Here is a 57,075-nt window from a genome sequence, read left to right on the forward strand (position 1 = left end):
TGGAAACTCGGGGTTCTTCGATTCCGAGATGATCACCTGCAGATCGGAGTGGAACTCGTTCCACGGCCCCTCGGCCAGATTGAGCTGCACCGTGACGTCGGGGTGGCGGTTCTCGAGATAGGCGACGAGTTCCGGCAGCCACCGAGTCCCCGCCGTCGCGAAATACCCGATCGACAGGCGTCCGATTCGATTCTCATGCAGCTCCGAGATGCGCTGCCCGAGGCGCCCGGAACTCTCGAGCACGGAGTCCACGTCGGACATGATCGCCGCACCGGTATCGGTCAGACACAGCCCGCGTCCCTGCCGCTGGAAGAGCGTCAGCCCCGTCTCCTGTTCGAGGAGTTTGAGGTGATGGCTGACTGCGGACGGGGAGAGGTCGAGATGCTGCGCTGCGGAACGGACTGACCCGGTGAGTGCGACCGATTTGAACGATTTCAGATGCGCGACGTTGTACACAGTTGAACCGTACGCATATCACGTACAGTCGTGCAATAGTGTGCGCTTTTCTTTCATCGTGAAGAGACGAATAATCATCCTTATGAACAGATCAGCGCTCAGTACTCCAGTCGCGAGTCCCAGTCCCCGACAGATGACGGCTCCCCGCATCCTCCCGTGGATCGCTGCCCTGCTCACCATGACCTTCTGGGCGTCATCCTTCGTCGTCATCCGCGATGCCGGCGAAGCGTTCTCGCCCGGTCCGATGGCGCTGCTGCGGGGCGCGGCCGCAGCCGTGGTGCTCTCCGTCTGGATGCTCTTCCGCCGCCCGAGGTTCCCCTCCGGCAAGGTCGTCTGGCTGATCCTCGCCCTCTGGGGCATCGCCTGGTTCTCCGCCTACGTCGTCGTCCTCAACGCCGCAGAGCGGTCGATCGATGCCGGAACCGCCTCGATGATCGTCAATATCGCACCGCTCATCATCGCCGTCTTCGCCGGCCTCGTCTTCGGAGAGGGGCTGCCGAAGCGTCTGCTCATCGGCATCTTCGTCTCCCTGCTCGGCATCGGGATGATCACGGCAGCCAGCTTCACCGGCTTCTTCACGGTCGGCGGTCTGATCCTCAGCCTCGTTGCCGCGGTGCTCTACGCAGCCTGCGTGCTGCTGCAGAAGCACTTCCTGTCCGGGGAGGACTCGGTGACCGTCACCTGGATGGGAATCCTCATCGGTGCACTCGTCAGTCTCGTCTTCGCCCCCGGCCTCATCGACGAGGTGGCCGCGGCACCCATCGAGATGACGCTTCAGGTCGTCTACCTGGGCGTCGTTCCGACCGCTATCGCCTTCAATCTCTGGGGATATGCGCTGAAGTTCCTGCCGGCGGGACTGCTCAGTTCGTCGAGCCTCCTCGTCCCCGCCATCGTCGTGGTGATGGCCTGGCTCGTTCTCGGGGAGGTTCCGCCTCCGCTGGCAGCGCTCGGCGGTGTGCTCTGCCTGGGAGGTGCGGCCACTGCGATCGGGCCGCAGATCGTGCGGGCTCTGCGGCGGTCACCGGCTCAGGCCCAGCTTCAGGCCTGAACTCAGGGTTAGCTTCAGCCTTGGTATCGGCCCAAGTCTCACTCCTAGCGGTGACCGCGGCTCAGCCTTCGGCCTTGCCCTGACGCCAGTAGCCCATGAACGCGATCTGCTTGCGGTCGACTCCGACTTCCTGGACGAGGTAGCGGCGCAGACGTTTGACCGGCCCGGCCTCACCGGCGATCCAGGCATAGAAGGGACGCTCGTCCTTCTCCGTGGCACTCGAACTTCCCTGAGCCGCCTCGGTGAGGGCCGTGGGAACATCCCAGAGGATCTCCTCGTCGATGTTGACGTCGTCGAGTTCTCGGGCCGGACCATCTGTGGTGCCCGCTGACCCTGCCGATCCGGCTCCGACCTCGGCGGGGATCCGGGTCTCCGAACGGACCGCCTCGCGGACGGCGGGTTCGAGCAGCTGTCCGAATTCGGCCTCCCCGCGCGGCAGCCATTCGATCTCGAAGCCTGCGGGAGCAGTCATGTCGATGATGTCCTCGGCGCTGGGGACCTCGAGAACGGCTTTCCCTCGGGCCCGGCTGTCCTTGAGCGAATCGAGGATCGAGGCGATGGCGGGTACGGCGGTCTCGTCGCCGGCGAGCAGGACCTGGTGGGCATCGCCGGGGGCGAATTCGATCCCGGCGCACGGAGTCTCCGAAGTGCGGGAGGGGCCGATGATGTGGAGACGGTGCCCCACCTCGGCGGCCTCGGCCCATTCGGCTGCCGGGCCGGAATGGCCGTGCTCATCGGTGTGGAGGACCATGTCGATGACGAGTCGGCGGTCGGCATCGTTCCATTCGCGCACGGTGTAGGTGCGCATCGCACCGCGCTCCTCGGGGCTGACCTGCAGCCAGGCCTGGTACCAGGACACCCCGGCGGCTTCCTGCTCGGTGAGGAATGCCGGCAGATCGAACTTCGGTGCGGCGGAGCGTTGAGGCGGGATGACGAGTTTGATCCGCAGATCACGAGGGTGGGTGTTCGGGCCGAAGTCTTCGAGTCCCGCACCCCCGAACGTCACCCGACGGAAGGACGGGCTGAGATCGTCGACGGCGAGGACCTCTGCTTCGAAGGCGCCGATGGGGGCTCGTGACACTGATACTCCTTCGCATCCTCAGCGACCACGTGGTCGTGAGGTCGTCCCCGCGGGGACGCGTTCTGTTCGTGTGTGCAGCTGTCGTGGAAGACGGAACATCCGCAACGCTACTCTACTCTAATTTAGTAAGGCTAGCCTTTCCAAATAATGCTACGGTGGTCCTGGCGTCACTACAGGCGCACCAATTCCGTCCCGCGGGGACGCTCACCGAAAGGCTCTCGATGCGTCGTCGTCAGCTTCTTGCCCTGTCAGTGCTCGCCCCGTTCGCCCTCGTCGCCTGCCGGGGCGAGGCCGACGGTGAGGCGGGAAGCGGTGCTTCCGGTGCTACTGACAGCGCCCCGAACTTCAGGTATTCGCCGGAAGGATATGACGGACTGACGATCGAACTCGACCGTCCGGCGAAGCGCATCGCCGCGGACTTCTATTCGGCGGCCGGCCTTGCGCAGTACGGAATCACGCCGGTCGCGGTCTTCGGCTTCGGACAGGACGAATCCCCCGGCAAGGCCTTCGACCAAGATGGCGTCGAGGTCGTGGGCACCGATATGGAACTCGATATCGAAGCCCTCGCCGTCGCCGAGCCGGACATCCTCGTCGCCTACGGCAATGAGACCGGCGACGGGTGGACGTGGTGGGACGAGAAGGTGAAGGGCCAGGTCAGCGAGCTCGTGCCCTTCGTCCCGGTCAAACTCGGCGGGCAGAGTCCCGACGCGATGTTCGCCCAGTATGCGGCCATCGCGAAGGCACTGGGCAAGGACACGGAGACCGGCGATATCGCGGACAAGCGCAAGGCCTTCGATGACGCTCGAGCACGCATCCGCACTGTGGCGAAGAAGCAGGACGATCTGACAGTTCTGCTGGCGAACTTCACCGCAGAGATCAACTACACCTCGAACTCCCTGGGCATCGCCGAGATGCTCACCGAAGATGGGCTCACCCTCGTCGGACCCGACGCCACGGGAGACAGCAGCTGGGCCGAAGTCTCCTGGGAGAGGATGTCGGACTACCCGGCCGACGTCGTCCTCGTCCACGACGCCTCGACCGACTACGAGGACAATCCGGTCTACAGACGACTGCCCGCAGTCGAGGCAGGACAGCTGGGCACCTGGGACGACAAACGCGCCTACACCTATGACGGCTACGCGACATGGCTGAACGAACTCGCCGATGTCCTCGAATCCGCGAAGAAGATCGTCAAGAACTGAGGCCCGCACCCTGCCGGGCTACGATCGGTGCATGACCGCACTGCCTGACGACCTCAGCACCGACGAGATCATCCGATCCCTGGCATCGGGCCGACCGACGACGTGGCTCCGCTCCACCCCCACCGAGGCGGCCCTGCCCGATCTCGGCGCGGTCATGGATTCCGCGGCGGCCCGGTTCGACTGCTTCGCCCCCTGGTTCGCGACGACCTTCCCGGAGACATCGACGGTCCCGGCCGAACTCGCCGAGGCGTTCCCGGAAGCCGGCGGCGGAATGATCGAATCGACCCTGATGCCGGCCCCGGCAGCGCAGCGTCGCCTCGACGATCTGTTCGGATCCGACCTGGTCGGACGGCTGTGGCTCAAGCGCGACGACAGTCTGCCGGTGAGCGGGTCGATCAAGGCCCGTGGCGGCTTCCACGAGGTGCTCGAATTCGCCGAGGCGGTCGCCGCTGACCATGGCCTCGACGTACTCGATCCCGCCACCTATTCGAGTGTTCAGTTCCGTGAGATCGCCGCGAACCACCGCATCGTCGTCGGATCGACCGGCAACCTCGGGCTGTCGATCGGAATTCTGAGCGCTCGACTCGGATTCGCTGCGTCGGTGCATATGTCTGCCGATGCCCGGGAATGGAAGAAGACGATGCTGCGCGACCACGGCGTCGACGTCATCGAACACGTCGGCGACTTCGTCGAAGCCGTCGAAGCCGGCCGCGCCTCGGCGGAAACTGCTGCGAACACGCACTTCGTCGACGATGAGGACTCGGTGAGCCTCTTCGCCGGATACTCGGTGGCAGCGCTGCGACTGAAACGCCAGTTCGCGGCCGTCGGCGTGACCATCGATGATCGCAATCCGCTCACTGTCTATCTGCCGTGCGGAATCGGAGGCGGGCCCGGGGGAGTGACCTTCGGACTCCGACGTGTCTTCGGCACGGCGGTGCGCTGCATCTTCGTCGAACCCAGTCAGGCCCCAGCGATGTTCCTCGGCGTGCGCACCGGCCGGCACAGCGACATCTCCGTGCTGGACATCGGCCTGACCGGAGCCACCGCGGCCGACGGGTTGGCGGTCGCCCGCCCGTCACGCTTCATCGGACCGACGATCGGGCCGCTGATCTCCGGTTTCGCTGCGATCCCCGACGAGGTCATCCGGGCCGGAGTCGGGGTGCTCCACGAAACCGAAGGCATCGACGTCGAACCCTCGGCAACCGCCGGACTGACCATCCCGTGGCGGATGGGCGATGCAGCGGCCGAATCGGCGCCGGGCATCCACTTGGTGTGGCTCACCGGTGGGGCGATGGTCCCCGACGATGAGTGCGCCGCCTACGTCGATGAAGGACGAGGGCTCGTGGAACGGATCGGCAGCACCGCCTCGGCGATCTTCGTCGACTGAACCACGTGCTCCCGACTGAACCGCGTGTCGACCAGCGTGTCCCTGGACTGAACGGCGTGCCCCGGCTGGGGCCGGGCCACGCCGCGTCGGTCACCAGTCCCAGGGATTGTCGCTGACAGTGATGACGATCTTGCCGTCGACAATCTCGGCGGTGCCGTTGAGGTCGAAGGACACGGTGTCATCGAAGGGTTCGGACTCGTCGAACATGTCGTAGGTGCCGGTCACGAGGGCCTCACCGGACGTGTTCGAGGAGATCAGCCACGCCGGACCGCCGTTCGGACCGGTCGCGTCCTCCGGGTTCGAGTACTGGTCGGCACCCAAGGAGTCATCGGCGACGGTCACCGTCGGATACGACGAGATCGACCAGGTAAGTCCGGTGGCGTCATAGCTTTCGGCCAGTGAGGATCCGAACGGGCACCCGTCGGGCTGGGCGACGGACTTCTTCGCGCAGCTGTCGATGAGGGTCTTGACCTGTTTGTCGACCTCGGTGCGGAACGCGTCCGAGGGGTGGGCTGAGAGCACCGGCGTCTCCTCGCCCTCCATGTTCGCGTCATCGCCGAGGAACGCCCGCACCTCGACCGCGTCGGCGGTGATGAGATCGGACTTCTCGGCCAGGTCGATCGTGTAGAGACCGGGGAAGGCCGGCAGGGACAGGGTCGACCCGTCGCTGTCGACGTCGATTCCGTTGACCTTGACCTTCTTGAGGCCGGGAGTGTCGACGGTGAGAGTGAGCAGGTCCGGGCTCTTGAGCGCCCAGTCGTCGAAGAACAGCGCCTTCTTCCCCGCTTTGTACGGGGTCAGGGTGCTGTTGCCCTTGGAACCGCCGACATCGTAGGTGACTGCGACCGTCGCCGTGTCTCCTGAGATCTCGGCGTCTTCGACGGTGACATCGTCGGGCAGTGCCTTCGAGCCGCCGAGGACGTCGTTGGTCAGCAGGGTGCGTGACTCCTGCGGAACGTCGACGTCAGCGACCTTGAGTGCACCTTCGGCGTCACCGTCGGAGAGCTCCGAGAAGTACTTCTCCACCGTCGCCTCGGGGCCGAACATGTGCCCGTTGAGCTGGGTGACGACGATGATCGCGGCCACGAGGAGGAGGGCGGCACCGCCGGCGACGACTGAGACGAGCTTCGCCTTCTTCTTGTCGAAGGGTTGGGCCGGACCCGCGTACGGCTGCGCGGCGTACATTCCCTGCGGAGCCGAGTACGACTGCTGGCCGGCCGAACCCTGCGGCCAGGCATAAGCCTGCTGGTCGGACGGAGTCGGAGGCGGCGGTGGACCCTGCTGCGGGCCTTGCTGCGGAGCGCCCGGGGCGGAGAACTGCTGGGGGCCCTGTTGCAGTCCCTGCTGCGGAGCGCCCGGATGACTGCCAGGTTGGCTTCCCGGATGGGCCTGCGGCTGACCCTGCCCCTGACCCTGCGAGCCGAACGCGTCCGACGATGCCGGCTGGCCCTGATAACCGGCGGGCCCTTGCGGTCCGACTTCGCCAGGTCCGGGAGCGATCGGCGGCGGTGTCGGAGCTGCAGCCCGAGCCAGATCGGGATGGACGAACGCGAACTGCGGTTCGCTCATTCCCAGATACGGTCCCCAGTGCGGGTGCACCGTCCGCCCGGCGGCGATCCGTGCCACCGCGGGGAAGGTGAGGGCGAGACGTGGGCCGAGCGTGCGCGAGAGCACCTCGATGACCCCACCCCAGAGGGCGAAGATGAGGAAGGTCCAGGCCAACGTGCCGATCCCCGCACGAGCCGCACCGGAACCGCCGAAGAACATGGCCGCCTCGGCGGATCCGGACATCGACATGTTCGCGGGAATGGCCAGCAGCGACAGCAGGCCCCAGACGAGGCAGAACGCCACCGGCAGCTTCCACGCACTCGACCACTGCTGCTTGTCCTGCTCGATCACGGTCCAGGCCGGTCGACGCGTGACGGTGGCGACGACCGTGGCGATCAGCACGGTGACCGCAACGACGAGCAGTCCCAGCCACAGCAGGCCGGGAGCCTCGCGGCTGAACAGGGTGAGGCTTTCGGAGAAGGTGTCCGAGTAGAAGCCCAAGTCGCCCTGGGCGGTGGCGCTGATTCCGCCGAGGTGGGTCAGCGAGGTGAGGATGAGGCCCATGTTGACGAACGTCAGCGGGACCAGCTGGCCCGGCATCTCGACGGACAGCGGCAGGACGAAGAGCGCGACGATCGAGAACACGGCCACGGTGAGGGCCAGGTGGATCCAGGTCACCAGCAGAGGTGGGACGGCCCAGCGCAGGAATGGTGCACCGATCGCCTCGGTGCCCTTGAAATGCCCGGCGACCCGGCCGGCGATGCTCGTGATGAGGATGACGAGCAGCGGCAGGAAGAACGATCGGGCGGTGACCGCGGAGAAGGAGAAGGTGAACGATCCTTCCTCTTCGAGGGCGGAGGCGCGGGCGGCGAAGATGACCTGGAGGAGGAAGAGCACGAGCGTCATCGCCAGAGTCGCGACCCCGATGCGGATCCACGTGGACACCCGATTGGGCGCGGGGGATCGGCGTTCGCTGATCTTCGTCATCCACCACAGCAGACCCACAATGACGATGGTGACCACCAGAGGTGCTCCGGTGGTGAAGATGCTCAGCTGGGCATTGAAGCTGTCAGGGGCGTTGATGTCCAGGCGCAGCGCCGCCGAACCGAACAGCGACAGCGCCATGAGGGTGAACGGCAGGGCGTAGTTGAGACTGTCGAGGTTGAGTCCGGTCTCCCCCGTCACGGAGTCGAACTCCGACATCGACGTGAGGATGGCAGTGAGGATGATGGAGACGATGATGCCGCCGAGGAGGGCGATCCCCGGTGGGATCAGCGCGGCTTTCCACGTGGATCCCTTCCCCAGCGCCGAGGCGAACTTCGACTTCGGTGCGTTCGCAGGGTAACCCGGTGGCGCAGGGTAGGGCATCGGACCGGATTGGCCGGTCGGGTCGGGGCCCTGCTGATGAGGGGCTTGCTGGTAGGGGCCGGAGCCCTGTGGGTAGAGCCCCTGTTGGTAAGCGTCCTGTTGGTAAGGGCGCGAGCCTTGCGGGTACGCGCCCTGCTGGTAGGCATTCTGCTGGTCGGGGCTCTGCTGGTAGGGATCGGGTTGGTTGGTGCCGGGCCCTTGAGCGTACGGGTCGGCTGTCTGTCCGGCGGTGGGTGATCCGTCTTCGGGCGGTGCCCAGCGAGCGGTCTCCTCGGTGGAATCGGAATTGTCGGCCGCTGCTGAATCTGCAGAACCGATCGTTTCCGAGCTCTCGGCATCGGAGGCAGGATCGGAAGTGGAGTCGGATCCGACAGAATCCATCACTTCGGTCGCGTCATCATCCTGAGCCTGGGGAGAGTCCGGGGCCTCGGTACCCGCCTCATCAGATGATTCGGGACTCTCCTGGTCCTCAGCAGCCTGGTCTTCGGCGGTCTGATCCTTCGGATCCTCGGCGGCGGTCGGTGTCGTCTCGTCGGATTCGTCGTGCATACCCAGTCCTCAAGTGCAGTTGCCCGACAGCTGCGCAATGTAGTTCAAATCGAAACAATCAACTGAGCAGATCAAGCATGTGTAGTTCACAACTTATATTAGGCTGTTAATGCAAGAGAAGTTCTATATTGGGACTTTTTCTGAAATACGGCGTAATCGATCTGGAGTTACGGATGAGTACGAACCCTCCCGGGCGCGGGGATGAGAACGAATGGGACGTCAACGACCGGTCGGGAAGCCAATGGTCCTCGCAGCCCGGATCCCAGCCGGGACCCCCGCCGAGCCCGCAGTCAGGACCCCAGTCGGGCAACGGTTGGAGCACTCCGCCGCCTCCTCCACAGTCACCTCAGCCGCAGCGCCCCTATATCCAGACCCCGCACTCGCAGAGCGGCCCGCCTCACGGCGCCGGCCAGCCTCCTCACCAGCAACCGCCCCCGCCGCCACCTGGCTATGGTCCGGGACCGTATCAGCGGGCCGGACAGCCCGCGCAGAAGAAGCGCGGAGGACTCATCGCTCTTCTCGTCATCGTCGGCATCGTCCTCGCCGGTGGCATCGGATGGGGCGCGGCGACCTTCTTCTCGAAGGACTCCGATGATCCCGACACCGTCGCCTCCACGACTGAGCCGACGAACTCCGCCAGCGACGACGGTTCGTCCGCGGCCGGCCAGCCACCCGAACCCACCGAGACCGAATCGGCGCTGCCCGACGACCCGAAGAAGGCACTCGAACAGCTCGCCGACTCCGACGGGAAGACTGCGAAGAGCGAACTCAACGGCAAATGGGTGCCGCAGCTGAGCTCGAAGAAGGTCGGTCTTAAAGCCGAAGGAAAGACCTGGGACGAAGAAGCGATCCTCGAAGAATTCGAAGGACTGCGCGAAGAGTTCCCCCGCGTGAAGCTCATCTGGTCCGGCGACTTCGGCAGCTTCAAGGAAGACAATTTCTGGGTCACCGTCGTCGGCATCGGATACGACGACCCCGAAGACGCCCTGTCCTGGTGCTCATCGCACGGACTCGGCCCCGACAGCTGCTATGCCAAACAGCTCAACACCTCCGGCGGCCACGACGGAACGACCCGCCTGCAGGACTGACGCCCCCCTCGCCGAGGCGGCCCAGTCCCACCCTCACCCGGTTGGCTGAAAGATGGGCCACCGAGGCGGCCCGACCGTGAACCTGCCAGGGCACCGCGGTCTCACACTCGGATCTTGCGCCGGTTGTTCACCGCGAACACCACAATGCCGATGACGAGCCAGATCGCCCCGATGGCCAGGGCCAGGGGGTTCGCGCTGACGAGCACGGCGATGAGCAGCCCTGCGCCGATGACCGGGATGACTCCGTGGTTGAACCAGTTCGGAGCCTCACTGCCCTGCTTCTTTACGAGGAAGTATCCGACCACCGAGGCCTGGAGGAACACGAACGCCGTCAGTGCCCCGACATTGACGATCGAGGTCAGTTGGTCGAGACCATCGGCACGGGTCGCCGCCCACCCGGCCACAATGACATTTCCACCGGCGGCCACGAGGATCCCCTTCCATGGCACACCGGTCTTCGGGGCCACCTCGGCGAGGAATTTCGGCACCTGACGGGACCGTCCCATGTCCATGAGGATGCGCGAGCCGGCGGCCTGACCGATCATCGCGGAGAACGCCGCGCCCACGGCCTTGGCCAGGGCGAGCAGCCAGTGCAGCCACGGGCCGAGAGTCGAGTCGACGGCACTGTAGTAGGCGGCCCCCTCGAGCGCGGGGTCGGCCTGCAGGTCCGCCGGAGTCAACGGTGAGAGCAGACTGCCCACCCAGGTCTGCGCGACGAAGAAGACACCGGCCAGGACGAGGCAGATGAGCGTGGCCCGGCCGACGATCCGCGGCCCGCCCTTGGCCTCCTCGGAGAACGTCGCGAGCGAATCGAAGCCGAGATACGACAGGACCGCAACGGACACGGCCGCGAGCACTGCGGTCACGGAGAACGCATCGACACCGGTCAGCGGGGTCAGCCATCCCCGCGTCGGTCCATTCTGGACGAGGTAGGCGATGCCGAGGATGAGAACCAGGCCGAGGACGGCCACCTCGGCGAGGACGACTCCGGTGATCACACGAGAGGCGATCTTCACTCCGGCGAGGTTGAGGCCGGTGGTGAGGACGACGGCGACGGCCACGAACACCCAGACGGGCAGGGCCGGGAAGATCGAGTTGAGGGCGATCCCGGTGAACAGATAGGCGACGGAGGGAATGAAGAGATAGTCGAGGAGGATCATCCACCCCGCGACGAAGCCGGCCGGTTTCCCGATGCCCGCCGAGGCGTAGGCGAAGACCGTGCCCGCCCGGGGAACCTCCCGTGACATGCGCATATAGCTGACCGCGGTGAAGGCCATGACGATCGTCGCGACGATATAGACCAGCGCCACCGCGCCGCCCGACCGGGCGTCGAGCGTGCCGAACACACCGACGGCGGCCGCGGGACCGATGAAGACGAGACCGAAGAAGACGAGTTCGCTCAGACCGATCGTCCGCCGCAGGCTTCCCCCGCTCGCCGAGGCGGCCGTGCCCTCGGGTGATGATGGATCGGATCCGGTTCCGGATCGGTCGTCGGCAGTCGTGTCGTCCATCGTGATGCCGTCCTTTCGACGCGAAGCCCGATCTGCTGGGTTCATTGACCGGTGTGCGATCGGTGAGTGTGCGCTTCAACTTTACGCGCAGGTCATGGTGTGGTCTCCGGTCCCCGATAGGATCGGGTGAGACAGAGAAGCGACGGATGACGCATCACCCGCACACGACATCACCGGATTCGTCGTCGCCGGCGTATCCGTTCTGGTGCTGATCGCCGGGATCGTGCTGACCACCGTTGTCGCCAGAAAGCGACGCAGAATGCGACCGCAGGTCTGGATGGTCATGCCCCCTGGCGGGCCGCAGTTTCAGCAGACTCCCGGAGGACCTCCAACGCCGAGGCGATGATCGGCTGAGTGCCCGAGCCGCGGCGGATGCCCGAGAGGATCTTCCGCGACGGCACCGGATCCCCGCGCAGCGGCACGCGCACCACATCGAAGCCGTCCGGCAGGCGTGCCAGTCGAGGGATGAGTGCGACCCCGAGTCCCGCCGAGACCAACGATGCCCCCGTCTCCCACTCGCGTGACTGGTGGGCCTGTTCCGGTTGGAAGCCGGCTGCCGCACATGCCGTGCGCACCAAGCGGTGATACGGCGAACCCGCCCGATCGAGGATCCAGGACTCCTCGGCGGCTTCGCTCAGCGCCACCGCTGATTTCTCTGCCAGAGGGTGTCCCACGGGGACCAGCAGATCGAGGCGATCGCTGAACAGCGCCGACTGCTCGAAACGGGGATCGCTGCGCGGCGGCAGCGGATCGGTGGCGACGACCACGGCGACATCGGCGTGCTCGGAGACGAGAAGGTCGAAGCACTCCTCGGGGTCGGCTTCGATGATCGTGACCTCGGCGCCGGGGAACCGCTCCATCACGGTCAGGGCCGTCGGTGGAAGCAGCGCGGCCGCGGCAGTGGAGAACCCGCATAGACGCAGCCGTCTGCTGCGTGTATCGAGCCCGGAGTCGAGGCCGTCGAGTTCACCGCGGATCTCCTCCCACCGGGTGAAGAGCTCCTGCGAGCGTTCGAGGAGGAGCTGACCGGCACGAGTGAGGACGAGGCCGCGTCCGCGCGGTTCGACGACACGGACACCGAGCTCCTTCGATAAGCCTTTGAGCTGGTGCGATACGGCCGAAGGAGTATATCCGAGGCGGTGTGCCGCCTCGGTGAGGGTGCCGACTTCGGCAAGGACCCGAAGGACGTGGAGACGCGGATCGATCATGCAATAGTATTGCACGTTTCGGATGAAGAAGATTTGCTTTTCTTCATCAAACCTCTGGCGGACACTGGGAGCAGGAGCACGAACTCCCGGGCCACGGCCGGCGAAGGGGCCGACACGAGACGCGGTCGAGACACGACGACGAGGTGGTGGACGAATTGACTCTGGCACCAGAGCAGAAGCGGACCGATTCCGGCATGCATGAGCCCGGTGCGACCGCCGGATCGGGCGGGCACGGCAGGACCGATATCGACCGGCTCATCGACGAACGTGTGCCCGGCTATTCGCTGGCGGCACCGTTCTACATCAGTCCGGAATTCTTCGCGCGCGATATCGAGGCGATCTTCGCCTGACGTGGATCTTCGTTGCATCAAGCGCCGAAGTACCAGAGCCCGGCGACTACCTCACGATCGACATCGGTGCCTATTCGGTCATCGTCATCCGCGATGACGACGGTGAGATCCGGGCACACCACAATGTCTGCCGCCACCGGGGTACGCGGCTGCTCAATGATCTGTCCGGTTCCGTGGGCAACATCGTCTGCGGCTACCACCAGTGGACGTACACGCCGTCGGGCGAACTCATCTCCGCCGGTGTCCAAGCTCCCGGTTTTGATCGGTCCTGCTTCTCGCTGCGCTCGGTGAACCTCCGCGTCATCGGCGGGCTGATCTTCATCTGTCTCAGCCCCACCCCACCGGACGACATCGACGAGGTGGCCGACGTCATCGAGCCCTATCTGGCCGGGCATGACATCGCCGGGACGAAGGTGGCCGCGCAGAGTGACCTCATCGAGGACTCGAACTGGAAGCTCGTCATGGAGAACAACCGCGAGTGCTACCACTGCGAAGCCGGGCACCCGGAGCTGACCTGCACGTTCTTCCCCACCTACGGCTACGATCCCAACGAGATTCCCAAGCGTCTGCAGCCGGCCTACCAGCGCTACCTCGACGCGGAGGACCAGTTGCACGCCAACTGCGACCGCAACGGCCTGCCCTATGCACTCGTCGAGGAACTGACCGGACGACCCACCGGGTTCCGGATCGAACGGGCCGCGCTCGACGGGAAGGGTGAGTCGTACACGATGGACGGATCGGCCGCCTCGGCGAAATTGTTGGGAGACCTCGACACCTTCGTTCTGGGGCGGGCGTCGCTGCATGTGCAGCCGAACATGTGGTTCCACGCGATGGGCGACCATGTGGTGACCTTCAGCCTGTTGCCGTTGGCCGAGGACAAGACGCTGGTGCGCACGACCTGGCTCGTCCATGCCGATGCGGAGGAGGGCGTCGACTACGACCTCGACAACCTCACCACGGTGTGGATCAAGACGAACGAGCAGGACGCGACCTTCTGCGAGCGTGGGCACCTGGGAATCTCGTCGCCGGCGTACGTGCCGGGCCCCTATGCCCCCACCGAATCGCAGGTCGATGACTTCGTCACCTGGTACATCGAACGGCTCAAGGCTCACCGGGAGCAGCGGACTGTGCAGTTGGAAGGAGTTGAGAGGCGATGAGGTACCGCCATTCGACATTCGCCCAGGCTGCATCCGCGCCCGTGGGCAAGGCGACATTCCGGGTGCCCACTCGGGACGGGCGACCCGCACTCGCGGCCGCCGCCCCTCTGGTCGTCGAAACGGTAGCCGAGCCCGCGCTTGCTGAACTTCAGCTCGACCCGGAGCTGCTCACCGGTCCCGTCGAGGTCACCGGCATCACCCAGGTGACCCACGACGTGAAGACCTTCGAGCTGCGGGCGGGATGGATGACCGCCGTCGACTTCGCGCCGGGTCAGTACGTGACGATGCGCATCCCCGAGCTCGGACTCGAGCGCTGCTATTCGATCTCCTCGGCGCCCTTCGGCACGAACATCTTCACCATTACGGTCAAGCGCGTGCCCGGGGGAGCGGTGTCGAATCATCTGCACGATACCGTTCAGGTCGGCGATCGGCTGCACGCGGACGGGCCCTACGGACTGTTCAGCACGAGCTTCCACCAGGCCGAACGACACCTCTTCCTCTCCGCCGGCTCCGGAATCACCCCGATCATGTCGATGGTGCGCAGTCTGCTGGCCAGGCAGGGAGGGTTCGGCACCGACATCGTCTTCGTCCACAGCGCCTCGACGCCGCTCGACATCATCTTCCGCGCCGAACTCGAACAGCTCGCCGAGGTCGCCGGAGTCAGCGTCACCATCCTGTGCTCGAGGGACTCCGAGGTGGAGACCTGGGCCGGTCGGCGGGGTCGGATTGATGCGTCCACCCTCGCCGAGGTGGTCCCTGACGCGGCCGACCGTGAAGCCTTCGTGTGCGGGCCGGGTCCGTATATGGAGGCCGTGCGGCCCCTGCTCGCCGAGGCGGGGGTGCCCTCGGCGCGGATGCATGAGGAGTCGTTCGTCTTCGCCACTTCACCTGCTGATCGTTTGGCCAAGGCCGGTGCGAGAGCCAAAGCTGCCGGAGTCGGCGTCGTCGGCGGCACTGGAATGAGTCACCTCGTCGAGTTCGCTGTCTCCGGGCGCGTGGTCGACTGCGATGAGTCCACGACCGTCCTCGATTCTGCTCTGGACGCCGGACTGTCCGTGCCCTCATCCTGCTCGGAAGGCGCGTGCGGAACCTGCAAGTCCGTGCTCGTCAGCGGCGAAGTCGAGATGAAGCACGCCGGAGGCATCCGGCCGAAGGAGATCGCCGCGGGCAAGTTCCTGCCCTGCTGCTCGACCCCGCTGACCGACCTCGTCGTCGAGAGGTGAGGTGCCGGCGTCGAATGTTCGGCCCTACCGGGTCGCGATGGCGGTGACGATCGACTGGACCTCCGGGATGAGCTCCTCGAGTGCCCGCCCCTGCCTGCTCAGCCATTGATCGAGCTGCGCTGCCGAAATGACTGCCATGACCGCCTCGGCGCGGGTCCGGATCGGATCGGATCGGTTCGCGTCCGAGTGCTCGGGTGCTCCGGTCGTCCATATCTCGGCGATGAGGATCTCCACGTGGCGGCGCCAGAACGGATAGCCCTGTCGGTCGAATCGGCCCTTCGGTGAGCTGCTCTCCGTGAGGAGGACGAGGTCGAGGTTTCGGGCTATGTGGCGCAGGTAGGCATCGACGAAGGCGCTGAGGCGCTCGCCCCCCGGGGCACCTGGGCCCAAAGGCGGCGGACCCTGGAGCATCCGGGCGTGCATGCCCCGGACCCGGTCGTCGAGCAGAGCCGAGGCGATGCCGGGCTTGTCGGTGAAGTTGCGATAGAGGGTGCCCTTGCCGACTCCTGCCCGACGGGCCAGCTCATCCATGGTCAGCCCATCCACTCCCTTGTCGGTCAGGAGCTCGGTCGCGGCATCGAGGATCTTCCTCCGATTGCGCTGTGCATCGGCGCGCAAAGGAGCCTGCGACGGGACCAGGAGGAGATTCTTCTCGTTCCCTCTTCCATAAGCGGACTGCGGTCCGTTAATGTCGTCCATATACGGACTATAGTCCGGATCGGATTCGACTTCGAGGAGACAGCAATGACATCGATCATCGTCAACGAACACGGGGGACCCGAGAAGTACGTGGTCACCGACGACGCCGCGGCAACACCCTCGATGCCGGCCGATGGTCAGCTGCAGGTGCGCCTGAGCCTGGCCGGCGTGAATTTCCTCGACGTCGTCCAGCGTCGAGGCGCACTGCCGACTCCCTTCTCTCCCGGTGTCGAAGGAGTCGGCACGGTCACCGCCGTGGGACCCGGGGTTGACGGCTTCTCCATCGGCGATCGCGTCGGCTGGATGACCGGAGGACAGGGCAGCTTCTCATCCACTGCCCTCGTCAGGGCGGACAAGGCCGTGCCGCTGCCGGACGACATCGACGACGCGACCGCAGCTGCGGCACTCATGCAGGGCATCACCGCTCACTACCTGAGCACGGACACCTACCCGGTCTCTGCCGGTGACGTCGTGGTCATCCACGGTGCCGCAGGAGGGCTCGGGCAGATGCTCACTCAGATCGCAGCGGCCAAGGGCGCCACCGTGATCGGAACGACCTCGACCGAAGAGAAAGCCGCGATCGCCCGAACCAATGGTGCTGCCCACGTCTTCGGCTACGACGATTTCGTCGAGGGAGTCCTCGACGTCACAGATGGTCAGGGAGCAGCGGTGATCTATGACGGGGTCGGGGCGACCACCTTCGACGACGACCTCAAGGCGGTGGGCACCCGTGGCACGATCGTCGTGGTCGGCAATGCGAGTGGGCCGGTCCCGCCGGTCGACGTCAACACACTCAACACCTCAGGATCGCTGTTCCTCACTCGGCCGACGGTGGCAGACCATGTCCGGACTCCGGCGGAGCTGCGTGCCCATACGGATGAGATCTTCGAATGGATCCGCAGCGGAGACCTCACCGTCCATATCGGAGACCGGTTCCCCCTCACCGAGGTGGCCGCCGCCTTCACGGCGCTCGAGTCCCGGGCGACGACCGGAAAGATCATCCTCGAACACTGATCTCCTCCTCAAGTACTGATCGAGGAGGGACCGGAACTCACCGCAGCGCGAACCCGGGCACGAGATCATCGAGCGAGTCGACCTCGAACGTCGAGGTGGCCACCCGGTGGGCGCTCCCGTTGATGACCGGGACGACGCCGTCGGCGGTCTCTTCGAGAACTCGCGCCCGGAATCGCGTGCCGACGATCGACTCATGGACCAGGCTCTGCCCAGATGCGAGTTCACCGGCGGCGTGGAGAGCGGCGACTCGAGCCGACGTGCCCGATCCGCACGGTGAGCGGTCGACCTGACCGTCGGCGAAGATCGTGACATTGCGCTGATGCAGTTCGCCAGTGGGCAGAGTGCCGAACCGGTCGACGAAGATCGTGCCGTACACCCCGGAGAGACGCTCATCCTCGGGGTGGACCGTGTCCCGGTGATCGGCGAGACCTGCCTTGACCTCCCTGCCCAGGGCGATAAGGGCGGTGAGATTCTCGGGCACGACCTCCAGGCTGGGTGCGCCGAGGCGAGTCGCGTCGACGAGTGCATAGAACGCCCCGCCCCACGCGAGGTCGACCGAGACCTGCCCGCGGCTGGTGGACACCGTGATCCCTGACGCGACAAGTCGACTGGGCACATTGACGAAATCCACCGAGGTGGCCCGCCCCTCGGCATCGGTGTGCACCTGCGCGCGCACCCGCCCCGAGGGAACGTCGATCGTCACTTCGGTGATCCCGGACGGGTCGACGGCGACGATCCCGGCTGACACTGCCCACGCCCCGAGCGCCATCGTCCCGTGACCGCAGGCCGTGGAGAAGCCGTCCTTGTGCCAGAACAGCACCCCGAAGTCAGCCTCATCGTCATCGGGTTCTGTGATGAAACCGCCGTACATGTCCGCATGACCTCGCGGTTCGAAGCACAGCAGCCTGCGCAGATCATCGGCCGCCGAACCGGGTACGGCCAGTTCCCGACGCTGCGCCACACTGCGACCGGGGATCTCGACCGGAGGGCCGGCGACGATCCGGAACGGTTCGCCTGCGGTATGGAAGTCGACACTGGCGCAGATCGTGCTCACAGGCCCATTCCCACTCGCAGCCCTTCCAGCACCGCCGCGTGCACATTGCGGGAGGCGACGGCATCACCGATCCGGTACAGCGCGAACCTCGGCCCCGCCTCGGTGCCGGTGGATGTGGAGACCGAATCGGGTTCCGGCTGCGGCCGACCTCGAACCCAGGCGTCGAGATCCGTGGTCCCGTGGTTCGATGACCGCGGCTTGAGCTCGACATAGATCTCGTCATTGGAGGTCGTCCCGAAATCGACGACCACCGCATCGGTGACGACCTCCGTCTCCCGATCCGAATAGTCGTTGCGCAGCATCGCCACGATCTCCTTCCCCTCGATCCGCGGCTTCTTCGCCAGGCGCTCGCCGAGGCGGACCTCGACTCCGAATTCGGAGAACACCTGGAGGTAGGCGGGGGAGTTCATCGACCCCACGTCGATGCCGATCGTGCGTTCGGGGCTGACGTAAGTGACCTGCTGGCCGCTCCGCGCCAATCGTTCGACGGCGTCGAGGGCCGGGTAGAACCCATGGTCGTCGAAGACGAGCACCCGCTGCTTCGACTTGAGCCGGTCGTCCATGACATCCCAGACGTCGAAGCTCGGCCCCTGCTCCCGGAAGGGATACCCGGCATCGGGGACCCCTCCGGTGGCGACGATGACGACGTCGGGGTCGAGCGCGAGGATATCGTCCGCCTCGGCGAAGGTGTTCAGTCGCAGATCGACACCGTGCTTCTTACACTGCTGGACACGCCAGTCGATGATGCCGATGAGATCGCGGCGGCGCTGCGAGCGAGCAGCGATGCGGACCTGCCCGCCGGGGGCGTCCTCGGCTTCGAGCAGGGTCACCCGGTGTCCACGGACGGCCGCGACCCGGGCGGCTTCGAGCCCGCCGGGACCGGCGCCGATGATGACGACATGTTTGGGCCCGGTGGTGACGTCGTGGGGAACCTCCTGCGGCAGATCGGCCTCCCGTCCGGTGGCGGGATTGTGGATGCAGGTGGCCGAACCGGAGGTGTAGATCGAGTCGAGGCACATGTTGGCGCCGACGCAGGGGCGGATATCGTCCTCGCGCCCTTCGGCCACCTTGCGCGCCAGGTGCGGGTCGGCCAGCTGCGCCCGGGTCATCCCGACGAGGTCGAGGCACCCATCGGCTATCGCGAACCGGGCGGTCGCGGCATCGGAGATGCGCGCGGCGTGGAGTACGGGGATGTCGATGGCTTCGCGGATGCGACGGCAGGTCTCGAGCCAGGGCGCCGAGGGGGTGCCCATGCCGGGGATCGCCTCGGCGAGCTGGCGGTCCGAGTTGATCATTCCGACATTGAGGTTGAGGAAATCGATGCCGTGGTCGGTGTAGGTCCGGAGGATCTCGGTGGCCCTCGATTCGTTCATGCCGTCGGTGCGGCGCTCGTCGACGGCCATGCGGATGCCGAGGACGAAGTCTTCTGGAACTGACGAGCGCACGGCGTCGATGATGCGCGTCGGGAACTTGATGAGATTCTCCAGCTCGCCGGAGAACTCGTCGTCGCGGTCATTGAGCCACGGGGCGAGGAAGGAGTCGAGCAGGTGGCCGGCGTGCATGACCTCGAGCCCGTCGAATCCGGCGGCGGCCACGCGTTCGGCAGCGGCCGCGAAGTCCGCGACGATGCGATCCATATCGAAATCCTCGAGCGCCTTGGTGAAGGACCGGTGCGCTGCCTCCCGCGTCCGAGAGGCCGAGACCAGCGGCAGCCAGTCGCCGGCGAAGTTCGACGACCGGTGGCCCAAATGGGTCGCCTGGATCATGATGGCCGCGCCCTCGTCGTGGCAGTCTCCAGCGATCGCGGACAGCCACGGAACCACCTCGTCGGTGGACAGGTCGATATTGCCGAACGCGGCGGGGGAGTCCTTCGACACGATGGCCGAACCGCCGATCATCGTCAGACCGACACCGCCGCGGGCCTTCTCCCGCTGATAGAGCCGGTAGCGGTCCTTCGGCATGCCGAGCTCGGTGTACGCGGGCTCGTGCGAGGTCGAGACGATGCGGTTGCGCAGCGTGAGTCTGCCGAGCTCGAATGGTTGGAGCAGCGGATCGGCAGACGCGTCCATCGCAGACGTGGTCGGTGCCGGTGCGCCGGTTGCGGGTTCGACGGTCATGGGTTCCTCCTTCATTGCAGGAACGTCACTGTGGGTACGACTCCGCGGGGGAGTCCGGGTAGGTAATCGATTACCGACTACATGCCTCAATGGTGCGATCTCGCGGTTATGCTGTCAATAGTCGGCGAGCAGATCGTCGCCGAAGAAGGGCACCGGAGACGGTGTGCAGCTTCTGGCTGCCGACCACGATTCGAAGGGGAGTGTGAGATGGAGCGAGTGAGAGCGCAGTCCGAATCGCTGCGCGAGCAGGCATTGGGCATCATCCGCGACGCCATCACCGCTGGTGAGCTCGCCGAGGATCGCATCTATTCGGCCGCTGGCCTGGCCAAGCAGCTCGGTATGTCACTCAGCCCCGTCCGTGAGGCGATGATGGCGCTCGTGACCGAGGGGACCGTCGAAGCCGTGCCCAATCGCGGCTTCCGTCTGGTCACCATCACCGAGGCGGACCTCGAGGAGATCATCGCCATCCGCGTCCTCCTCGCCGTTCCGGCCGCCCGCAGCCTGGCCGAGGCGGGCAGCGATGACATCGTCGGTCGCGACCAGGGTGAAGGCGCGGACGCGTCTAGCGGATCGACGACCAAGGCAGACGCGGTGATCCGGCTGCGCGGCCTCGCCGAGGCGACCCTGGCAGCGGCCGAGGCCGGCGAATTCGCCGAGTTCTATACGCACGACCGCAGGTTCCATGAGGCCCTGCTCGAGCACGGCCTCGGCGGGAGAGCTGCAGCGATCAGCCTGCGCCTGCGCGATCAGTCGCGCCTCTACAGGCGCGAGGATCAGATCGGGGCCATCGCGCTCGATTCCGCACGTGAGCTGCCAGCCATCGTCGACCTCATCGAGGAGGGCCGGACCGTCGAGGTCGCCGACCTCGTGACGTCGAACCTCTACTTCTTCAAGCGCGTACCGGCCGAAGCCGACGGCTGACCTCCGCCACGTTCTGGGGCGTGTCAGCACCCGCGGGTTCAAGACGAGGCTGGGCCGCCCCGTAACGGGACGGCCCAGCGTCTTATGTATTCGATCAGCGATCACTTGCTGACCAGATTGACTCTGATCAGGCGGGCGCCTTGTCGGGGTCGATGTCGACGATCGGCATGGACTCGATGTCCAGATCCGGGTTGTCCGTCTGGGTCCTGGCCAGTTCTTCGGCCTCTTCGTGGGTGTTCACAGTCGGGAACGAGCCCGGCAGCGGCTTGTGCGCCGATTCCTTCATGAGCAGCACGGCGACGAGCGCGACGACCGAGAAGAACAGGATGTAGAACGCAGGCATGTACGAGTTGTCGGTGAGATCGATGAGAGCCTGGGCGAACAGAGGCGTGGTGCCGCCGAACAGGGAGACGCCGAGGTTGAACGTCAGGCCCATCGCACCGTAGCGCGACGCGGTCGGGAACAGGGCCGGCAACGTCGAGGCCAGGCAGGCGATGTAGAACCCTGCGGGCAGAGCGACCATGAACAGAGCCACCATCACAGCCCACATCTCACCGATCTGCATGACGGCGAAGGCGGGAACGATGAGGACGATCGTCATGATCGCGGCCGCGAGGAAGACGAACTTGCGTCCCAATCTGTCGGAGAGCTTGCCGATGAGCGGCAGGCACAGCGACATGACGACGAGGACCGGGATCGTGGCCACGGCTGCCTGGACGTTCGAGACCTTGACGGTCTCCTCCAGATAGGTGGGCATGAAGCTCGTCAACGCATAGCCGACGGTCTGAGAACCCGCGACGACGGCGATGCCGATGAGGATCTCTTTCCAGAAGTGGCGGATGACACCGATGAGGCCGTGGCGGGCGTACTTGTCGTCCTTGACCTTGATGTCGCGGCCGGCTTCCTCGCTCGATTCGAAGCTCGGGGTCTCCGGGATCTTCAGACGGAACCAGATGGCGACGATGCCAAGCGGAATGGCGAGGAGGAACGGGATCCTCCAGCCGCCGTCGAGCATCGCGTTCTCGCCGTAGATGGACGTGGTGATCACGGTCGTGATTGCCACGGTTCCGGCACCGGCAGCGAAGCCCAGGTAGGAGCCGACATCGAGCCAAGAAGCCCAGTAGCCACGGGACTTGTCCGGAGCGAACTCGGAGACGTAGGTGGTGGCGCCGGCGTACTCGCCGCCGGTGGAGAAGCCCTGGATCATCTTGAGCAGGTAGAGGGGGATGATCACCCACAGGCCGACCTGAGCCGAGGTGGGCAGGACGCCGATGAGGGCGGTGGCGGTGGCCATCGTGGCCATAGTGAAGAACAGGACTTTCTGCCGACCGATTTTGTCACCCAGTGGTCCTAGCACCATGCCGCCGAGCGGGCGAACGAGGAAGGACACGGCGAAGCCGAATAGGGTCACGAGCAGACCCATCTGCTCGTCCATACCCGAGGTGAACACGGAGGTCATCGTCACGGCCAGGTAGCCGTAGACACCGAAGTCGAACCATTCCATGAAGTTGCCGACTGTGGTGCCGCCGATGGCGGTGCGGATCGATTTGGTTTCGACGACGATGCAGTCATCGGCCTCGAACCTCTTCTGTTTCTTTATTGCACGCCGTTCCTTGCGGGTCGGCTTCTTGTCTTTCTGCGCGGGTCTGTCGTGGGCCTCTGACATCAGTGGTTCCTCGTTTCAGCTGCTGCTGGGCAAGTTGCAGGGCCGAGTCGCCGGAAGGGTGCGAACTCTGCGCGGCAGTTGCTGTCGGATTTCGACAATGCGGAACATCCTTGCCTGGTAGTCAGGGAGTGTCAATAAAAGTTGTGACACAGTTCACGACGAATGCCCTGTGGGCAGTTGCCGTCGTTGAAATTCGTCAACCGGCCTCGAAAATACGCAATAAGGATGTGGCTTAATTCGCAGTGTCACTTGTCCAGTGGCGTTGTCGGCCGAGAGCGACGGTCACGACGCAGACGGATATTGAGCACCCCTAAGGTGCGCTGGGGGTTTCGGGCTCGGACGGGGCGCCGGGGTCGTCGCTGGGTTCCGGGTCGGACGGAGTGTCGTCGCTGGGTTCCGGGTCGGACGGACTGTCGTCGCTGGGTTCCGGGTCGGACGGAGTGTCGTCGGTGGGGTCGGGTTCGGACGGAGTGCCGGGCTCCTCCGGCGAACTCGGCTCGTCAGGAGCGGTCGGGTCATCGGAGTCGGAGGGGTTCGGCGGGGTATCGGAGGTGGTCGAGCCGGGGGAGTTCTCGGGTGATTCGGCGGATCGGTCTCCGGCCCTGCTCGTCTTGCCGGTATCCGCATCGCGGTCCTCGCCGCGCCGACTCGGTGTATCGTCTCCGTGCTCCGGGGCATCGGGCGCGGAGCTCTCGGAGGAGGCCGGGGTCGTCGACTCGTCGCCCTCGTCGGTGGTGCTGTTCTGCTCAGAGGTCGAACCGGTATCTGATTGTGTGGTGCTGTTCGTGCGAGGTCCGGGTGTCGAAGCCCCGTGCGGCAGGATCGCGAACCCGAGAAGAGTGCAGAGCAGACCGAGGCACGCGGCAATCAGAGGAATGAGCACCGGCTTGGGCAGCGTGAACTTCGCGTTCTCGTCGTGGTCGGTCGGGCCGTCGGACTCGGCCACAGGGTGGTTCGCCGAGTGCTCTGAGGCTGAGGGCGCTGCCGTCGTCGGTTGGGCCGCCGCTGCGGACGGTTCATCAATGGTCTCTGTCGAAGGCTCGCCGGTCGCCTTCGGAGCTTCGGAGGCGGGGGTGACAGCGGAGGGCACTATGGTGTCGGCGCTGGACTCACCGGAGCATGCGGCATCGGGTGGTTCGGTTGCGGCGGGGAGTTCATCGGTGTCGACCGAGCCTGCGGCTGCCGCCTCGGTGTCGAGATCCGGGTGTGGCGCCGCGACGAAAGTGTCGGAGAGGCGTTCGATGAGTATCGGCGAAGTGAGTAGGGCAGGAACGAGCTCGGCACGGTCAGCGATCGAACGCGGCCCGTCAGCGGGACGAGTCTGCGCCCAGGTGCTCTCGAGCTCCTCGTGAGCCCGAGCAGTGAGTCGCTCCGCTGTGGCTGAGGTGATGCCGAGCAATTCGGCGGCGGACTGTGCCGACTGGCCCTCGACTTCTCGCAGCCAGAGGATCCGCTGCCAATTGTCGGGCAGTGATGAGAACGAGGAGGCGATGAGGGCAAAGGAGGAGAGGTCCTCCGGTTCTGCTTCGGCGAACTCGGGCGATGACGCAACGGAACCTCTGTCGGCTCTCCGGCCGATCTCGTCACGGATGAGTGCAGCAAAGCCCGAGGTCCTGTCGGCGGTGCCGTCAAGCAGCGATTTCAGGATCGCAAGGAAAGCGGCGTCGGCCCGGGAGCGCGGGTTCGGCGTATCTGCGGCGGTCAGAGCCGCAGCGGAGGCGATGTGGCGACGATAGAGCTCTGAGAAAGCTCCGGTGGTCCCCGCGTCGATGAGGGAGAAGAGCTCCTCTTCCGTGAAATCAGCGAGAGAGTCTCCAGGGAGATGTTCGTTCTTGTCCATCATGTCCTGTGTCACTGGGAGTCGATCGGCTGCCCGCATTATGTCCGGTCGACAGCGCAGGGGAAGATCGCTCGAATGCAGGGCGGACGGGCTTGAAGTGCTGGACGTCCACATCGAGGACCGTAGCGCATTGCTCGGAATTTCGCATTCGGAGTCACCAGGTGAGTCAGGAAGAGGTCATGATGCAGTCATGAATGGAATCGTTGAGAGGTCATGACGACGCGATAGGTCTCGAGTCCGGGGTCGACAGCACCGCGGACGTGACCGGACGGGCTTGCCGCCACGGCCTGGAGGAAGTCGACGATTTCGGCGGTGATCTCCTCGCCGGGCAGGACATTGGGGATCCCGGGCGGGTACGCGGCCAGCGAGTTCACGCTCACCCGTCCGACCGCCTCGGCGGCGGTGACGAGTTCGGAATCGGCGAAGTAGGCCTCACGCGGGGTCATCGCCAGTCGCCCGGCCGTGGGCAGGGGTGGGAGGGCAACTGCCGGGCTCGTCTCCGTGGCGGAGTCTGCGGTTTCGAGGCGCAGGGTCTCCAAGGCGTCGATGAGGCGGCCGATATCCGGGGATTTTCCGATGCCGATGAGCGCGACGAGGGTGGTCGCCGTCGACATCTCGGGGAAGATGTCGAACTCCTCGGCCAGGCGCTTGCGCACCGTGTGGCCGTCGAGGCCGGTGGCGGTGATGTCGATGGGCAGGCGGAACGGGTCGATGTCGACGACGTCGGCATGGCCGAGGAATTCGCCGGACAGCAGATGATAGCGATCGGTGGCCTCGATCTGCGCACGGATGTGGCGGATGTTGTCCAGCGAATCCGTGATCGCCTCGGTCGAGGTCATGAGTGCGCGGCGGGCCAGATCGATCGAGGCCATGAGGTGTGCGTTCTCGCTCGTCGAGGCGGTCATCATGAACGCGCGTGCCAGTGCCGGTTCGAGGCGATCGGCGAATTCGGTGTCGCCGAGGTGGAGCAGCGCGGACTGAGTGAGCGAGCCCGCGAGCTTGTGCGTGCTCATGATGACGATGTCGGCGCCCTGGGTGACAGGGGAAGCCGGCAGATCCGGGTGGAAGCCGAAGTGGGCACCCCAGGCGGCGTCGATGATCAGTGCCGCACCCGCTTCGTGGGCCGCCTCGGCGAGGGCTTCGACGTCGGCGACGGCGCCGAAGTAGCTCGGGGTCACGAGGTAGACGGCGGTCACCGGTTCGGGGTGGTTGCGGATGGCCTGGCGCAGGGCGTCGGGGGTGACGCCGTGGGCGATGCCGTTGACCTCGTCGACGTTGGGGCAGACGAAGCCGGGATTGAGTCCGGCCAGCACGATGCCGTCGATGAAGCTCGAATGGGCGCTGCGCTGGGTGACCACGCCGGAGCCGAGGGTGCCGACGGCGAGTGCGGCCATGCGGTTGCCCTGCGATGAGCCGTTGGTGAGGAACCAGGTGCGGCGGGCGCCCCAGGCTTCGGCGGCCAGGCGCAGGGCCTCGTCCTTCGGGGTATCGATGCCGAGGTCGATGCCGTCGAAGAGCGGGGGGATGTCCAGGGAGAGGGTGTGCTCGCCGAAGAATTCGGCCTGAACTGCGGAGATGCCTTCGGTCGTGCCTCCGTGTCCGGGGGTGGACAGGAACAGCGAATTGCGGTCGGCCGCGTGCGCCAGGGCTTCGGCGTAGGGCGCGCGGGACTGCGTGAGGGCGGGATGCATCGGCGACCCCGAGGAGGAGTGCGGGGCCGGGGGCATGGGGGAGTCCTGGTGCACGGTCATGCGTCCAGATTAAGGAGGCGAGCAGGTAGGAGAGAATAGCAACTTTCCTCCCTTGTTCTATAGTCAGTATTGAACTCGATGGAGGAGATCAATGGAACCACTCGATACTCGCGGGCTCACCGCTCTCCGGGCCGTCGCCGAGACCGGATCCGTCGCCGCGGCCGCTGCTCAGCTGCAGTGGAGCCAGCCGACGGTCAATCATCATCTGCGCAATCTCGAGCGCGCTCTGGGTGCCACTCTGCTCGATCGCACTCCGCGCGGATCGCAGCCGACGACGGTGGGCCGCCTCGTTGTGACCCGTGCCGTGGAGATCCTCGGTCTGTGCCAGCGCCTCGGCGCCGAGGTGGCGCTGTGGCGGGAATCCCAAGCGGTGCCAGTGCGCATCGGGGCTGTGCCGACGGTCGGAGCCCGCGTCATCCCGCGTCTGCATGATCAGCTGCAGGCTCGGCCCAGGTGGCAGACCCGAGATGAGGCGGTTGCCGGTGACCGGACCGACGTACTCACGGCGGCCCTTGACGTGACGATGGACGAGCATGCGAAGCTCGTCTCCCGACTCGAATCCGGGGACCTCGACCTCGCGCTGCTCGTGTCGACCGACCTCGACCGAACGTGGATTCCGGCGACGCTCAATGCCGCGCACCTGTATTCGGAGCGGCTGTTCCTGTGCGTTCCGAAGTCCATCGGTCCGATCAGCGTGGACGACCACGGGCGGCCGGACCTCACGGCTCTGGTCTCACAGACCTGGGCGTTCAGCATCGACCCGGGTGATGCCATCGACGAGGTCGTCCGCTCGTTCTGTCTGTCTGCCGGCTTTGAACCCCGCGTGGGGATGCGGATGGATGACTATGCGGCCATCAATCGGATGATCTCGGCCGGTTTGGCGGTGGCGATGATCCCCGAATCATCGCTGTCGACCGACCCGGACATCACCGTCATCCCGATGCCGCTCAGCGACTGCCGCCGTGACGTTCTGCTCGTCTCCCGGGCGGCACGGCCGCAGGTGCGCGTCCGCCACGATCCGATCGTCGATGCGCACAACTCCGCCATCGCCGAGGTGGTCGCCGACGTCCGCACGGTCACCCGGCAGTGGCGGTGACGCTCGGTCCCAGAGCTAGGTGAGTCGAGGTCTCACCGCGGTTTTACAGGGGGTTGAGCCGCCTTCTCACAGCGCGAGGATGGCGGGCACGGTGAGCACGGCGACGTAGTAGCCCATGAACTGGACGCCGGCGTGCATGCCGATCATCCGGTTGAACAGACCGCCGACGAGGCCGACGGTGATCGTCACACCGAGTGCCAGCAGTCCGCCTTCGTAGAGGCAGATGACGCATATGAGGGCCGCGAATCCGGCGATGATCGCCTCGTGGGAGACCGATCGCATCACCCAGGTCGCCGCCCGGTGGGCGTTCGTCATGACGAAGGGGTAGGCGATGGCGACGGCGATGACCGCTGCGATCACGGAGAAGAGTGCGAACTGACCCGTCGTGAGCAGGTCGTGGAGATTGTTCGTCGTCCCCGCCTCCGCGTCGAGAGTATAGACCGGCGGAGCATTGAACAGGGGTGCCGCCGGACCGGCGGCCATCGGCGAAAGCGGCAGCCCGATGGCGATCAGTGGAATAAGAGTTTCGGCGATATAGGTCGATTCCGTTGTTCCATTCCTGACAGTGATGACAGTCGTCAGTCGCTCATAGCCATTCTTGATTCGGCTGCCGACGGCTTCGCCCATGAGCACGGCCATGGCCACGGGTGAGAACACGAAAGTTGCGCTGGTGATCGCTGCCGATCCGCTGGTGTAGGCGAGTTGTTTGCCGCTCAGAGCCTTGAACGGGTTAAGCAGTCTCCTGTCGCCTCTCGGTCGAACATCAGGCGCAAGGTTGAACTCCCGCTTGCCTTCCTGACGCATGGCCCGACGGCCGACAGGCGACATTGCGGAGAACAGGTCGAAGATGAGCGGACCGGTGGCGATTCCCAAGAAGAACGACGTCGTAAAGGTCGCTTCCTTCTGTTCCATAATGAAGGCCTGGAGTCCGACGATGAGCAGAACGAAGGGGATGAGCGCAGCAACGGCGGCTAGTTTTCCCTTTGAGGTATAGGCGACGAGGACGGCGGCAGCGATGAAGATCCACGGAGCGGCGGCACCGATAGCATCAGCGAATGGCGTGAGTACGAGAGCAAAGACAATCGACAGCGGAACTGCTATCGCAACCGATATGACACCACCAGAGATCGCCTTCTGCAAAGCGATGTGAGGGACGCCCAAAGAACGCAGAAGCTGAGCTTCGCGCAACATGGGAACGGCGGTGGTATCCCCTGGTATGCCCAGAAGCGTAGTGGGCACAGCGTGGGAAATATGTTTGGAAATGATCGCTGCAAGGAAGAATGCGATGACGCCCGAGGGCGGAACGCCAATAAGGATCACCAAGAGCGCAAGCGGTGCAACGATGGCTGTTTCGTCTGTGCCGGAGATCAGGCCGATCCCTGTGAAGAGCACTCCGGCAAGGACCGCCATTCCAATTGCCCACAGGACGGGTTCGATGAGTTCTGCGCTCACTTCTCCCCGCCCTTCTCCTGGGCGCGAGCCTCATGATTCTCGACAAGCGCGTCGAAGAGGCCGAGGGCCCGGACCTCTTCTTGGACCGCAGGACGCAGTTCGCGGGGGTCGCCCAGGTCCCCGTATTCCTCGACGATTTCGTCGAGGATCTCCTGGCGATTTCGAGTGTCAGAATCGGATGTAGTGATGACTCGCTTGGGCTTGAACAGCACTCCTGTGATGACCGCGCCGATGATGCAACCGACGATTCCGATGAGGAGTGCATAGGAATGGCCCAGAGTCTCGTCGCCTCGGGAAGCAAAGTACTGATCTGAGATCAGGTAGGCCGGGACAGCGATCCCGACTCCGATGGCTATTCCTCCGATGAGATGTTTGGGGTCGACGGTGTCATTCCACACCTCGAGCAATTGCGGCATCATTGCCTGCCTTCTGTCGGCCGACGGCTGTCGGGAACGTGAATGATGGAACTACCGGCCGAGGACGGCCGAGGACGTTTCGGATGGAAGCGGGATGTCGAGCTGCTCGCCCAGCCATTGGCTGGCCGTCGCCACGGCTTCGAGGTCGACGCCGGTCGAGATGCCCAGGCCCTGGAGCATCCAGAGGAGGTCCTCAGTGGCCAGATTTCCGGAGGCGGTGCGAGCGAAGGGGCAGCCACCGATCCCTCCCGCCGATGCGTCGATCTGACTGACACCTGCTTGGAGCGCGGAATAGACATTCGCAAGCGCCTGGCCATAGGTGTTGTGGGTGTGCAGGGCGATCCGATCGATCGGAATCCCGGCGCCGACCAGGCTATCAAGAACCGCGGTCACATGACCGGGCGTTGCGGTCCCGATGGTATCGCCGAGTGAGATCGTCAGGCAGCCGGCATCGACGAGGCGGCGCGCAGCCGCCGCGACGTGCTCAGGGTCGACCGCGCCCTCCCAGGGATCCCCGAAGACCATCGACAGATAGCCGCGCACCCGCATGCCCGCCGCAGTCGCTGCGCGTGCCACTTCGAGGCTGCGTTCGGTGGTGTGCTGAAGTGGACCGCCGAGGTTGGCCTGCGAGAACGATTCGGTGACGCTGATGAAGACCGAGGCATCTTTCGCTCCCGCCGCGACGGCATCATCGAGACCCCGACTGTTCGGGACGAGGACGGGGAACGCGATATCGGAGTCCAGGTCGAGCCCTGCGAGCACCGATCGGGTGTCGGCCATCTGCGGAACAGCCTGCGGAGAGACGAAGCTTCCGGCTTCGATGGTCTTCAGGCCGGCTTCGGAGAGCCGCCGGATCAGTTCGAGCCGGGTGGAGACAGGAAGTGTGCGTGCTTGCGACTGCAGACCATCTCGAGCGCTGACTTCGCAGACGCTGACCTCGGTCGGCAGGTTCGACGGCACGAACTGCTGTGGGAGCTGTGCCGTCATCGCGATGCACCGGAGCGGAGTTCGTCGAGGATGGACTGGACCCTGTCGAACCGGAATGCCTTCTCTTCGATGAGGCGGTCCACGATGATCGCGGTCTCTTCGGCGTTCGCTCCGGCAGAGGCAGCGAGGTTCTTCGCATGCAGAGACATGTGTCCGCGCTGCACACCCTCGGTGGCGAGAACTCGCAGTGCCGCGAGGTTCTGCGCCAAGCCGGCGGCGACGATCATCTCGGCGAGATCCTGTGCGGTCGCCACCTCGGCGATCTGCAGAGCAGTGCGCGCGGCGGGATGGACCTTGGTGGCGCCCCCGACGAGGCCGACGGGCATGGGCATCTCGAGGGTGCCGACCAGGTCGCCGTCGGCATTCCTCTCGAACGTCGAGAGAGAAGAGTATCGGCCGTCGACGAGCGCATGGGAATGCGCTCCGGCCTCGACCGCACGAGTGTCGTTGCCCGTTGCGAGGACGACTGCCGAGATGCCGTTCATGATGCCTTTGTTGTGAGTGGCCGCTCGATAGGGGTCGGCTGCGGCGAGTTCGTAGGCATGGAGGATGTTGTCGATGACCTCATTCCCGCCGAGCAGATCCCTGTCGAAGACTGCCCGTGCCCGAGACAGTCGACGGTCCGCCTTGTTTGTGAGGATGCGTAGGAGTGCGTCGCCTCCGGCAATGGTTGCCACGGCTCCGGAGACCGCCTCAGCCATCGTGTTGACCGCATTCGCCCCCATCGCGTCTCGGACATCGACGAGGAGGTGGACGAGAACGTACGTGGTCGTCCGCGCTTCGACGAGACGGACCTCGAGGCCCTTGACTCCGCCGCCGACCTCGACGAGCTTGGGGTCCTGCGCATTGGCCAGGTCGATGATCTCGGCTTGCCGTTCGAGGACACGTATCCGAGCGGCCTGCGGATCCGCCACGTTGATGAGCTGAATCTGTGCCTGCATGATGGGCTCGGTCGAACTTGTGAAGAAGCCGCCGTGCGGACGTGCCATGCGTGCTGCGTTGCTGGCGGCGGCGATGACGGAGGCCTCTTCGGTCGCCATGGGAACGAGGACGTCGGTGCCGTTGATCGTGAAGTTGGTGGCTGCGCCGAGAGGAAGCGAGAACACTCCGAAGATGTTCTCGCTGAGGTTCGCGGCATCTTCGGGGCCGAAGGCATCCGCATCGATCTGGCTGAACAGGTCGGCGTCGAGACCGGTCGAAGCCGCGACGGCTTCCCTGCGGTCATCGACCGACATGTTTCTGAAGTCGGCAATTCGGCTGTTCTCTGCCATCGTAAGTCTCCAGTCAGGTCGTCTTCGGCCGGCATCGGCCGTCAGTCGGAGTTCCTCCGCAGAGATCAGTCAACCAAGGCATCCACGAACTTGCCATGTCTCTTTCGGACATGAGATCTTCTCGGCTATAGCTCTTCCGGACATAGCGAGAGCGATCTAGAGGAACGACTTCAGCTTGTCCAGACGGAGAGCGACCTGAAGGCGGAATGCCCGCTCCGGTGCCCTCCACCCCTGACCGAGTACGAGATCGGCTCTCTCCAGGCGTTGCTTGACGGTGTTGACATGCACCGACATTCGGGTCGCGGTGCTGCGGATGTTCATGCCGGATTCGAAGTACTCCCGCAGCGTCGAGAGCAGCTCGGCTGAATGGGTTCGGTCCCATCGGCGCAGCGGCCCGAGCATCCGTTCCATGAATCTCTCCACCTGCTCCGGCGCGGTGCCGAACATTGCGGTATAGGGTGCGAAGTCCTCGGTGGGAAAGATTCCTTCGCTGATGCCGAGGGAATTGAGAATGCGGATGCATGACCACATTTCGTCCTCGGCGGTGCGCAGCTGTTTCCGGTCGTAATCGGTGTCGGAGATGATCACCAACGAACTGTCGAGGGCGCCCGACTCCTCGAACAGGGTGTCCAGGGTGGGCCTGTCGCGGAACACGGCGCTGGGAAGGAGCACCGTGATCCCGGGGGATCGCTGCGTCATGAGAATGCGCGGCTCGATGCGGACCAGGTGGGCGCCGAGGCGGTCATCGTTATCGCTGTCGCCCTGAATCGTCATCAGTCTCCAGGGTCCGGAGAGGCTGAAGCTGCCGATTCGGGAACGGGCCTCGAGCTCACTGAGATCACGAGTGCCGGCAATGATGTCGACTGCGAGTTCCCCACGGACTCGGTTCTCGGCATCGGCCCGGGCTTGTTCGTTCATTCGGATGAGCGCGAGCGTCTGCGCCGCCTGAGCGACGATGTTCGCGTCACCGTCCGCCGGTTCGCCGGTGAAGCGGACGAACAGTCCGCTGTGCTGTCGGCGGTGGGAAGCCACCGAGGCGACATACAGGTGCTGTGCTCCATCGACCTGTGCGCTTCGGCCCGTCGCCCGGCTGTGACTCAGCGCCGCGTGGACGTCAGCATTGTCCACCGCGATGCCGTCGAAGAATTCCTCGTCGGCGGGGAAGTTCGGAGAGCCGAGGCGTCCACTGTCGACGACGATCACGTCGGCCTGGAGCAATTTGGAGATGGCGTCGAGAACTGCGGGGACTCCTTGTCCCTGCAGGACGAGCTGCGTCAGCTGTTCCTCGACCTCGACGAGCCGTTGGAGGGTGCTGGCCTGCGCGGCTGCCGTCTCCTCGGCTTCCGCGGAGGCTTGGGCCGCCGCTGCGAGGTCTCCCATCAGCTGCGCCGTCTTCAGCACCACGGAAGCGTGGTCTGCGAGAGCTGACAGCAGGGTGATCTCGTCGGTGGTGAAGTCATGTGGATAGCGGTTGGCCGCGAAGAGTGCGCCGAGGACTTCGCCGTCGACGACCATCGGCACTCCGAGGAGTGATTCCATGCGCTCGGCCTTCACCGCGGAGTCGACGCGTCTTTCGTGAGGCAGTCGGGTCAGATCGTAGTTCGACGTCCACTGTGCGGCGCGATCACGCACGACCTGTCCTGCCAGTCCGACGCCGGGAGGCACTCGCAGTTCTTTGAGATTCGCCGAGATCGCTCCGCGACTTGCCTGAACACGCAGGTCGTCGGTCTCCGGATAGTACTGGGAGAGGTAGGCGATATCGCATCCGATGAGTGTTTGGGCACGGTCGACGAGCTTCTGCAGCAGCTTCTCGGTGTCTCGCACACGGATGAGCTCCGAGGCGCTTTCGAGCAGGGCCGAACGCTCTCGATCCTTCTGCTTCCACCGGGTCATGGTCGCCGACAAATCGGAGAAGGAGTCGATGAGCTCGGGGTGGTCCTCGATGCCGCCGGTTAGGGCCGACCGGTTGAGATCTATCCCGCGGGAGAGGGCTCTGACGATGTCGGTCACGGCGGTGGCGGACACGGTCCCCGACTCATCATCGATCTCTGTCATGAGACCAGTGTCGCAGGGGCTCGGTGCCGCCGCCGCACCCGGCATCGGATGGGTGCTTCGCCTGAGCGGTCGTGGCCGTCAGCCGGCTGCGGCGGATCCTGCGTGCTCGGTTTCGCGCACCACCGGCAGTTCACACGTCGTCGAAGCCACCTGGCGGTAGCCGGACAGGAACGTGTCGAGACGTTCGATCGCCTCGGTGAGCACCTCGACCGAGGGCAGGGTGACGAGCCGGAAGTGATCGGGCTTGGGCCAGTTGAAGGCCGTGCCGTGGGAGACGAGGATCTTCTGTTCGCGCAGCAGATCGAGGGCGAACTGCTCGTCATCCGTGATGCCGAACTTCTCGACATCGAGCTTCGCGAACATGTACAGCGCACCGTCGGCGCGGTGGGCCGAGACGCCGTCGATCGAATTCAGGCCCTCGTAGGCGACCTGCATCTGTGCGCCGAGGCGGCCGGTCGGCAGGACGAGGTCGTCGATCGACTGCTTTCCGCCCAGGGCTGCCTGAATGGCGTGTTGGGCAGGAACGTTCGAGCACATGCGCATGTTCGCCAGCAGTTTGATGCCCTCGAGGTAGCTGTGCGCCTCGTCGAGCGGTCCGGTGATCGCCAGCCAGCCGGAGCGGTAGCCGGCGACCCGGTAGGCCTTCGACAGACCCGAGAAGGTCAGGCACAGCACATCGTCGCCGGTGAGTGTGGCCATGTTGACCAGTTCGACGCCGTTGTAGGTGATCTTCTCGTAGATCTCGTCGGAGAAGACGATGAGCCCGTGGCGACGGGCGATGTCGGCGATCTTCTCAAGCGTCTCCTGCGAGTACACCGCGCCGGTCGGGTTGTTCGGGTTGATGACGACGATTCCGCGGGTCCGTTCGGTGATCCGGGACTCGAGGTCGGCCAGATCCGGCTGCCAAGCGTCTTCCTCTGCACAGCGGTAGTGGACCGGGGTACCGCCGGACAACGCCACCGAGGCGGTCCACAGCGGATAGTCGGGCCCGGGGACGAGGATCTCGTCCTCCGGGTTGCACAGCGCCTGCAGGCTCAAGGTGATGAGTTCGCTGACTCCGTTGCCGAGGAAGACCTCGTCGGTGCCGAGATTGTGGATGCCGCGGGTCTCGTAGTACTGGACGACGGCGCGGCGGGCGGAGAGGATTCCCCGCGAGTCGGAATAGCCCTGCGTCACCGGCAGGTTCGCGGCGATGTCCTGGACGATCGCCTCGGGGGCTTCGAATCCGAAGGGGGCAGGGTTGCCGATGTTGAGCTTGAGGATCGTGTGCCCGGCGGCTTCCATCGCCTGGGCCTCTTCGAGGACGGGTCCCCGAATGTCATAGAGGACATTGGCCAACTTCGACGACTGCCTGAACATGTGAACCGAAAAACCTTTCATACGACTGCTGCTACATCCACGCTAGGACCCCCGCAGAGGTGGTTCTGACCAAACAGAGGCCCGTTTCCCAGACCTTTGCTCGGTTCGGAGGACCGTTGTGCAGACCTTTTGCAACTGGGCCACACGATACTCTGGGGAGCATGGCGGATGTGAAGCCGGGGCCCCGCCGGAGGGGGCGCCCACCTAAGGAAAGCGGCAGTGACGCTCGGACAGCGATCACCGATGCCGCTTCGGCCGAGTTCGCCGAGAAGGGCTATGACAAAGCGTCGATCCGCGGCATCGCCCGTCGTGCCCAGGTCGACTCCGCACTCGTTCACCACTATTTCGAGTCCAAAGCCGGGCTCTTCGCCGAGGTGGTCAAGCTTCCCGTGCGACCTGACCACATCGTCCGCTCGGCTTTGGACGTACCGGATGACCGCCTCGGCGAGTCTCTCGTACATACGGTGCTCAGCGCCTGGGAACGCTCGAGCGTGAAATCGATCGGGGTGACCGTTCTGCGGTCTGCGGTGAGCGACTCGGCGGCCGGCCGTCTGATCAGGCAGTTTCTGCTGCGTGAGCTCAAAGGGTCGGTGATGCGCAGGATCGAGGCCAGCGGTGTCGACAGTGCCGAGGCTGACCTGCGAGCCAGCCTCGTCCTCACTCAGATGGCGGGCGCGCTCATTTTTCGCCACGTCCTCGACCTCGAACCCCTGGCGTCGATGTCGGTCGACGATCTCACTGCACGCCTGTCGCCCGCCGTGCAGGGCCATCTCGACGGGGTCAGCGACGCGAAGTGAGCCGAACGGCTCCAGCACGATTGCGCCTCACCAGCGGTGGGGGGGCAGTCATGAAATCTCTCCCTGAGAACCCTTGACCGAAGCGCCCTCGGGTGTCATATTCAGCGCATGATGAATAATTCGGTGGAGGCACGAGGGCTGACGATCCGCAGGGGTCGAAAGACAGTGATCGACTCACTGGACCTCGAGTTGCCCAGGGGCGCGATCGTCGGGCTGTTGGGGCCCAGCGGCAGCGGAAAGACGACACTCATGCGGGCCGTCGTCGGGGTCCAGATCGTCGCAGGCGGACGGGTCCAGGTGCTGGGCCGCCCTGCCGGATCGGCAGATCTGCGCCACCGAGTCGGCTATATGACGCAGTCGGCGAGCATCTATGACGACCTCAGCGTGCGGTCGAATCTGCGCTACTTCGCACGAGTGCAGGGCGCTCCGAAGACCGATGTCGACCGAGTCCTCGAACGCACGGACCTGACAGGGCAAGCCGATCAGCTTGCACGGTCGCTCTCCGGAGGTCAGGCCAACCGAGTGTCACTGGCTGCGGCGATGCTCGGATCCCCGGACCTGTTGGTCCTCGACGAACCGACCGTGGGTCTCGATCCTGTGCTGCGCAGTGATCTGTGGGACCTCTTCCGCGGCCTCGCCGAGGAGGGAACGACGCTGCTGGTCTCGAGCCACGTCATGGATGAGGCCACACGCTGTGACCGACTGCTGCTCATGCGGGAGGGCGCGATCATCGCCGATACGACACCGCGCGATCTGCTCTCCAGCACGGGGGCCGCCTCGGCGGAAGAAGCGTTCCTCGACATCATCGAAGTGGACACGGCTGGAATGGGATCTTCCGGGCGGAGCCGGCGATCGGGGACCCATCTGCTCTCGCGAGGCGGTCGCGTTGGCAGGGTCCGCGGCGCGGAAAAGGGAGGTCGGCGATGAACCCGATGCGCACTCTGGCGACAACGGGACGCGTCCTCGTCCAGATCCGGAATGATCCGCGCACGATCGCCCTGCTGCTCATCGTCCCGAGCCTCCTGATCGGCCTGGTGGCGTGGATCTTCGATGAGACCGAGGTGTTCGCCGATATCGGGCCGGCGATGCTTGCGCTCTTCCCGTTCATCGTCATGTTCCTCGTCACCAGCATCGCGACCCTGCGCGAACGCCGCAGCGGAACGCTCGAGAGGCTGCTGTCGATGCCGTTGGGGCGCGGTGACTTCATCCTCGGCTACACCCTGGCGTTCGGACTGCTTGCCGTCGTGCAGACGGCCGTGGCCGTCGGCTACGCGACCCTGGTGTGCGGTCTGGAGATCGAAGGGCCGGTCTGGCTGCTATTCGTCGTGGCGATCGCCGATGCGCTGCTTGGTACGGCTTTGGGCCTGCTGGCCAGCGCTTTTGCACGTACCGAGTTCCAGGTCGTGCAGTTCATGCCCGTCTTCGTGTTCCCGCAGATCCTGCTCGGCGGGATCTTCCTCCCGCGTGATCAGCTGCCCGACGTGCTCGAGGTGATCGGCGACTGGCTGCCGCTCTCGCACGCGATCGATGCACTGGACGCGGTGTCGACCGGTGACGAGGACACCGCCTATATCTGGCTGAGAGTGCTCTTCATCGCCTGCTGGATCGTCGGCGCCGTCATCGTCGGTTCGCTCACCCTTCGGCGGCGGACGCCGTGAGACGGGGCGGGGCCTGGGGTGCCACGAGCTGAGGCGTCAGTTCGCCGAGGACCCCATGGGCTCGGTGCGGTCACTGAGTTCGTGGGGTCGGCGACCGTCCCCACGGACGAACGCGAGGTAGCACAGCCACAGGGCGAGAGCCCACAGCAGGCCGACCCACAGCGCCGGGCGCGAGTCGGGGACGATGCCGACCATGACCAGCACGAAGAGAATGAATGCCACGGTGAGCCAGGAACCGAGGGGCCATAAAGGCACGGGGAATTCGCTGGGCAGACGGTTCTCCCGGGTGATCACGAGTTTCATCCGAAGGTGGGCGGCGAGGATGACCAGCCAGACCAGCAGCGTGGCGAAGGTGGCCAGTGCCCCGAGCAGGAACAGAGCCTGGTCGGGGTAGAGGTAATTGAGAAGCACTCCGACGAGCAGGGCGACGACCATGGTGATGACTGTCATCACGGGCACGCCATTGCGGGAGGTGCGGGCGAAGGACCGTGGGGCCTGCCCCTGTTCAGCCAGCCCATGGAGCATCCGGCCGGCGCCGTAGATATCGGCGTTCATCGCAGACAGCGCCGCAGTGATGAGGACGACTTGGAGGACGGCAGCGGCTGCCGTGAAACCGACGGAGTCGAAGATCGCGACGAAGGGACTGACGTCGGAGGTGATCTGGTTCCACGGCAGGATGCACATGATGACGCCGAGGGTGAGCACGTAGAACAGCAGGATGCGCACCGGCACCGAATTGATGGCTGCCGGGATCACCTTCTTCGGGTTCTGCGCCTCTCCAGCGGTGACGCCGATGATTTCGACGCCGCCGAAGGCGAACATGACAATGGTGAACGAAGTGAGCAGACCCCAGATTCCATTGGGGAAGAAGCCGCCGTGGTCGAACAGGGCCTGCGGTCCCATATGGTCGTGGTCGGCGATGCCGAAGCCGAAGATGATGATCGCGATGCCTGAGGCGATGAGGGCGATGATTGTGACGATCTTGATGAGCGCGAACCAGAACTCAAGCTCACCGAAGACCTTCACTCCGATCATGTTGATCGCCGCAATGAAGAACACCACGGCGAGCACCCAGATCCACCGAGGCACCTCGGGGAACCAGAAGCCCATGTACACGCCGATCGCGGTGGCGTCGAAGACGGCGACGAGGACCATTTCGAAGGCGAAGGTCCAGCCGACGAGGAACCCTGCGAACGGGTGGAGATAGTGGGAGGCGTATTGGCCGAAGGAGCCGGAGACGGGGTGGCGGACGACGAGTTCGCCGAGGGCGCGCATGACCATGAAGACGGCGGCGCGCGATGATGTAGGCCAGCAGTACGGCAGGTCCGGCCGATTGGATCGACGCCGACGAGCCCATGAAGAGGCCGGTGCCGATGGCCGAGCCAAGGGCCATGAAACGGATGTGGCGGGCGGTCAGGCCTCTTTTCAGGCCTGCGTTCTCCCCGTGCTCGTCGGCTGAAACCATGGGTGTCCTTGACTCTCGACTGCCCGGGGCCACCCTTCGAATCCGGGTTCTGTCTCGGCCCCACGGCCATCTCAGAATCTCATATGGACAAGGAGGTAGTAGACGGACCCCGGAGCAAAGAGTCAGAGATCACTCAAGCCGTCTGCCTGTCACTGGCGAGCATCCCGAAGATGAGGGTGTCGGTCCACTCGCCCTTCGACCACCAGTCCTTGCGCAGGTGCGCCTCCTCCCGCATGCCGATCCTCCGAGCCAATTTCGCCGAGGCTGTGTTCCGCGAGTCCATCTGTGCGAATACCCGGTGGAGGCCGTAGTGATCGAAGGCGACGTTGAGGACGGCGATGGCCGCTTCGGTGGCGAAGCCGTGGCCGCTGGCGGCCGGATCGAGGATCCAGCCGATCTCCGCTTTCTCATCACTGCCGTCTTCGAGCCACAGCGCGATATCGCCGATGACGCGTGAGCCTTCTAGGGAATAGAGACCGTCGGCAGTTTCGATGACCAGCGCCAGGCTACGGGATTCGGTCTCGAGCCCCGTGCGGGGGAGGCGTTTGGCGATCTCGGTCTCGGCCATCTCTGCGGTCCAGGGGTCCTGGAGGAGGAACCGAGAGACGTCCTCACGGGAGTAGATCGGAAGGTGCGCCTCGGCGTCGGACTCGCGAAACGTGCGCAGGTGCAGCCGGTCGGTGGTCAGCGGAAGTTCGAGTGGTTCCATGTGCCTACTCTGCCAGGCGAATCTGTGGGGATGACGAGCAACGCTGGGAACGGGGCTCTGGCGAATGCGTGACTAACGCATGCGAGCTGACGGCCTCCAGCCTGATCGGCATCCGCGTGAGGTGAGTGGAGGGAACTTGGAGCCTGAGTCAGCTCGCAGCTCGGCCTTTGCGCCTCTGAACAATGGAGATCACGATGCTGCCGAAGAGCAGCAGACCGGCACCGGCGAACAGCACAGGCAGCGACCCGAGCCCCGTCCGCGGAAGCGCCCCGTCGGCATCTGATCCCGCAGCTGCTGTTGTATCTGATTCGTCGAAATCTTTGCCTCCAGCGTCCGAAGCGGCATCTGAATCCGAGCTACCGGAGGCTCCCGCGCTCGCATCACCGTTCGATTTCGAGTCTGAGGCGGCAACAGCTTCGTTGCCCCCGTCTGCGGACGAACCATCATTCTCATCTGAGGCAGAGGCATCCGCATCGCTCGATGCACTGTCGTCGAAATTCGCGTCGGAGTCCTTCGGCGGATCGGTCGGCGGAGGCGTGGGTCCGACACCGTCTCCCTGAGCAGTGACGATGACTCGAAATCGCGCTTGATCTCGCTTGGTGTCGTTCCCCGCCGATTCGGGGAGACGGATGGAGACTGTGATCGATTCCTTGTCGCTCGGGGAGAGCGTGCCGAGCCAGAACGGGGATTCGGTATCAAGTGCTTCGCCGAGGGGAGCGGATACGGTGTCGTCGAATCCGGTGATCGTGACCTCGGCGAAGTCATAGAGTGGGCCATGCGGTGAGGTGGATTCGAAGCGGAGACCGGTCATGACGTCCTCATCGGTCGTCTGCGAGACGATGAGTCTCTCCGACTTCGTGTCGCCGGGCACAAAGGTGAGGTCGGTGAAGAGCTTGCCGGGTGCGCTCCCGTCGGGACGGGTGACGACGATCTGACCATCGGCGCTCGCTGAGGCGGGGGCGAGCATTCCGCCGACCGTGGAGAGCAGCAGGACGAACATCGCGACTGCTGTTGACTGAACGACACCACGAGTCATCGCACAAATACCTCGACGACCATGTCGTTGCTTGGCGTGGTCGAGCCCCACCATTCCATGACAACCCACTGCACCTGGCGCCCGTCGAAGCTATCGATGTTGTTAGCGTAAGGAGCGAGATTGACGGGATGAGCTGCGGACTTGTCGAAGTCGCCTCCATTGATCCAGTAACTCGAGGCGAGATATTGGACTGAGTTGTCGAGGGTCCGACTCCCGGAAGTGTCTCCTGTGAAGGCGTTCGAAAATGTTGGGTATGCCTCGATGTTGATCCAACAAAGACTTGTTGCACAACTAGGGAAAGCGTCCCTGTTCGTCTTGGTTCGGTTGGAGCTCACAATCCACGAATAGAGCTGGCGATCATTTGTAGTGAGTTCTGCTCCGGCAAGTGAGGTGGATCCTTCTCGGTGCAGGAAAGACAGCCTGGCTCCGAGGCCACTGGCCGGATCCAGGCGGCTGGCTGCCAGAGTCGAAGCTTGTGTTCTCCAATTGATCGAACCGGATCCCGAAGAGTTGCGCCAGGATGTGACCTTGAGTGTGGAGTTATTGGTCAGACGAGTGGAGTCGCAGGCCCAAGTCCTAACTCCGAGGCGTCCGTCTCCTCCGCCTGATCCAAACTCACCATTACGGACAACGGGGACGATGATCATCGAGGAACCGTTTGAAGAATAAGTAGGAAAGTCCTTCAGCCGGTAGACGTTGGGATTTTCAGCAGGATTGGGAACCGAGCACCAGCGGCCGACTCCGCCCGTGGTCTGGTCAGCCGTTGCACGGTCGGTGAGGTAGGCCGTCGTTACGCTAACCGGAACAAGCAGGAGCAACGCAGCCAGGATTGCAGTGATCATCCACGCTCTGCGGTGCGTCGGTTTCGGAAAGCGGCTCGTCAAGGCTTGCCCGCCTGCTTGAGTTGTAGCGAGTTTCTCATCGTGAAAATGGACTGGACGTCCAGACTGGCGCTGCGCCGGTTGAGAAGCTCGACTGCGACGTCGACCTTCTTCCCTGCCGAATTCGTGGCAGTTGCCGGCATTGACAGATCGAGAGTGACGGTCGCGGTGCCACCGGGCTTGAGAGTCTTGCCCAGATCCACCTTGTGGGTGAACCCGCTAGTGGTAAAGGCGGAGCTGGGAATGTCCTTCTTCGTGCCGTTGACGGTGGCGGAAGCCCGCAGATAGGTTCGCACGGCTGCGTAGTCATCGGCGCTCGACGGGGTTCCCGCAATGTCTAGGGTTCCCACTGCCGCAGTGGCGGACTCAGTCGAGTTCGAAACCGTGTACGTCCACCGCTGAGCCTGGACTCCGGGAATGATCCCTTTGCTTCCTGCAGGCACGACGATGTTCGGGTTCGACCTGGTCGAGACACTGGTGGGCCCGGACTGAGCGATTTCGGCCTCAAGTGTCCCCGCTCTGACTTTTGTGGTCTCCGACTCTGTTGAAGCAGACCACGCCGCATACGTCGCTCCGCCGCCGATGAGCAGTGCGCCGGCCGCAGCGGCGGCTGCGGCAGCGAACACTGCGCGACGGAAAGACATGTGCGTACTCCTCAGGTAGAGACGGGGATTGAGGAAGAGTCGAAGGGTGGGTCCGAAACAGCCGAACCCACCCTGAAGCTGATACGGATCAGTTACCGGGGACCTGAGTGAGGGTGTAGTCCACAGCGAAGTTGAGCGCACCGAGCTTGGCATCGTTGTACTGACCCTCGGTGCCCCACGGGAAGGTGATCGTGGTCGTCACCTCGACTGTGCCTTCACCTTCACCGGCGAGAGTCTCGCCGTCGAGTGTGAGGTCCCCGGTTGCTCCGGTCAGTCCAGTCGCTGCAAGATCTTCGGACTCGATGGCACCGGACAGGGCAGTGTCGGCGGGTGCGTCAGTAGAGGGAGTCACGTCGATAGTGCCGTCGAATTCAGCCTTGATGTTCTCGCCCTCGAGGGTGACGGGAATCGACTGCGTGTAGGTGAGAATGTCGCCGGGGACGATCTGGTCAGAACCGGGGTTGAACGCCACCGGATCGGTTGCGGTGCCGGATCCGTCGCCTTCGTGGCTGATCTCCCAGCCACCACCGGCGGGCGTGCCGAGGTCCAGAGTTCCAGCGGAAATGACCCCGTCGCCGCCTTCAGCTTCGTCGGTCCAGAACGATACGGTGCTGGCTCCGCCGACGAGGAGAGCGACGCCGATGCCGCCAGCAATGAGTGCCTTCGTTGATTTCTTCACGTGTGATCCTGTGTGTACGGGAGGGGTGGTTGTCGACGCGTGAAGCCATCAAATAGTCACATACTGGACTTCAATTGCGTCATGATGCAGGTAATCAGCATCCGTGAATTATGGTAATTGATAAACTTACAACAGGCAACGTAAATTGTGCAAAAGAGAAGTGATCTTGACCGCAGGCATCATTGTTTGATATCTGCTTCGGATGGTAGTTGCTTCTTCCTCCGATGCTCGATGAAGCTGCGGATCAACATGATGACTGCGTAGCCGATGAGGCAGACACCGACGATCGTGGCGATGGTTTGTCGGTTGCCCATCGGCACTAACTGGCCGAGGTATCCGACGTACGGAATGTGGTAAGTGACGACTCCTCGGATCTGTTCGGGGCGGACAGGGAGGGGATCCTCGGCGTTGTTCGCATCTCCCTGGGTCCGATAGCGAGTCTTGCCCTCGACGACATCCACCGCCACGACGCGGTGCGTCACCGTCAGAGGCTCTCCGGACTTCAGCTGATAGGTCACGACATCGCCGAATGTGACCTCGCCGGCTTCGACATGTTTGGACACGACGATCGAGCCGGTCGGAATGGTCGGCTCCATCGATCCGGAGATCACCGTAAACGGCTCTGCTCCGATGACTCTCGGCACCACAACCGTGAGCACGATGATGAGCGCGAAGATGCCTGCCAGTGTCCAGGCGATCACCTGCAGGGCGATGCTCAAACGGCGCATCCAAGGGGAGCGGGAATTCGTGGATTCTTCTTCACGGCGCTGCCGACGGCTGACCGGCGGCGGATCGACCTCCGGCGACCGGGTGTCTTCAGAAGAATTCTCGGACATGCTTCCAGTCTGCCATTTTGTGACAGCCGATGTTGTCAGGATCGGTGATACTGAAATTCGCCGTCGAGGACATGTTTGAGCTCAGCTGATAACTTTCGACATCTCAGGCATGCTCGCTCTGTCACCGCCTCAGCGCCTGCCCCCACGACAGCTTCGGACCCGACTTCAGGATCGAGCGCTCGAAGATCCTCGTGGCCAGCAGCAGCGCGAGCAACGTGGTGACGATGAGGATGAGCAGGGACACCAGCGGTTCCCACCATTCGATCGTGCCGAGAAAGACGCGCATCGGCACTGCCACCGCTGCCGAGAACGGAATGTAGGACAGCACCGCCATGACCGTTTCGTTCGAGGAGAAGATGATGACACCCATATAGGGCAGGAAGATGAGCATCATGATCGGCGTGCTGGTCGAGGGAAGGTCCTCGGTGCGCGAGACCATAGAGGCGGCGGCCGCATAGAGGGCGGCGACCATGACGAAGCCGACGATGAAGAGCGGGACGAACCAGGCGATCGGTTCGGCGACCTTGTCCAACACCATGTCGTTTCCGCTGATGGCGGCACCCGCGAGGACCGCGACCGCGGTGAGCCCGATCTGCGCGAAGGCGAGGATCGTACACGCGATGACCTTGCCGAACATGAGCACCCGTGCCGAGGTGGACGCGAGCAGGATCTCCACGATCCGCGACTGCTTCTCCTCCACCACGGACGAGGCGATCGTGTTCCCGAACGTCATCGCCGCCATGAAGAACACCAGACCGAGGCCGAGCCCGATGAAGTACGTGAGCGCCGGGTCCGGGGCATCGGGATCGAGGAGTTCGACCTCAGGAGTGAGACTGAGTGCGCCGATGAGCGATTCCGGTGCCGAACGCAGGGACAGCACCGCCACCCCGGTCGGCGAATCCTCCGATTCGACGACGGCGGATTCGACCTCCTCGGAGTTGATCAGGGCTTTTGCCTCGTCGACGTCATCCACTTCGACGGTCTCGATATCGTCGATCCCCTCGACGGCTTTCGCCCCCGCCGAGGTGACCGCCACCTTGTCCGTGGAGGAGAACAGTGAGGGCAGCGCTCCGGAGACCCCGACGAGTACGCCGAAGAGGACGATGCTCAGGATCGTCGAGACCATGAAAGCTTTCGACTTCAGCCTGACCATGATCTCGCGTTCGATGACGAGTCCGATCGCGGTGGTGAATCCGGCTCGGCTGCTGCCGGCGCGGGCTGCTTGAGTGCCGTCGGCGGCGGTGGTCGTTTCGGTGGTGCTCATGCCTGCGTGACCTCCTGGAAGAGACGGTTGAGGGCAACGTCGTGCGGAGCGAAGGACGACACCGAGGAGACGGTGAGCGCTTTGCGCAGGACCGCCTCGGCGGCATCGGCATTCGGGGCCGTGAACCGGACCCAATTGCCGTCGAGCTCGACGACGGAGATATCGGGCAGACCACGCACCCAGCCGAGGTCCGCATCCGTCTGCAGCGTCCACTCGGGCAGACTGCGCTGCCGGCGCAGTTCCGCGGTGGTGCCTGCTGCGACGAGGCGGCCGTCGTTGATGATGACGAGATCGTCGACGAGGCGTTCGACGAGGTCGAGCTGGTGGCTGGAGAAGAGCACTGGGGCGCCGGAGGAGGCGAAGGCGGTGAGGACGCCGAGGGTGCGTTCGACGGCAGCAGGATCGAGGCCGGAGAACGGTTCGTCGAGGACGAGGGCTTGCGGGTCGTGGATGAGCGCCGCAGCGATCTGGACCTTCTGCTGATTGCCGAGGCTGACCGATTCGAGAGTATCGGTGGGTTCGCCCTTGAGGTCGAGCTGCTCGAGAAGGTCGAGGCCGCGCTTCATCGCCGCTTGGCGGGTGAGGCCGTGGAAGCGGGCGAGGTAGACGAGCTGATCGATGATCGGCATCTTCGGGTAGAGACCTCGCTCCTCGGGCATGTAGCCGATCGCACTGCGGTGATGTGCCGTGATCGGATCACCGTCGACGAGGATGCGGCCGGAGTCCGCGGCGAGAACGCCGAGGAGGATCCGCATGGTCGTGGTCTTGCCCGAGCCGTTCGAGCCGACGAAGCCGGTCATCCGGCCGTCGCTGATGTCGAAGCTGAGGTCGTGCAGCACCTGCTTGTCGCCGAAGCTGCGGTTGATGTTCTCCAAGGTGATCATGCTTCAACGCTATGTGAGGCGCGGTGCGAGCGGATCAGTCTTGAGGGTGAATTCGGTACCCTGCGTGAGGGGGATCGCGGCTCTTCGCAATCGAGGGTGCAAATGGGGTCGGAAGGCGCCTGCGAAGAGTCCGAATATCCCCTGTTGCGTGGTTCGGTACGCGAGTATCATTCAGCCCATGACGAGACCGAGTGAGATCCTCGGCAGCGTAGTCGCCGCCAGTGAACGCGAGCAGCTTGAGACGTTCCTGGACTATCTGCGCGACGCCGTCGTGCGCAAAGTCAGCGGCGTCTCGGAAGAGGATGCCCGGCGCAGCCCGGTTCCGACCGGCACCAACCTCGGCGGCCTGATCAAACACCTTCGGTGGGTGGAAATTGGCGGGTTCGCCCAGCAGATCGGGCAGATCCCCGTAGCGGAACTGCCGACACCGCCGTGGACCGACGCAGACCCTGAGGCCGACCTGCGGTTGGAGCCGGACGAGAAGCTGGACGATGTCATCGGTGCCTACCAGGCGGAGTGCGACCGCTCCCGAGAGATCGCCGCCCAGCATAGCCTCGACTACTCTCCGCAGGGCTCGGAGCTGACGTTGCGGTGGGTGTACCTGCACGTGATCCTGGAGACCAGCCGGCACGCGGGACACGCGGACATCGTGCGCGAGATGATCGACCACACCGTTGGCGACTGACTGCTCGCCGCGCGGCGGCGGCATAGGGTGGCAGCGAGAGGGAGTAGCGACGGCGCCAACGGCAGTGGCGACCTCTGTCTAGCCCCCGACCTTCGCCACGCCGTTCTCGTACGCCCAGATCACTGCGTGGATGCGATCGCGGATGCCGAGTTTCGACAGCAGGTTCGACACGTGGGTCTTCACGGTCGCCTCACCGACGAAGAGGTTGTTGGCGATCTCGGAATTGCTGGCCCCGGTCGCCACCAATTGCAGAACCTCGAGCTCGCGGTCGGTGAGGTGGTCGAGCTCAGGAGCTGTCGGCGTCGCAGGTTCCGGGGTGGACACGGATCGTTCGATGACACGGCGAGTGACCTCGGGGGAGAGCAGGCCGTCTCCGGCGGCCAAGGCGGTCACTGCGTCGATGAGCTGCTCGGCCTCGGCGGTTTTGAGCAGAAAACCACTTGCGCCGGCATCGAGTGCACGAAACAGGAAGTCGTCGCGGTTGAAGGTCGTGAGCATAAGGACCGCTCCGGCAGCGCCGCGGCGGACGATCTCCTCTGTCGCCTCGAGCCCATCCATAACCGGCATCTGCACATCCATGCAGATGACATCGGGTGACAGCTCAAGTGCCCTGTCGATGGCGATCTGCCCGTTCTCGGCCTCGCCGACAACGGCGATCCCGTCCTCGCTTTCGAGGATCGTGCGGAAGCCGGTGCGGACCATGGACTGGTCGTCGACGAGAAGGACTCGGATCATATGGATGCCTTCGCAGAGGTGTCGGGGCGATTGTGGGTGACTGGGTCTGCAGTTCCAGAAGAAGCTGGGTCGTCCGGGCAGACAGTGCTGCGTGGATAGGGGATGCGAGCACGGACGAGCCAACCGCCGCGTGACTTCGGGCCCGCTTCGAGGCTGCCGCCGAGGGCGCTCATCCTCTCCCGCATACCGACGATGCCCAATCCCAGTCCTTCGCTCTGAGTTCGTCCCTCGGCTTCGGGCCGGGCACCAGCGGAAACAGACGTGGCCGCACCGCCTGCCGGGTGAGAATCACTGACTTCGACCTCGAGATCACTGCTGCCGTAGCGCAGCCGTACTTCCACCTCGGCGCCGCGCCGCGTAACGAGAACAATTGGTCAGAGATTCCTGAATGACGCGATAGATCGACATCTCGGTGATCGGAGTGAGGGGGCGAGGTTCCCCGATCGTCGCGTACTCGACAGTTTGGTCGAATCGTCGGGCCGATTCGATGAGTTCCGGAAGATCGCCGAGGCTGGGGTTGCCTTTCGTCGACGCCGCCGTCGCATCTCCGGCCGGGTGGTCCGCTGCCTGTCCTTCCTGAGCAGACGCATTGTCCTTGGTGGCGGTGTCGTCGGTCGACGAGTCCGTGTCACGCAGTGTGTAGACGAGGGCGCGGAGTTCGTCGACGGTCTCGCGGGTCGAGGATTCGATGACCTGGAGCGATTCCTTGGCCTTGGCGGGGTTCTTCTCAATGCTGCGACGTGCGGCAGCGGCGTGGATTCCGACCCCGGCGATATGGTGGGCGACTCCATCGTGGAGTTCCCGCGCGATGCGGACGCGTTCGAGGTCGAGAGCCTGCCGAGTCAGCTGCTGCTCCTGTTCACGGACCTCTTCGTTGGCCGCGCGAAGCTCGGCCATGAGTTTCCGTTGCTTCCATGCGCGGTTGCCGAAGAGCCATGCTCCACCGAAGAACGCGACGTTCGTCAAGAAAGACACTCCACCGGACGCAGCGAACTGCAGAAGGGTGAAGTCGCCGAGAGCCCGATACTGGACGGTCAGCGACACCGTGAAGAGGATCGCCATGCCGATGCACAGCAGCAAGCGCGACCAGAAGGCGACCTTGCGGCTGCGCTGCCACTGTCCGATCGAATAGATTCCCATGAACAGGACGATCTGGGAGACGCCGATTTCCATGGCGCTGTTGACTAGTGCTACCGAGTAGACGAGGCAGATTGCAAATGCGCTCTGAGTCGGAAACCGGCGCCGATACAACAAGGGTGCGGTGAGGAGGACGGATGCGAGGCAGCAAGCCCACAGAGGTGCCTTCAGAACCTGAATGCTGGAGGCGCTGTAGAGCACTGCGAAGAGCATTGACGACACGGCCAGGCCAATGACGATGTAGACATCGCTCTTGGTGGTTCGCACAGGTGCCTGATCCTCCGTCATCCTTCCAGCTTAGACAGTGCCGTGCCCGGCCGGTATCCGCCGCAGTGGGGAATTCGCGATGCAGTCCTCCCACCGCTGGTGGAGGAGGGGAGCCGACGATATCAGCGCTGCTTCTCGGCGACGACGACGGCCAGATCCCGGTGCTGCCAGTGCACGTGGGTGGTCAGTCCTGCCTCGGCGAGCCAGGTCAGCTGCTCATCGAGCGAACTGGGGGTGTCGTCGATCCAGTCGATCGGGGTGACGACGTCCGCTGGGTCGGCGGGTACGACGAGATCACCGAGGACGAACCTCCCGCCGGCTCGAGCACCGACGCGATGCGGACGAAGAGGTCGGCCTTGCCGGGGCCGTCGAGATGATGGACGGAGAGCGTCGACATGACCAGGTCGAACGGCCCCTTCGGCAATGATTCTTCGAGGCGGCCCAGCTGCAACCGGGTGCGTTCCGGGTCAAGGGTCGACTCGGCAGCGGAGAGCATCTCGGAACTCGCGTCGATGCCGAGCAGCTCGGCCTCCGGGAGTGCCTCGAGGACGCGCTGTGCTGTCAGTCCGCTGCCGACGCCCAGATCGAGGATTGACCTCGGTGCCCCGGTGGCCGCCGCAGCTGCCACCTCGGTCTGCAGGCGCGGGTAATCGGGGATCTCCTCGGCCATGAGCGCCAGGTAGGTCTCCGGATCCCACTCGAAATCGGACATGTCAGCTCCTTCGCCGGTGCGACGAAGCCTACTCCTCGCGGCCCTACAGGTCGATGGCGACGATCGGATCCGTGGTCGGCTGCTTCGAACCGCCCTCGGGTTCGACGGTGATACCGAAGACGCTGCCGTCGGTGAACTTTTCGCCGGTGATGGTCACCGGCTCATCCGCCATCAGGCCGGCGTTTTCCGGGCCGTCGGCACCGATGACCCACATCTGCATCGACTTTCCGGCCGGTGGCTGTCCGATGTCTTTGGGGCTGAGGCGGATGAGCTGCTCGCTCTCGGAAGAGAGAACAGTGACAGAGCCGCCCTCGGGCAGCTTCTCGGTGTGCGTACGCAGATCACTGGCCTCCATGAGACGGGCAGAATCATCCAACTGCTGCTGAGTCGCGGCCAGCTCCTCTTCCAGAGCGTTCTGCCGCTGTTGCTGCTGCCAGAGGGTCCCGCCGAGACCGGCGGCGACAACGATCGCGCCGCGGCCGCGACCCACGGCAACCAGGAGATGCGGCGAGGCTGTGGATCTCCTGCGCCTTCAGCGCGGGGGTCGGGCCTGCGTGCCTCTCGATGGTCGCTCAGCGACGTCGGTGCCGGCTGAGGATCGTTGGAGGCATCAGCGGCGATGGGCGGAGCCGAGGTCTCACCGGCCGGTGGGGCCTTCGCCTCGGCGGCTGACGACGTCTCCGGAGCCGGTTCCTGTGCCGGCTCCTGGGCGTGGTTCTCGGGGATCGACAGAATCGCCTCACGAGTCGAGGAGCTGACCTCGACTGGTTCATCGGACTCGGCTGCTTCGGCCATGACGTCGGAATAGGAAGCGACCTCGGCGCGGAAGTCGGCATCGGACTCGGCAAGTGCCTGAGCCTCGGCGAGCTCGGAGTCGCTCAGCCCGCCCAAGGCCAGGCCGGCGGCCAGATAATCACGATCGGTGCTCATCGACTCGCCTCCAACTCGTCTCGCAGCTTCTTCATTCCGTCTCTGATCCGTGACTTGATGGTACCCAGCGGCACCTTGAGATCCTCCGAGATCTGAGCGTGGGTCAGACCCTGATAGAAGGCCATGACGATCGGCGTGCTCTGTTCCTCGGGGAGGATCTTCAACGCGGAGACCGTGCGGTCCGACTCCGCCCGATCGATCACGGTCTGCTCGACTCCCTCAGCCGCCTCGGCGGAGGTGCGCAGCCCGTCGGCGAAGTCACGGTCCTGCTGGGACTGAACGCTGCGCACACAGTCGATGGCCCGTCTGCGACACAGGGTGACCAGCCATGCCCTGCCCGTTCCGCGGGCCGGGTCGAAGCCCGAACACCGCGTCCACACCTCGGTGAAGCATTCCTGCAGGACCTCCTCGGCGAGTGATCGGCTCTTGACGATCCGGAGGATCACGGCCATGAGGATGCGCGATTGGGTGGTGAACAGTTCTTCGAATGCTGACCGGTCACCCTCGGCGATGCGGATCAGCAGGGCACCGCCGGGATCGGCGGAATCCGCCGGCTGGTGATCAGAACTCATTGCCCAATCATGCCATGCATGCAGAAACCGATCACACCTTTCCCAGGTGAGCGAGTCGAGCGGGGTGGGAGCGTGTGCAGCAGAGACGGTCAGTCGACGTTCGCCTGAAGCCGCACGAACCGGCGAGGAACCGAAAGCGGCCGGGAGCCGATCCTGTTGCTGCTGATCGGTTCCCGGCCACTGCATCGTGGTGTTCTCTCGCTGTGGACTCTCCGGTCACTTCTTCGGCATCATCACGGCGTCGACCATGTAGACCGTGGCGTTGGCAGTCTTGACTCCGCCGCAGACCAGTCCGGCATCGTCGAACTTCATGTCTTCGCCCTCACCGGAGATCTTCACCTTCGAACCTTCGACGGTCTCGTGTTCACCGGCGATCTCATCGGGGGAGAGCTGTCCGGGGATGACGTGGTAGGTCAGGACCTTCGTCAGCTGGTCCGAGTCCTTGGCCAGGGTGTCGAGGTCGTCCTTCGGCACATCGGCGAAGGCGTCGTCGATCGGGGCGATGACGGTGAACTCGTCGCCGTTGAGGGTGTCGACGAGGTCGACATCGGGATTGAGCTTGCCCGAGACCGCCTTGGTCAGGGTCGTGAGCATCGGGTTGTTCGAGGCGGCAGTGGCCACCGGGTCCTGGCCCATGCCCTCGACAGAACCGGCCCCGTCCGGGTTCGCCTCCGCGTAAGCCGAGCAGCCCTTGCCGACGAGGTCGGAATCGGCCATGGAGGAGTCGCCGGACTCGTCGGGCATCTCGGACTCGCCCGAGTCAGCGGGCTGAGATTCGGAGCTGCCCGATTCCGAACCGGACTCATCCCCGCCGGAACCGGAATCCATTCCGCAGCCGCTCAGAGCCAACAGGCCGATGGCGCCGGCCGAGAGGATGGTGGCGGTGCGTGTGCGAAGCAGTGTCTTCATTGTTCTTCTCCTAATCAACAGTGATGCGTATTCGCGCACAGCTGTGAAGTGATCTCCATTGCTCGCTGTGTACTGGGTATTCGGTGCGGTGCCCGGTTCGGATGGGTGGATGGGGAAGAAATGTTGAGAATCTTTTCGCCGAGGCGGCTCCGGAAGGACCGTCATTCGACGCGGAATTGGATGTGGTGGTGCCCGGTGGCCGAGTTCGGGATCGAATCCCGACGTTTCGCTGTCTGCACTGTGCCGTCCTTGTCCGTGGCACGCACGGTGAGGGTATGTGACCCCGCGGCCACCTCGGCGAATTCGGTCCGCCACTGTCGCCAGGTGTCGATCGTGACCTCCTCGGCCAGATCCGCCTGCGTCCATTCGCCGTCGTCGAGCTTGACCTCGACGCGGTCGATCCCTGCACGCTGCGCCCAGGCGGTGCCGCCGACTCGGATGTCCCCAGCAGGGACCTTGGCCAGCGGCTTGGGGACCTCGATGCGCGAAGCGACGAGGATGGGGGCCTTGGCATCCCACCCGCGGTCGGTCCAGTAGGCGGTCTTCTCATCGAAGCGGGTGACCTCGAGTTCGGTCACCCATTTCGTCGCGGAAACGAAGCCGTAGAGCCCGGGAACGACGAGGCGGGCGGGGAAGCCGTGGATCGGGGTGAGCGGTTCGCCGTTCATTCCCACCGCCAGGAGGGCGGCGCGGTCATCGGTCAGTGCACCGATCGGGGTCGAGGCGGTGAATCCATCGAAGGAGTGGGAGAGGACCATATCGGCTTGCGAGTTCGGGCGTGCTCGGGCGAGGAGATCACGCACGGGATATCCGAGCCAGGTCGCGTTTCCGACGAGTCCCCGCCGACGGGATTGGACACGCAGGTGAGCGTGATGTGGTGTTCTTCCTGCGGCAGGTCGAGGACGTCGTCCATCGTCAGGGTCACCTCCTCTTCGACCATGCCGTGGATGCGCAGGGACCACTGTTCCGGGTCGATGACCGGTGGTGAGAGCACCGTGTCGATGCGGTAGAAGTCCTTCGCTTCGGTGACGAAGGGGACCGTGCCGTCGAGGTCGGTGCTCGCGGCGGCGGGAATCGCGGCCGCCTTCTTCGCAGGGGTGGGCAGAACCAGTTTGGCGATCGCGGCTCCGGCGTCCTGTGTCAGCGAGACAACGGTCTGACCGGCGGCGATGGTGACGGCCCCGATGGCGCCGATGGCTCCGGCCAGGCCGAAGAAGCGGCGGCGACTCAGCGGATCCGACGGCTGGGAGCCGCGGGCGATACTGGGGGCGATATCGGGACGGTCGGTCGCCTCGGCGTGGGTTGCCGGTACCCCGAAGCGCAGCAGAAGTAGGAAGACCGCGACACCCGCCGCAATGCCGATGAGCGTGGGAATGACGTCGATGGCACCCGCTTCGGGGCGGATGATGATGACGATGACTGGGACGAGCCCGGCGACGACCAGCAGTGTCGTGGCCAGACGCCGGCGGGAAACCGCCAGGGCTCCGATGAGACCGGCGAGGACGATCGCACCGAGGCCGGTGGAGAGGACGAGGACGAGTTTGTCGTTGTCGCCGAACAGGGCGATGACGGGTTTGATCGCCGCCGGGGGAGCCAGTGGGATGATCGCCTGACCGAGGGTGAGCAGGGGTGCGGCGCTCGGGGTGAAGGCACGCGCGATGAGGTCTGCGAGACCGAACATCATGACTGTGGCGACGATGCCTGCCACGACGCCGCGGAAACGGTGGGTTGCACGGGTTGTCCGATTCATAGTGATCATTCGGAGCCGCCGGGACGGCGGATGGGTCTGCGGGTTTTGTTACTGACCATTCACTGAAACGCCGGTGACCTTGTTGCGTGCCTGTCGTAGCATGGTGCAATGACTGAGAAACCCGGATACGCCCAGCCGCAGGCTCCGACCGGAGACGCGGATGAGCCGAAGAGCCCGAGTGCGCCGATCTACACCGCAAAGGTCGAGAACCTCGGCGGCACCTCGGGCGAGGTGCGCGTCGAAGACGGCCAGACCCTGTCCACCGCCCCGACCTCACGGGTCGTAGAGGGCAACAACCCGGAACAGTTCCTCGCCATGGCCTGGTCGACCTGCCTCGGCGAGACGCTCAAGGTCGTCCTCGCGGTCAATGAGATCGAGGCGCTCTCACGCGTGCGCGTCGAAGTCGAGCTGCACAACGAACCCTCCGGCAACGGCTTCTACTTCGCTCCGAAGGCGTTCATCTCCATCGAAGGGGTCTCGGACACCGACGCCGAGAAGTACGCTGCCCGCGCCCACGCTCGCTGCCCCATCTCCAAACTGCTCATGGGCAAGGGCAATCCGGTCGTCGAGATCGAACCCTACAAGAACCCGGACAACTTCCAGCTCAGCTGAATCGGCTGAGCAGAGAACGAGAGGCCCCGACTGTCACGGGTCGGGGCCTCTTCAGTTCGCACTCGCGCTTTACCTGTCGGACTCCGCGGCAACGTCGGCGGCGATCTGCGCCAACTGCACGGCCGCCTCGGCGGGGTGGATCAGCCATCCCACGTGGGACGACGCGAGCGTGCGCACCCGGTAGGGATTGTCCGGGGTGAGCGCATCACCTTCGCGGATGAGGCGATCCTGCATCGCGGTCGGCACGCTCCGATCCTCGCCGAGGCGGACGAACGTACGCGGAATCGTCCCCCACGTGCCCGCCTGCGCCCGGTGTTCGGGCCCTCCCGCGTCGAGGTTCTCATCCGGCTGCAGTGAGTTCAGGAAGATGCGGAATTCGTCATCGCTGACGTCGGCGCAGAAGAGTGCTTTCAGGCCGTCGAGGACCTCAAGGTCGGCCTGGCGGAAATTGCAGCGCAACAGTCCCAGCTGCCCGGGATCACCGGCCAGGGCCCGGGCGAGAGCCGCATTGTCGACGGTCTTCATTTCGGGTTCGGCATTGTATTCGGCGGCCGGGAGGTCCACCGGTGCCCATGCGGAGACATAGACCATGTGGTCGATGAGCTCCGGATGCGCATTCGCCAAGGCGGTCAATGTGGCCCCGCCGCGGCTGTGGGCGACGATGACCACCGGTCCGTGCTCCTTGGCACGGGCGGCCGCCTCGGTGAGAGCCCGGACATTGTCGTCGACGGTCACACCCCTGATCGATCCCGGCTCCGAGGTGAACTGGGCAAGGTCCTGAGGCGCCTGATATCCGAGCGGGAAGGTGGCGGCGAAACCGTGACCCGGCAGGTCAACCGCAGCCGAGCGAACTGCGTGGAAGGCGAGTTCGGCCTGCAGCGGGGCGAAAGAGAAGGAAGTGGCGAAAGCGCCGTGGACGAGGATGAGCGTCGGCTGCGTCATCTCCTCAGCCTAGCGGCCGCCTCGGCGATGGGGAACGGAACACCAGACAAATGGCTCACGGGATGTCGAAGCGGATTACAGTGGCTGGTAGGACGCTCGGCACCGGGCCGGGCACGGAGCGACGAGATGAGCCGAGGTGGAGATGAACTTGCAGGAGTTCCTGTTCCTCGCCCTCGACCTCACCGGCACTTTCGTCTTCGCAGCCTCCGGAGTGCTGCTGGCCGCGCGACGCAATTTCGACATCACCGGCGGGTTGGTGCTGGGCACGATGACGGGCATCGGCGGAGGCATGATCCGCGATGTGCTCCTCGACCGGGTGCCCAACGCCATCGGCCAACCGATCTACCTCGCCCCGCCGGTGATCGCGACCCTGCTCATCTACATCATCGGCTCCCACATCTCTCGGGCCCGGATCTGGATCGTCGCCTTCGACGCGATGGGCCTCGGCCTCTTCAGCGTCACCGGTACGACGATCGCGCTCGCCGCCGGGACGAACTATCCGGCGGCGCTGCTCATGGGTGCGCTGACCGCGTGCGGCGGAGGGCTCATGCGCGATGCCGTGGCCAGTGAGGATCCGGCGATCTTCCGCGGCACCGACCTCTACCTCATCCCCGCCCTGTTCGGATCGGGGCTGACGATCATCGCCGAGGTGACCGGACTGTTGGGTGCCATCGCCTCACTCATCATCGCGGCCGCCGCTTTCGGCTTCCGCATGCTCGCGTGGAAGCTGCAGTGGCGGGTGCCGCAGCCGATGCGGCAATGGTCGTACCGGGACACCGGACAGCGCGTGAAGAAGAAGCTGCCGTCGGTGTTCCGGAAACCGGATTGAGGACGTCGTGTCTCGCTTCGTCGAAATCAGCGGTGTCGAGGCTGACACATCGCTGCCTGTATGGGGCGCCTGTGGGTGTGCGACGATGAAATCATGAGTGAGACACCGCCCGGACCGCCGCCACCGGGGCCACTTCCGTTGCATGAGGAGAAACCGGTTCCGACATGGACGCGTGACTTTGTGCGCGTCCTCGGGGTCTCGTTGTTCGGGGCACTGTTCTTCACCTTCTTCATCTGGCTCGCCTCGACGGGGCTGATGGTCAGCAACAACTTCGACATCATCGAAGCGGATGCGATGTGGATGGGAATCTGTGCCGCAGGCCTCGCCTTCTTCTTCCCGTTCCTGTTCATGGAGCACAAACGACCGGATGACGGGTTCCGGCGTGAGGGTCTCATTCCGCTGATTCTCCTCGGCGTGGTCGCCTCCGCAGTGATCGTCTCCCTGGTGGCGCTGGTCTGGCCGTTCTTTCTCGGCGTGCGGGCCGTTCCCGGAACGGTTGCCGCGGAACTCAATGCCGATCCGGCGAGCTTCTTCCTCGTTCTGCTCTTCTTCATCGGCGGCATGGCGTGGAGCACGTGCATGATGATGCCGATGATGATCGGCGGCTACAAAGTCGCGCTGTGGCTGCTGCTGCCGTATCTCGGATTTGCCTTCCTCATCTTCTTCGCCGGTGTGCACGTCTTTGAGAACCCGCCGAGCCTGCTTGTCACGATGATCTGGGTGGCCGTGGCGCTGTCCGGTCTGGCGGTGCTGACGGCGCTCGCGGCTCTGCGCAATGTCATTGACAAGCCGAAGCCGCAGATGACTGCGAGCGAACGCGATGCGGCCTACCAGGGGTACCTTGCGGACAGGCGTCGGCGCGGACTGACGAATGAGAATCCGCTGCCGGGTATCGACGGACCTCAGCAGCCGCCTCGGCGGTGAGTTGTCGGTATAGACGCGGCCCTTCCCACCTGGAAAGATGAACGCATGAGTGAGCCGACGAGCAACTGGACGACCGATCCTGCACCACTACTGCGCGCTGGGGAGGGATTCCGCCTCGGCGAGGTCGATCCCGAATCCACCCCCGGCTACGACGGGGACAAGAAGAGCGGGAAGAAAGATCTCGTAGCGCTGTCTGCTGAGCTCAACGACCTGCAGGAGCGCCTCTTCGCCGCCCACCACGACGAGGACTCCGGTCCCGCCGTCCTCCTCGTCCTGCAAGCCATGGACACGGCGGGCAAAGGCGGAATCGTCCGCCACGTCGTCGGAGCCGTCGATCCGCAGGG

Annotated in this window: 49 protein-coding genes and 4 pseudogenes (2 of these 53 only partly in view); 19 read left to right on the plus strand and 34 right to left on the minus strand. The window is 64.6% G+C overall.

Annotated features, from left to right (window positions below; all coding sequences use genetic code 11):
• Positions 1–456: pseudogene (locus AC2W7L_RS00520) on the minus strand (LysR family transcriptional regulator) (it extends 428 nt beyond the left edge of the window).
• A gap of 133 nt (positions 457–589) precedes the next feature.
• Here AC2W7L_RS00520 and AC2W7L_RS00525 point away from each other — a divergent pair.
• Positions 590–1,504: a DMT family transporter gene (locus tag AC2W7L_RS00525; RefSeq protein ID WP_486002791.1), complete on the plus strand. Its 915-nt coding sequence runs from the start codon at positions 590–592 to the stop codon at positions 1,502–1,504.
• 61 nt (positions 1,505–1,565) lie between these two features.
• Here the strand turns inward: AC2W7L_RS00525 and AC2W7L_RS00530 are convergent, their stop codons facing one another.
• On the minus strand, positions 1,566–2,585 hold the full coding sequence (locus AC2W7L_RS00530) for a siderophore-interacting protein (protein WP_486002792.1): 1,020 nt from the start codon (positions 2,583–2,585) through the stop codon (positions 1,566–1,568).
• 155 nt (positions 2,586–2,740) lie between these two features.
• On the opposite strand from AC2W7L_RS00530, the gene AC2W7L_RS00535 reads away from it, so the two are divergent.
• Both AC2W7L_RS00535 and dsdA read left to right on the plus strand, forming a co-directional pair.
• Positions 2,741–3,787 (plus strand): ABC transporter substrate-binding protein, encoded by a 1,047-nt coding sequence (locus tag AC2W7L_RS00535; protein WP_486002793.1) that lies wholly within the window; start codon positions 2,741–2,743, stop codon positions 3,785–3,787.
• Positions 3,788–3,818: 31 nt separating this feature from the next.
• Positions 3,819–5,174 (plus strand): D-serine ammonia-lyase, encoded by a 1,356-nt coding sequence (gene dsdA / locus AC2W7L_RS00540; protein WP_486002794.1) that lies wholly within the window; start codon positions 3,819–3,821, stop codon positions 5,172–5,174.
• A 90-nt stretch (positions 5,175–5,264) separates the two neighbouring features.
• Here the strand turns inward: dsdA and AC2W7L_RS00545 are convergent, their stop codons facing one another.
• Complete coding sequence (locus tag AC2W7L_RS00545) at positions 5,265–8,639, minus strand: hypothetical protein (RefSeq protein ID WP_486002795.1); 3,375 nt, start codon at positions 8,637–8,639, stop codon at positions 5,265–5,267.
• Between the two features lie 173 nt (positions 8,640–8,812).
• On the opposite strand from AC2W7L_RS00545, the gene AC2W7L_RS00550 reads away from it, so the two are divergent.
• On the plus strand, positions 8,813–9,727 hold the full coding sequence (locus AC2W7L_RS00550) for a hypothetical protein (RefSeq protein ID WP_486002796.1): 915 nt from the start codon (positions 8,813–8,815) through the stop codon (positions 9,725–9,727).
• A 101-nt stretch (positions 9,728–9,828) separates the two neighbouring features.
• Here the strand turns inward: AC2W7L_RS00550 and AC2W7L_RS00555 are convergent, their stop codons facing one another.
• Together AC2W7L_RS00555 and AC2W7L_RS00560 are read right to left on the minus strand one after the other, a co-directional pair.
• Positions 9,829–11,238 (minus strand): APC family permease, encoded by a 1,410-nt coding sequence (locus tag AC2W7L_RS00555; protein ID WP_486002797.1) that lies wholly within the window; start codon positions 11,236–11,238, stop codon positions 9,829–9,831.
• Positions 11,239–11,519: 281 nt separating this feature from the next.
• Positions 11,520–12,446 carry a LysR family transcriptional regulator gene (locus AC2W7L_RS00560; RefSeq protein ID WP_486002798.1) on the minus strand — a complete coding sequence of 309 codons (927 nt, stop codon included), beginning with the start codon at positions 12,444–12,446 and terminating at the stop codon, positions 11,520–11,522.
• Between the two features lie 155 nt (positions 12,447–12,601).
• Here AC2W7L_RS00560 and AC2W7L_RS00565 point away from each other — a divergent pair, with 155 nt between their 5' ends.
• The 3 genes from AC2W7L_RS00565 to AC2W7L_RS00575 are packed head-to-tail and all read left to right on the plus strand — an operon-like array spanning position 12,602 to position 15,176.
• Positions 12,602–12,796, plus strand: a complete 195-nt coding sequence (locus tag AC2W7L_RS00565; protein WP_486002799.1) for a hypothetical protein — start codon at positions 12,602–12,604, stop codon at positions 12,794–12,796.
• Positions 12,797–12,852: 56 nt separating this feature from the next.
• The gene (locus tag AC2W7L_RS00570; protein ID WP_486002868.1) at positions 12,853–13,953 is read left to right on the plus strand and encodes an aromatic ring-hydroxylating dioxygenase subunit alpha; all 1,101 of its coding nucleotides are present in this window, start codon (positions 12,853–12,855) and stop codon (positions 13,951–13,953) included.
• Positions 13,950–15,176: an FAD-binding oxidoreductase gene (locus AC2W7L_RS00575; RefSeq protein ID WP_486002800.1), complete on the plus strand. Its 1,227-nt coding sequence runs from the start codon at positions 13,950–13,952 to the stop codon at positions 15,174–15,176. The genes AC2W7L_RS00570 and AC2W7L_RS00575 overlap by 4 nt, the downstream gene beginning before the upstream one ends.
• 24 nt (positions 15,177–15,200) lie before the next feature.
• Here the strand turns inward: AC2W7L_RS00575 and AC2W7L_RS00580 are convergent, their stop codons facing one another.
• Complete coding sequence (locus AC2W7L_RS00580; protein ID WP_486002801.1) at positions 15,201–15,875, minus strand: TetR/AcrR family transcriptional regulator; 675 nt, start codon at positions 15,873–15,875, stop codon at positions 15,201–15,203.
• 45 nt (positions 15,876–15,920) lie between these two features.
• Here AC2W7L_RS00580 and AC2W7L_RS00585 point away from each other — a divergent pair, with 45 nt between their 5' ends.
• The gene (locus AC2W7L_RS00585; RefSeq protein ID WP_486002802.1) at positions 15,921–16,889 is read left to right on the plus strand and encodes a quinone oxidoreductase family protein; all 969 of its coding nucleotides are present in this window, start codon (positions 15,921–15,923) and stop codon (positions 16,887–16,889) included.
• Between the two features lie 37 nt (positions 16,890–16,926).
• Here AC2W7L_RS00585 and AC2W7L_RS00590 read toward each other — a convergent pair whose 3' ends face one another.
• Both AC2W7L_RS00590 and AC2W7L_RS00595 read right to left on the minus strand, forming a co-directional pair.
• On the minus strand, positions 16,927–17,943 hold the full coding sequence (locus tag AC2W7L_RS00590; RefSeq protein ID WP_486002803.1) for a proline racemase family protein: 1,017 nt from the start codon (positions 17,941–17,943) through the stop codon (positions 16,927–16,929).
• Positions 17,940–20,060 (minus strand): oxidoreductase, encoded by a 2,121-nt coding sequence (locus AC2W7L_RS00595; protein ID WP_486002804.1) that lies wholly within the window; start codon positions 20,058–20,060, stop codon positions 17,940–17,942. The genes AC2W7L_RS00590 and AC2W7L_RS00595 overlap by 4 nt, the downstream gene beginning before the upstream one ends.
• Positions 20,061–20,276: 216 nt before the next feature.
• Between AC2W7L_RS00595 and AC2W7L_RS00600 the strand changes: the two genes are divergently transcribed.
• Positions 20,277–20,981 (plus strand): GntR family transcriptional regulator, encoded by a 705-nt coding sequence (locus AC2W7L_RS00600; RefSeq protein WP_486002805.1) that lies wholly within the window; start codon positions 20,277–20,279, stop codon positions 20,979–20,981.
• Positions 20,982–21,108: 127 nt separating this feature from the next.
• On the opposite strand, the gene AC2W7L_RS00605 is transcribed toward AC2W7L_RS00600, so the two are convergent.
• From AC2W7L_RS00605 to AC2W7L_RS00615, 3 genes are all read right to left on the minus strand, one after another.
• Entirely contained in the window at positions 21,109–22,647 is a 1,539-nt protein-coding gene (locus tag AC2W7L_RS00605; protein ID WP_486002806.1) for an MFS transporter, read from the minus strand.
• Between the two features lie 310 nt (positions 22,648–22,957).
• The gene (locus AC2W7L_RS00610) at positions 22,958–24,487 is read right to left on the minus strand and encodes an RNA polymerase sigma factor (protein ID WP_486002807.1); all 1,530 of its coding nucleotides are present in this window, start codon (positions 24,485–24,487) and stop codon (positions 22,958–22,960) included.
• Between the two features lie 188 nt (positions 24,488–24,675).
• Entirely contained in the window at positions 24,676–26,238 is a 1,563-nt protein-coding gene (locus AC2W7L_RS00615; RefSeq protein WP_486002808.1) for an aminotransferase class I/II-fold pyridoxal phosphate-dependent enzyme, read from the minus strand.
• Positions 26,239–26,329: 91 nt separating this feature from the next.
• On the opposite strand from AC2W7L_RS00615, the gene AC2W7L_RS00620 reads away from it, so the two are divergent.
• Positions 26,330–27,334, plus strand: a complete 1,005-nt coding sequence (locus AC2W7L_RS00620) for a LysR family transcriptional regulator (RefSeq protein ID WP_486002809.1) — start codon at positions 26,330–26,332, stop codon at positions 27,332–27,334.
• A 66-nt stretch (positions 27,335–27,400) separates the two neighbouring features.
• Here AC2W7L_RS00620 and AC2W7L_RS00625 read toward each other — a convergent pair whose 3' ends face one another.
• From AC2W7L_RS00625 to AC2W7L_RS00650, 6 genes are all read right to left on the minus strand, one after another.
• Positions 27,401–28,786, minus strand: coding sequence for a tripartite tricarboxylate transporter permease (locus AC2W7L_RS00625; RefSeq protein WP_127365151.1), 1,386 nt, complete (start codon positions 28,784–28,786; stop codon positions 27,401–27,403).
• Positions 28,783–29,205 carry a hypothetical protein gene (locus AC2W7L_RS00630; RefSeq protein ID WP_157070503.1) on the minus strand — a complete coding sequence of 141 codons (423 nt, stop codon included), beginning with the start codon at positions 29,203–29,205 and terminating at the stop codon, positions 28,783–28,785. Before AC2W7L_RS00630 ends, AC2W7L_RS00625 begins: the two co-directional genes overlap by 4 nt.
• Before the next feature lie 48 nt (positions 29,206–29,253).
• Positions 29,254–30,189, minus strand: a complete 936-nt coding sequence (locus AC2W7L_RS00635) for a hydroxymethylglutaryl-CoA lyase (RefSeq protein WP_486002810.1) — start codon at positions 30,187–30,189, stop codon at positions 29,254–29,256.
• Positions 30,186–31,460: a hydroxymethylglutaryl-CoA reductase, degradative gene (locus AC2W7L_RS00640; RefSeq protein ID WP_486002811.1), complete on the minus strand. Its 1,275-nt coding sequence runs from the start codon at positions 31,458–31,460 to the stop codon at positions 30,186–30,188. Before AC2W7L_RS00640 ends, AC2W7L_RS00635 begins: the two co-directional genes overlap by 4 nt.
• Positions 31,461–31,616: 156 nt before the next feature.
• A complete protein-coding gene (locus AC2W7L_RS00645) occupies positions 31,617–33,515 on the minus strand; it encodes a helix-turn-helix domain-containing protein (RefSeq protein WP_486002812.1) in 1,899 nt (632 codons plus the stop codon).
• 78 nt (positions 33,516–33,593) lie between these two features.
• Positions 33,594–34,874, minus strand: coding sequence for a pyridoxal phosphate-dependent aminotransferase (locus AC2W7L_RS00650; RefSeq protein WP_486002813.1), 1,281 nt, complete (start codon positions 34,872–34,874; stop codon positions 33,594–33,596).
• A 161-nt stretch (positions 34,875–35,035) separates the two neighbouring features.
• On the opposite strand from AC2W7L_RS00650, the gene AC2W7L_RS00655 reads away from it, so the two are divergent.
• From AC2W7L_RS00655 to AC2W7L_RS00665, 3 genes are all read left to right on the plus strand, one after another.
• Positions 35,036–35,671, plus strand: coding sequence for a TetR/AcrR family transcriptional regulator (locus tag AC2W7L_RS00655; protein ID WP_062240555.1), 636 nt, complete (start codon positions 35,036–35,038; stop codon positions 35,669–35,671).
• Between the two features lie 165 nt (positions 35,672–35,836).
• On the plus strand, positions 35,837–36,598 hold the full coding sequence (locus AC2W7L_RS00660) for an ABC transporter ATP-binding protein (protein WP_486002814.1): 762 nt from the start codon (positions 35,837–35,839) through the stop codon (positions 36,596–36,598).
• The gene (locus AC2W7L_RS00665) at positions 36,595–37,329 is read left to right on the plus strand and encodes an ABC transporter permease (protein WP_062240557.1); all 735 of its coding nucleotides are present in this window, start codon (positions 36,595–36,597) and stop codon (positions 37,327–37,329) included. Before AC2W7L_RS00660 ends, AC2W7L_RS00665 begins: the two co-directional genes overlap by 4 nt.
• Positions 37,330–37,365: 36 nt before the next feature.
• On the opposite strand, the pseudogene AC2W7L_RS00670 reads toward AC2W7L_RS00665, so the two are convergent.
• The 9 genes and pseudogenes from AC2W7L_RS00670 to AC2W7L_RS00710 all read right to left on the minus strand — a co-directional run bounded on the left by AC2W7L_RS00670 (position 37,366) and on the right by AC2W7L_RS00710 (position 45,727).
• Positions 37,366–38,794 (minus strand): annotated as a pseudogene (locus AC2W7L_RS00670) (amino acid permease).
• A 133-nt stretch (positions 38,795–38,927) separates the two neighbouring features.
• A complete protein-coding gene (locus AC2W7L_RS00675) occupies positions 38,928–39,503 on the minus strand; it encodes a GNAT family N-acetyltransferase (protein WP_486002815.1) in 576 nt (191 codons plus the stop codon).
• Between the two features lie 148 nt (positions 39,504–39,651).
• Positions 39,652–40,539: a hypothetical protein gene (locus AC2W7L_RS00680; RefSeq protein WP_486002816.1), complete on the minus strand. Its 888-nt coding sequence runs from the start codon at positions 40,537–40,539 to the stop codon at positions 39,652–39,654.
• Positions 40,536–41,381 (minus strand): hypothetical protein, encoded by an 846-nt coding sequence (locus tag AC2W7L_RS00685; protein WP_265418579.1) that lies wholly within the window; start codon positions 41,379–41,381, stop codon positions 40,536–40,538. The genes AC2W7L_RS00680 and AC2W7L_RS00685 overlap by 4 nt, the downstream gene beginning before the upstream one ends.
• 38 nt (positions 41,382–41,419) lie before the next feature.
• Positions 41,420–42,064, minus strand: coding sequence for a SipW-dependent-type signal peptide-containing protein (locus AC2W7L_RS00690; RefSeq protein ID WP_486002817.1), 645 nt, complete (start codon positions 42,062–42,064; stop codon positions 41,420–41,422).
• Between the two features lie 88 nt (positions 42,065–42,152).
• The gene (locus AC2W7L_RS00695; protein ID WP_265418577.1) at positions 42,153–42,743 is read right to left on the minus strand and encodes an alternate-type signal peptide domain-containing protein; all 591 of its coding nucleotides are present in this window, start codon (positions 42,741–42,743) and stop codon (positions 42,153–42,155) included.
• A 179-nt stretch (positions 42,744–42,922) separates the two neighbouring features.
• Complete coding sequence (locus AC2W7L_RS00700; RefSeq protein ID WP_486002818.1) at positions 42,923–43,579, minus strand: signal peptidase I; 657 nt, start codon at positions 43,577–43,579, stop codon at positions 42,923–42,925.
• Positions 43,580–43,700: 121 nt separating this feature from the next.
• Positions 43,701–44,843, minus strand: a complete 1,143-nt coding sequence (locus tag AC2W7L_RS00705; RefSeq protein ID WP_265418575.1) for an ABC transporter permease — start codon at positions 44,841–44,843, stop codon at positions 43,701–43,703.
• Positions 44,840–45,727 (minus strand): ABC transporter ATP-binding protein, encoded by an 888-nt coding sequence (locus tag AC2W7L_RS00710; protein WP_265418574.1) that lies wholly within the window; start codon positions 45,725–45,727, stop codon positions 44,840–44,842. Before AC2W7L_RS00710 ends, AC2W7L_RS00705 begins: the two co-directional genes overlap by 4 nt.
• A 178-nt stretch (positions 45,728–45,905) precedes the next feature.
• Here AC2W7L_RS00710 and AC2W7L_RS00715 point away from each other — a divergent pair, with 178 nt between their 5' ends.
• Positions 45,906–46,412 carry a DinB family protein gene (locus AC2W7L_RS00715; protein WP_265418573.1) on the plus strand — a complete coding sequence of 169 codons (507 nt, stop codon included), beginning with the start codon at positions 45,906–45,908 and terminating at the stop codon, positions 46,410–46,412.
• A gap of 78 nt (positions 46,413–46,490) precedes the next feature.
• On the opposite strand, the gene AC2W7L_RS00720 is transcribed toward AC2W7L_RS00715, so the two are convergent.
• From AC2W7L_RS00720 to AC2W7L_RS00735, 4 genes are all read right to left on the minus strand, one after another.
• Positions 46,491–47,147 carry a response regulator gene (locus tag AC2W7L_RS00720; RefSeq protein WP_265418572.1) on the minus strand — a complete coding sequence of 219 codons (657 nt, stop codon included), beginning with the start codon at positions 47,145–47,147 and terminating at the stop codon, positions 46,491–46,493.
• Positions 47,148–47,456: 309 nt separating this feature from the next.
• Complete coding sequence (locus AC2W7L_RS00725; RefSeq protein WP_486002819.1) at positions 47,457–48,551, minus strand: sensor histidine kinase; 1,095 nt, start codon at positions 48,549–48,551, stop codon at positions 47,457–47,459.
• A 208-nt stretch (positions 48,552–48,759) separates the two neighbouring features.
• Positions 48,760–49,263, minus strand: coding sequence for a class I SAM-dependent methyltransferase (locus tag AC2W7L_RS00730; RefSeq protein ID WP_486002820.1), 504 nt, complete (start codon positions 49,261–49,263; stop codon positions 48,760–48,762).
• 43 nt (positions 49,264–49,306) lie between these two features.
• A complete protein-coding gene (locus AC2W7L_RS00735; protein ID WP_486002821.1) occupies positions 49,307–49,753 on the minus strand; it encodes an anti-sigma factor domain-containing protein in 447 nt (148 codons plus the stop codon).
• A gap of 111 nt (positions 49,754–49,864) precedes the next feature.
• Here AC2W7L_RS00735 and AC2W7L_RS00740 point away from each other — a divergent pair, with 111 nt between their 5' ends.
• Entirely contained in the window at positions 49,865–50,071 is a 207-nt protein-coding gene (locus AC2W7L_RS00740) for a hypothetical protein (protein WP_486002822.1), read from the plus strand.
• A 118-nt stretch (positions 50,072–50,189) separates the two neighbouring features.
• Here the strand turns inward: AC2W7L_RS00740 and AC2W7L_RS00745 are convergent, their stop codons facing one another.
• From AC2W7L_RS00745 to AC2W7L_RS00755, 3 genes and pseudogenes are all read right to left on the minus strand, one after another.
• On the minus strand, positions 50,190–50,765 hold the full coding sequence (locus AC2W7L_RS00745) for a sigma-70 family RNA polymerase sigma factor (RefSeq protein ID WP_486002823.1): 576 nt from the start codon (positions 50,763–50,765) through the stop codon (positions 50,190–50,192).
• Positions 50,766–50,981: 216 nt separating this feature from the next.
• Positions 50,982–51,674 carry a fasciclin domain-containing protein gene (locus AC2W7L_RS00750; RefSeq protein WP_486002824.1) on the minus strand — a complete coding sequence of 231 codons (693 nt, stop codon included), beginning with the start codon at positions 51,672–51,674 and terminating at the stop codon, positions 50,982–50,984.
• A 161-nt stretch (positions 51,675–51,835) separates the two neighbouring features.
• Positions 51,836–53,433, minus strand: a pseudogene (locus AC2W7L_RS00755) (molybdopterin-dependent oxidoreductase).
• A 99-nt stretch (positions 53,434–53,532) separates the two neighbouring features.
• Between AC2W7L_RS00755 and AC2W7L_RS00760 the strand changes: the two are divergent.
• Complete coding sequence (locus AC2W7L_RS00760; protein ID WP_265418565.1) at positions 53,533–54,036, plus strand: OsmC family protein; 504 nt, start codon at positions 53,533–53,535, stop codon at positions 54,034–54,036.
• A 69-nt stretch (positions 54,037–54,105) separates the two neighbouring features.
• Here the strand turns inward: AC2W7L_RS00760 and AC2W7L_RS00765 are convergent, their stop codons facing one another.
• Positions 54,106–54,978 (minus strand): alpha/beta fold hydrolase, encoded by an 873-nt coding sequence (locus AC2W7L_RS00765; RefSeq protein ID WP_265418564.1) that lies wholly within the window; start codon positions 54,976–54,978, stop codon positions 54,106–54,108.
• A 142-nt stretch (positions 54,979–55,120) separates the two neighbouring features.
• Between AC2W7L_RS00765 and AC2W7L_RS00770 the strand changes: the two genes are divergently transcribed.
• The 3 genes and pseudogenes from AC2W7L_RS00770 to AC2W7L_RS00780 all read left to right on the plus strand — a co-directional run.
• On the plus strand, positions 55,121–55,807 hold the full coding sequence (locus AC2W7L_RS00770) for a trimeric intracellular cation channel family protein (RefSeq protein ID WP_486002869.1): 687 nt from the start codon (positions 55,121–55,123) through the stop codon (positions 55,805–55,807).
• A gap of 93 nt (positions 55,808–55,900) precedes the next feature.
• Complete coding sequence (locus AC2W7L_RS00775; protein ID WP_410709184.1) at positions 55,901–56,731, plus strand: hypothetical protein; 831 nt, start codon at positions 55,901–55,903, stop codon at positions 56,729–56,731.
• Positions 56,732–56,776: 45 nt separating this feature from the next.
• A pseudogene (locus tag AC2W7L_RS00780) lies at positions 56,777–57,075 on the plus strand (PPK2 family polyphosphate kinase); it runs 561 nt beyond the window's last position.

It is taken from the genome of Brevibacterium sp. LAARM3_SD1 (assembly GCF_057364765.1).

Excerpts from the sequence above, each read along its gene's own strand:
- AC2W7L_RS00635 (WP_486002810.1), bottom strand. The coding sequence starts at position 30,189 with ATGACGGCACAGCTCCCACAGCAGTTCGTGCCGTCGAACCTGCCGACC.
- AC2W7L_RS00575 (WP_486002800.1), top strand. The coding sequence starts at position 13,950 with ATGAGGTACCGCCATTCGACATTCGCCCAGGCTGCATCCGCGCCCGTG.
- AC2W7L_RS00650 (WP_486002813.1), bottom strand. The coding sequence starts at position 34,874 with ATGTTCAGGCAGTCGTCGAAGTTGGCCAATGTCCTCTATGACATTCGG.
- AC2W7L_RS00700 (WP_486002818.1), bottom strand. The coding sequence starts at position 43,579 with ATGTCCGAGAATTCTTCTGAAGACACCCGGTCGCCGGAGGTCGATCCG.
- AC2W7L_RS00760 (WP_265418565.1), top strand. The coding sequence starts at position 53,533 with ATGACTGAGAAACCCGGATACGCCCAGCCGCAGGCTCCGACCGGAGAC.
- AC2W7L_RS00680 (WP_486002816.1), bottom strand. The coding sequence starts at position 40,539 with ATGACTCGTGGTGTCGTTCAGTCAACAGCAGTCGCGATGTTCGTCCTG.
- AC2W7L_RS00605 (WP_486002806.1), bottom strand. The coding sequence starts at position 22,647 with ATGTCAGAGGCCCACGACAGACCCGCGCAGAAAGACAAGAAGCCGACC.
- AC2W7L_RS00745 (WP_486002823.1), bottom strand. The coding sequence starts at position 50,765 with ATGAGTTCTGATCACCAGCCGGCGGATTCCGCCGATCCCGGCGGTGCC.
- AC2W7L_RS00645 (WP_486002812.1), bottom strand. The coding sequence starts at position 33,515 with ATGACAGAGATCGATGATGAGTCGGGGACCGTGTCCGCCACCGCCGTG.
- AC2W7L_RS00765 (WP_265418564.1), bottom strand. The coding sequence starts at position 54,978 with ATGACGCAGCCGACGCTCATCCTCGTCCACGGCGCTTTCGCCACTTCC.
- AC2W7L_RS00655 (WP_062240555.1), top strand. The coding sequence starts at position 35,036 with ATGGCGGATGTGAAGCCGGGGCCCCGCCGGAGGGGGCGCCCACCTAAG.
- AC2W7L_RS00715 (WP_265418573.1), top strand. The coding sequence starts at position 45,906 with ATGACGAGACCGAGTGAGATCCTCGGCAGCGTAGTCGCCGCCAGTGAA.
- AC2W7L_RS00555 (WP_486002797.1), bottom strand. The coding sequence starts at position 11,238 with ATGGACGACACGACTGCCGACGACCGATCCGGAACCGGATCCGATCCA.
- AC2W7L_RS00730 (WP_486002820.1), bottom strand. The coding sequence starts at position 49,263 with ATGTCCGATTTCGAGTGGGATCCGGAGACCTACCTGGCGCTCATGGCC.
- AC2W7L_RS00685 (WP_265418579.1), bottom strand. The coding sequence starts at position 41,381 with ATGATCACTGCAATCCTGGCTGCGTTGCTCCTGCTTGTTCCGGTTAGC.
- AC2W7L_RS00750 (WP_486002824.1), bottom strand. The coding sequence starts at position 51,674 with ATGAAGACACTGCTTCGCACACGCACCGCCACCATCCTCTCGGCCGGC.
- AC2W7L_RS00580 (WP_486002801.1), bottom strand. The coding sequence starts at position 15,875 with ATGGACGACATTAACGGACCGCAGTCCGCTTATGGAAGAGGGAACGAG.
- AC2W7L_RS00720 (WP_265418572.1), bottom strand. The coding sequence starts at position 47,147 with ATGATCCGAGTCCTTCTCGTCGACGACCAGTCCATGGTCCGCACCGGC.
- dsdA (WP_486002794.1), top strand. The coding sequence starts at position 3,819 with ATGACCGCACTGCCTGACGACCTCAGCACCGACGAGATCATCCGATCC.
- AC2W7L_RS00560 (WP_486002798.1), bottom strand. The coding sequence starts at position 12,446 with ATGATCGATCCGCGTCTCCACGTCCTTCGGGTCCTTGCCGAAGTCGGC.
- AC2W7L_RS00610 (WP_486002807.1), bottom strand. The coding sequence starts at position 24,487 with ATGGACAAGAACGAACATCTCCCTGGAGACTCTCTCGCTGATTTCACG.
- AC2W7L_RS00620 (WP_486002809.1), top strand. The coding sequence starts at position 26,330 with ATGGAACCACTCGATACTCGCGGGCTCACCGCTCTCCGGGCCGTCGCC.
- AC2W7L_RS00595 (WP_486002804.1), bottom strand. The coding sequence starts at position 20,060 with ATGACCGTCGAACCCGCAACCGGCGCACCGGCACCGACCACGTCTGCG.
- AC2W7L_RS00585 (WP_486002802.1), top strand. The coding sequence starts at position 15,921 with ATGACATCGATCATCGTCAACGAACACGGGGGACCCGAGAAGTACGTG.
- AC2W7L_RS00665 (WP_062240557.1), top strand. The coding sequence starts at position 36,595 with ATGAACCCGATGCGCACTCTGGCGACAACGGGACGCGTCCTCGTCCAG.
- AC2W7L_RS00775 (WP_410709184.1), top strand. The coding sequence starts at position 55,901 with ATGAGTGAGACACCGCCCGGACCGCCGCCACCGGGGCCACTTCCGTTG.
- AC2W7L_RS00675 (WP_486002815.1), bottom strand. The coding sequence starts at position 39,503 with ATGGAACCACTCGAACTTCCGCTGACCACCGACCGGCTGCACCTGCGC.
- AC2W7L_RS00525 (WP_486002791.1), top strand. The coding sequence starts at position 590 with ATGACGGCTCCCCGCATCCTCCCGTGGATCGCTGCCCTGCTCACCATG.
- AC2W7L_RS00630 (WP_157070503.1), bottom strand. The coding sequence starts at position 29,205 with ATGATGCCGCAATTGCTCGAGGTGTGGAATGACACCGTCGACCCCAAA.
- AC2W7L_RS00770 (WP_486002869.1), top strand. The coding sequence starts at position 55,121 with ATGAACTTGCAGGAGTTCCTGTTCCTCGCCCTCGACCTCACCGGCACT.
- AC2W7L_RS00710 (WP_265418574.1), bottom strand. The coding sequence starts at position 45,727 with ATGATCACCTTGGAGAACATCAACCGCAGCTTCGGCGACAAGCAGGTG.
- AC2W7L_RS00545 (WP_486002795.1), bottom strand. The coding sequence starts at position 8,639 with ATGCACGACGAATCCGACGAGACGACACCGACCGCCGCCGAGGATCCG.
- AC2W7L_RS00705 (WP_265418575.1), bottom strand. The coding sequence starts at position 44,843 with ATGAGCACCACCGAAACGACCACCGCCGCCGACGGCACTCAAGCAGCC.
- AC2W7L_RS00550 (WP_486002796.1), top strand. The coding sequence starts at position 8,813 with ATGAGTACGAACCCTCCCGGGCGCGGGGATGAGAACGAATGGGACGTC.
- AC2W7L_RS00640 (WP_486002811.1), bottom strand. The coding sequence starts at position 31,460 with ATGGCAGAGAACAGCCGAATTGCCGACTTCAGAAACATGTCGGTCGAT.
- AC2W7L_RS00690 (WP_486002817.1), bottom strand. The coding sequence starts at position 42,064 with ATGTCTTTCCGTCGCGCAGTGTTCGCTGCCGCAGCCGCCGCTGCGGCC.
- AC2W7L_RS00615 (WP_486002808.1), bottom strand. The coding sequence starts at position 26,238 with ATGACCGTGCACCAGGACTCCCCCATGCCCCCGGCCCCGCACTCCTCC.